This window comes from Mitsuaria sp. GD03876 (assembly GCF_029840635.1).
Classification (GTDB): domain Bacteria; phylum Pseudomonadota; class Gammaproteobacteria; order Burkholderiales; family Burkholderiaceae_C; genus Roseateles.
Genome location: NZ_JAOCCU010000017.1, coordinates 54,721 through 111,474, shown reverse-complemented (window position 1 = coordinate 111,474; position 56,754 = coordinate 54,721). Strand labels below are relative to the sequence as shown.

Genomic DNA, 56,754 nt, shown 5'->3' with positions numbered 1-56,754 from the left:
GTTGCCGCTCCCGCGCGCGGGGCACGGGCTGTTCTGGCCGTCCGACAAGCGCCGCTACTACGGCGAACTGCTCGCGTTCCTGGGCAGGCACCTCGGTCCCGTCGGCGCCGCGCCGGCCTGAGCCCGTCCGGGCCCGCTCACAACGTGTGCGACCGATCCCCCGCGCTGAACCCCAGCGCGTCGAAACCCTCGCCCGGCGCGAAGCCGATCACCTTGAACAGCTCGCCCATCTCGTGCTCGGCGATCAGCCGGTGCGCCATCGCGCGCCGCGGCAGGTCGGCCTCGGCCAGCAGCTCGACCAGGCCGCAATTGATCAGGAAATTCGCCTGGCTCGTGTAGCCCAGCACCATCAGCCCCGCGTCCTGCCCGGCCAGCGCGATGCCGGTGAAGTTCACATGCGTCGTGATGTCCTTCTGCCCCGGCAGCGCCAGCGGATCGGGATCGGCCCGGTGCAGGTGGTGGCACATCAGCGTGCCGCCGGTGCGCTGCGGGTGGTAGTACTCGGCCTCGGGGAAGCCGTAGTCGAGGAAGAAGGCCGCGCCGCGCTTCAGGCGCTCCGCCAGCGTGCGGACGAAAGCCTCGGCCTGCGGATGGACCTCGGTCACCGTGCCGGGCACGAACCCCACATCGTGCTCCGGCGGCGTCGGCGGACGCGCGTCGCCGGGCCGGTCGACGAAGCGCAGCGCGCCCTGCTCGTCCAGGCCCACGCCGCGTTGCAGCCATCGCGCGCCGTCCCAGCACACCAGGTCCACCGGCATCGCGTCCAGCAGCTCGTTGGCGACCAGCACGCCGTGGATCTCGTCGGGCCAGCGGTCCAGCCATTCGACCCGCGGCGCGAAACGCGCCAGCCGCTCGGCCTGGCGCGCGCGCAGCGAGCCCGACAGGTCGACGATGAAGTACTTCGACACCGGCTGCCCCAGCGCGTCCAGCGTCTCGAGCAGTTGCTCCGCCAGCGCGCCGCTGCCGGCGCCGAACTCGATCACCGTGTCGGTGCCGCTGGTGGCCAGCGCCTGCGCCACCTGCCGCGCCAGCGCCCGCCCGAACAGCGGTGACAGCTCCGGCGCGGTCACGAAGTCCGAGCCCTGCTGCGGCATCGTGCCGAACTTGCGACGCGCGTTGGCGTAGTACCCCAGCCCCGGCGCGTACAGCGCCAGGCTCATGTAGCGGTCGAATGGCAACCAGCCGCCCGCGGCGGCGATCTCGTCGCGCAGCAGCGCGGCCATCGCGGGATCGGTCGCATGGACCGGCGGTCCGGCGGGGGCAACCGCCGCGCCATTCGGGCGGCGGGGATCAGGCGTCTTCGAAGTCATGTGTCCAGTCCGGGAAGCGTCGGCGCGCCGCGTTGGGCGAGCCAGGCCTCGAATTCCTCGGCGGGCATCGCCGGCGCGACCACCTCGCCCTGGAGCTCGTCGCAGCCCCATTCGGCCAGCAGGTGCCATTGCCGCGCGTTGCGCACGCCTTCGGCGCCGACGCGCAGGCCCAGGCCCTTGGCCATCTGCACCATCGCGCGGGTGATCGCCGCGGCGCCGCGGTCCTCCGGCAGCACGGCGACGAAGCTCTGGTCGATCTTGAGCTTGTCCAGCGGCAGCCGGGTCAGTTGATTCAGCGCGGTGTAGCCGGTGCCGAAGTCGTCGATCGAGATCGCCAGCCCCTGCGAGCGCAGCGTCTGCAGCAGCTCCGGCAGGCGGTCGATCTCGTCGGTCAGCATGCGCTCGGTGAGCTCGAGCTCCAGCCACTCGCCCGGCACGCCGGCCGTCTTCAGCACATGGGCCACCGACTTGGAGAAGCTGGTCAGCCGGAACTGCATGCTGGACAGGTTGACCGCGATCGGCACCGCGGCCACGCCGCGTTCATGCCAGGCGCGCGTCTGCCGCGCCGCCTCGTACATCACCCATTCGCCCAGCGGCAGCATCAGCCGATGGCGCTCCGCGACGACGATGAACGCGTCCGGCGTCAGCAGCCCGCGCTGCGGATGGCGCCAGCGCAGCAGCGCCTCGGCCCCGACCAGCGCGCCGGAGCGCGCGTCGACCTGCGGCTGGTAGAACAGCACGAACTCGTCGGCCGTCAGCGCCTGCGCCAGCTCGCTCTCCAGCACCAGGTCGGCGTAGGCGTTCTCGGCCATCGCCTGCTCGAAGAAGCGGTAGGTCGCGCGGCCGGCGGTCTTGGCCAGGTACATCGCGGTGTCGGCATGCTGCAGCAGCTCCTCGGGCGACTCGCCGTGTTCCGGGTACATCGCCACGCCGATCGACGGCGTCACCGACAGGTCGCGCCCGTCGGCCTGCACCGGCACCTCGACGACGCTGAGCAGCGCGTTGAGCACCGTCTGCACGTCCTTGCGCTGGTGCACATCGTCGAGCAGCACGACGAACTCGTCGCCGCCGAAGCGCGCCACCAGGTCCGAACCGCGCAGGCCGCCGCGCAGCCGCTCGGAGACGGTCTGCAGCACGCGGTCGCCTTCGAGGTGGCCCAGCGAATCGTTGACGCGCTTGAAGTTGTCCAGGTCGATGAACAGCAGCGCCGCGCGCCGCGCCGGGCCCTGCGACAGGCGCTCGCGCAGCCGCTCCATGAAGGTCGCGCGGTTCAGCAGCCCGGTCAGCGGATCGTGCTGCGCCAAGTGCTGGATGCGGGCTACCGCCTCGAGATGCGGCCGCAGATCGCGCACGATCGTCATGCGCAGCCGCTCGCCGTTGCGCCACAGGGTGCGGACGATGAATTCGACGTCGATGCGCGTGCCGTCGCGATGCAGGATCGCGGTGGCGTAGCGCGTCTCCTTGCCGGCCTCCATCACCGCGCGCACGGTGTCGACCTGGTCCGGCGCGATCAGCGACAGCGCGGTGCGGCCGACCAGCGCCTCGAGCGGCCAGCCGATCAGCTCGCAGATCGGCGGGTTGGCGTCGGTGACGATGCCGTCGCGGTGGAAGACGATGCCCTCCATCGACGCCTGCATGAACTTGCCGAGCCGGTCCTCGGACTCGCGCACCGCCAGCTCGGCCTCGCGGAAGCGAGTGATGTCGGAGATCAGCACGAAGCTGGACTGCACCTCGGTCTCGCCGGGCGGGACGTAGGGGATCAGGTTGACCTCGATCCAGTGCGGCCGGCCGTCGCGGCGCTCCAGCCGGCGCTCGTAGCTGACGGTGACGCGCTCGCGCAGCACGCGCTGCACATGCGGCTCGATCTCCTGCGAGGCCTCCTCGCCGATGATCTGCGCGAAGGTGCGGCCCACGGCGCTTTGTTCGTCCAGGCCGAAGCTGCGCGCGTACTGGCGGTTGGCGAAGCGGCAGGTGCGGGTGGCCGCGTCGAAGACCGCGATCAGCACCGGCACGTTGTCCGCGAGCAGCCGGAACTGCGCCGCCTGGTCCTCGGCGGACGGCGCCGGACTGGCCGGCGGCACGGGCGGCACCGGCGCGTTCATTCAGTCGCTTCCGTGGCCGGCGGCGTCGCGCGCCGGGGTCTCGTCGTGCGTCTTCAGCGCCAGGCAGAGGTCTTCCCAGGCGCGCGCCTTGTCGGGCAGGTTGCGCAGCAGGTAGGCCGGGTGATAGGTGACGATCAGCGGCACGCCCTGGTAGCGGTGCACGCGGCCGCGCAGGCGGCCGATAGGCTCCTGGCTGCGCAGCAGCTGCTGCACCGCGAAGCGGCCCATCGCCAGGATGATGCGCGGCTGGATCAGCTCGATCTGGCGCTGCAGGAAGGGCTCGCACTGCGCGAGCTCCGCCGGATCCGGATTGCGGTTGCGCGGCGGCCGGCACTTCAGCGTGTTGGCGATGTAGACCTGGCGCTCGGGCGGTCCCTCGCCGCGGCCCAGGCCGATCGCGCGCAGCATGCTGTCGAGCAGCTGGCCCGCGGCGCCGACGAAGGGCTCGCCCTTGAGATCCTCCTGCTCGCCCGGCGCCTCGCCGACGACCATCCAGTGCGCCCGCTCGTTGCCGACGCCGAACACCGTGTTCTTGCGCGACTCGCACAGCCCGCAGGCGCGGCACTGGGCGACCTCGTCGCGCAAGCCCGGCCAGTCGAGCCGCGCGATCGCCTCGCGCGCCAGTCCGCGCGCCGGGGCGGCGTCCGCCGGAGCGCTCGTGGGCGCCGTCGCGGGCAGCGCCTTGGCCAGCACCTCGGCCACGCGGCGGGGCGCGGGCGGCTCGGCGGCGCGCCGCGGCGCGGGCGGTTCCGCGACCGCGACATCGGCGCCGGCCGGTTCGCGCGGCGCGGGCGCCGCGACGGGCACCGGAGCGGCGGCACGCGGCACCGGTGCCGCGGGCGCCATCGGTTCGGACGGGACGGCCGGCGCGGCCTCGTCGCCCGCCGGGGTCGTCCACAGCTTGAGGCCCATCGCCTCGAGCATCGCGCGCTGACGATCGGTCCAGCTCATGCGGCGGGCTCCGTCAGGCGCAGCGTCATCAGGACCGCGTCCTCGCGGCCCTCGGTGCCGGGGTAGTAGCCGCGGCGCAGGCCGCTCTGCACGAAGCCGTAGCGCTCGTAGAGGCGGCGCGCGCGGAGGTTGCTCTCGCGCACCTCCAGCCAGACCTGGTGGCAGCCGCGGGCGCGGGCGAGCAGCCCCAGCGCGTCGAGCATGCGCCGCGCCAGGCCCTGGCCCTGCCGGGCCGGCTCGACGGTGATGTTGAGCAGGTGCATCTCGTCGATCACCTGCATCGCGAGGAAGTAGCCGCACAGCCGGGCCTGCTCGTCGCGCATGACGAAGCCGGCATAACCCGCCGCCATCGAATCGATGAAGTTGCCGCGCGTCCACGGATGGCTGTAGGAGACGCCCTCGATGGCCATCACCTCGTCCAGGTCGACCGCGCGCAGCGGCTGCAGCGATTGCAGCGACGGCGGCCAGGCCAGGTCCTTGGGCTGGGCGCTCATCTCGGCGCTCCGCCCGCCGCGTCGGCGGTCGATTCGCCGGACGCGGCCTTGGCGGCCTCGCGCTCGGCGGTGGTCAGCGCCACCTTGTCGCGCACGTACAGCGGCAGCGCCTGGGCGGCGTCCTCGGCCAGCCCGGCGTCGAACGCCTGCGCCGCGAGCGCCCCCAGCGCGCGGGCGCGCGAGACGGTGTCGGGAAAACGGCGCGCGGCGCCGGTGTCGAGCTCGAACGCGCCGAGCGCCGTGCCGGCGACAATCGCCGGCGGCGCGTCGCGCCACAGCGCGCGCAGCGGGTCGAGGTCGGTCAGCGCCGGCTCGAACGTCGTCGTCCAGCGCGTGCCGTTCCAGCGATAGCGGCCGAGGTAGACCTGGTTCATCCGGGCGTCCATCGCGACCCAGACGTCGAGCGCCGCGTCGTCGCCGCCCTCGGCGAGCCATTGGGCGCGCGCGTCCTCGGCCACCAGCATCAGGCTGTCCAGCGCCAGCACCGGCTTCCCGGCGCCCAGCGCCAGCCCCTGCGCCACCGAGCACGCCGTGCGCAGCCCGGTGAACGCGCCGGGGCCGCGGCCGAAGGCGACCGCGTCCACCGCGGACAGCGGCACGCCGGCCTGCCGCAGCAGCGCCATCGCGTCAGGAACGATCCGGCGGGACGCCAGGGTCCCGCCATCGGCGTCCAAAAAAGCAGCATGGCCCTGGCCAACGAGGGCCAGAGCCATGTGTTCGGTCGAGCTATCCAGGGCCAGCAACACGCTCATGCGGCAAGTGTAGTGGCCCGGGACAGCCGAAGGCGGGGGCAAGCCCCCTCCGGGCGGGTCACGCGTCGATCAGAACGAGTAGCCCAGCGACAGCGTGTAGACCATCGGGCGGAAGTTGATCTTCGTGTGCAGCTCTTCCACGCCGTCCTTGGTCGTCGTGTACGAACGCATGTTGCTGCGCACATCCGCGTAGGCGACGGTGCCGGTCAGCGACCACTGCTTCGTGTAGGCCACGGTGAAGCCCGCGTGCGCCGCGGCGCCCCAGGAGTTCTCCAGCGTGATCCGGGTCGGGCCGCCGCTGATCGCGTCGCCGGTGGGCGTGCTGCGCTTCTTCTCGAAGTAGGTGTAGTTCACGCCCACGCCGACGAAGGGATGGAACTTCGGGATCCATTCGCCGAGGTGGTAGTTCACGAACACCGTCGGCGGCATCTGCCGCACGACCGCGATCTGGCCGGCGTTGGCCAGCACGCCGTTGCCGTAGATCTTGTGCGAGGGCGGGATGCCCAGCACGATCTCGCCGCTCCAGCGCGGCGCGAAGCGGTAGGTGTAGCCGAAGCCGGTGGTGGTGGCGTCGCCGACGCGGATCTGCGCGCCCGGGGCCGGGAACTGGCGGCTGCCGCCGGCCAGCGGCGCGGCCTTGCTGTTCACGTCGATGTGGGCCAGGCCCAGGTAGAACGTGTGGGTGCCGACCGCCGGCTCTTCAGCGCGCGCGGCGCCGGCCATGGCCATCAGCGAAGCGGCCAGGATGAGGGTGATGTTCTTTTTCATGAAGGGTGTCTCCGTGCTGCTCGTGCGCGATCAGGGCTGGGCCGCCAGGACCGATTGGAAGAAGCCACGCGCCAGCGCGTTGCAGAACGGCGGGACCAGGGTCCCGTGGTACGCGCCCTGCACGGCCGCGGCGCCTGCCGTGCCGCCGCCCGCCGCGGCGGAGGTCGCCGCCTTGGCCTGCGCGAAGCCGCCGGCGATGGTGGCCGCGGTGACCGAACCGGCCCAGCTCATCGAGGCCGCGCTTTCCAGGTTGGACGCCGGCACCGCCTTGCCGCGCGAACCGAAGTCCAGCTGGGCGTCGGTGGTGTTGAAGAAGAACACCGTCGGGTCGTTCGCGCCGCCGCACAGCGCGACCGGGGCCTTGGGCGTCCAGCCCAGCAGCGTGTTGGTCTGCAGCGCCTTGCGGAAGTTCGAGCCCAGGTAGCCGGTCTTGAACGAGTCGGTCAGCAGGCCGCCGGTGCCGAACAGCTTGGTGAAGGTCGGGTCGTTGGGCAGCTTGCCGGCCGCGATCAGCTGCGCGATCGACTGCTTGGACGGGAACAGCGTTTCCGAGGTCTTGTCGTACGGCGACTGGTACACGTCCGACGGCGTCGAGTAGATGTTGCCGTAGGCCTTCTGATAGCTGGTCAGCATCAGCGGCAGGAACAGCGTCGCGCCGGCGTTGACCGGGCCGGTCGTGTTGATCACGTCGCCGAACTTGACCAGGTTGTACGGGCCCGACATCGGCGCGGCGGCGGTGACGGTGAACTCGGACGCGTAGTCGCGCTCGATGACCTTCTGCGTGGCCATCGCGACGTGACCGCCCTGCGAGTAACCGGCCAGCAGCAGCTTGGCCGACGGCTTGACCGCGCTCTCGGCGTTCAGGTGGGTCTTGGCGGCGCGCAGGCCGTCGACCATGTCCATCGCCGAGCTCTCGGCGTTCAGGTAGGGCGTGTACTGCAGGCCCGAGCGGTCGTAGCCCATGTAGTTCGGCGCCACGACGATGAAGCCCTGGGCGGCGTAGAACGCGGCGACCAGCGAGCCTTCGGCGTTGTTCTGGATGTCGGCCATGTTGAAGGCCTGGTCCGTCGTCGTGCCATGCGCGTACAGCACCACCGGGCGGTTGCCCGTGCAGTTGGCGCCGGTGCCCGCGGGCACCAGCACGGCGGCCGACGCGGTGGCCGGCAGGCCCTGGGGATCGCGGGTCCAGTAGTAGACGTAGCGCACGTCGACGTCGCAGGCGGCCTTGCCGCTGATGGCCTGCACGCCCTTGGCGGCCGTGCCGGCGTCGATCTGCGCGGCGGTGGCCGCGCCGGCCTTCAGGCCCAGTTCGAGCGTGCCGCGCGCGGGCGGGGCATCGTCGCTCGACGCGTTGCTGCCGCCACCGCAGGCGCTCAGCATGGCCGCTGCGGCCAAGGTCAGGCTGGCCAGTTTGAATTGGCTGTTCATTCGGACTTCTCCAGGGGTTGTCTCCGTCGTTCATGCCGTCCCGGCGATCGCGGGCGGCATTAAATCGAACGGTCGTTCGTTTTTCTCAGGGATCACTGTAAGCGCACGTCACGCGGCGTCCGCAAAAGGAAAACCCTGACACGCGGCAGCATGCCAGGGTCCAGGCGTCGAGGGACGCACAACCTGCCCCCATCGAGGCGCGGTTGCAACACTGCCGTCATCGATGTGCGAACTCGACGGGGTCGCGTGACCCCGCCTTGTCGCCGTCGACGCTCAGCGCGGGAAGGTCAGAACGGGTTGGAGGTGGCGCGGTTGATGGCCTGCAGTCCGATGTTGGAATGCAGCACCGGACCGATCAGCGTGTCGCTGGCCCACATGTGGCTGGTGGCCGTGGCGTTGGCGACCAGCGTCTTGTCGGTGCACACCGGCGGCAGCGAGCTCGCCAGGCAGGCGCCGTCGACCGAGTTGGTCGCGCCGTACGCCGTCGGGAAGCGGCTCATCGTGCCCATCAGCTCGTCGGTGAGGATCAGTCCGATGTAGTGGCCGTCGTTGCGGATCTTCAGCCGCATGCCGGCGTTGAAGCGGCGCGACAGCTCGGACAGCAGCGCGGCGCGGTCGGTGTCGGAGTGCGCGGCCTTCTCCTTGATCGCGAACGGCGACAGGCCCATGTCCTGCACCGTCGACAGGACGATGCGGCCGTCGGCGTCGACGATGCGGTTGACCAGCGCGGCCAGCGCCTCGCCGCGGGCCTGCGCGGCGTTGCCCAGCGTGCCGGCGTCCTGCGCGGGGAACTGCGCGTACAGCTCCAGCACGTCGTTGGCGCCGGCCAGGATGGTGACCAGGTCCTTGTTGTTGAAGCCGTCGAGCGCGAACTGGCGATCGATCTGCGCGCCCACGTCGGCGACCTTGGCGCCGGCCGCGGCGTACATGCGCGCGGTCGGGGTGGCCAGCTTGTCGGGGTTGCACTGGCCGAAGACCAGGCCGAAGCGCGCCGCCACGGACTGCACCCAGATCTGGTTGCCGCCGCAGACCAGCGCGCCGGTCGTCGTGTCCAGGGCGTTGATCGAGTACTTGGTGCCGTCGGCGCGCAGCGTGCTGGCCTCGTCGCCGAAGGCGATCACGCGCTTGGGGTTGAACGGATCGATCTGCTCGCCGCCGCCGCCGCAGGCCGCCAGCAACGCGGTCGCACCCAGCAGCACGGCCAGGTGGCGCTTCAAACTCTTCATGAACTCTCCAAATCTCGAAAACTCAGCGGGGCGCGAAAGCCGCCGCCGCGCGGGACAAGCGGTCCCGCACCCCATCCCAGGCTGCCTCTTGCGGAGGTGCCTCGATCCAGATCTCCGTGGCGCCCGCCGCGTCCAGCTCGCGCAGGACGGCGAACAGCTGTCGCGCCGCCGCCCGCGCCTGGGCCGGCATGGCGCGGTGCAGCGCCGGCGCCGCCCCGGCGACGTCGGCCGAAAACGTGCGGGAATATACCGCCAGCCCCGCCGGACGCTCGCCCGACAACGCGTCGCGCAGCGCCTCGGTCGACATCAGCCGGACCGTCGCGTGCGGTGCGTAGTGCGCCGCGAGTGTGCCCGAGGCGCGTGGCGCGCGTGCGTCAGGGGCTTGTAAAGGCTGCCCGGCCGCGGCTTCGAGCTGCTCCGGCGTCAGCACGCCCGGGCGCAGCAGCACCAGGCCGCCGCGGCTGACGTCGACGATCGTCGACTCGATGCCCACCTCGCAGGCGCCGCCGTCCAGCACCGGCAGGCCGGGCTCGAACTCGTCGGCGACATGGCGGGCCGTCGTCGGGCTGACGCGGCCGAAGCGGTTGGCGCTCGGCGCGGCCAGGCCCTCGACGCCGAGGGCGCGGCACTCGGCCATCAGCGCGCGGAAGACCGGGTGCGACGGGCAGCGCAGGCCGACCGTGTCCTGGCCGCCGGCGGCCGCCGCGGCGATGCCGGGCACGCGCCGCACGATCAGCGTCAGCGGCCCGGGCCAGAAGGCCTCGATCAACTGGTGGGCGACGGGCGGCAGGTCCTGCGCGAAGACGCGGGCGCCGGCCTCGTCGAGCACGTGCACGATCAGCGGATGGTCGCTGGGCCGGCCCTTGGCGGCGAAGATCCCCGCCACCGCGGCGTCCTGGTCGGCGCGCGCGGCCAGGCCGTAGACGGTCTCGGTCGGCACGCCCGCCAGGCCGCCCTCGGCGAGCACGCGCGCGGTGCGGCGCACGTCCTCGGGCGAGTGGCCGTCCAGCAGCATCGCGGCCTCCGTCACCACGTGTCCGGCAGGCCCAGCAGCGCGCAGGCGCGGCGCGCGTTCGCGCGGGCCTCGGCGGCGGTGGCGCCGATCACGTTCAGGTGGCCCATCTTGCGGCCCTGGCGCGCCTGCGCCTTGCCGTACAGGTGCAGCTCCGCGCCGGGCAGCGCCAGCACGCCGGCCCAGTCGGGCGCGCGCTCGCGGCCGTCGGCGTCGAACCAGAGGTCGCCCAGCAGGTTCAGCATCACCACCGGCGAATGCAGCCGCGGCTCGCGCAGCGGCAGGCCGGCCATCGCGCGGACCTGCATCTCGAACTGCGACAGGTCGCAGGCGTTCATCGTGTAGTGACCCGAGTTGTGCGGCCGCGGCGCCATCTCGTTGACGACCAGCCGGCCGTCCTTCAGCACGAAGAACTCCACGCACAGCACGCCGACGTAGCCCAGGCCCGCGGCGATCGCCGCGGCGGACTGGCGCGCCTGCGCCTGCAGCGCGGCGTCGACGTCGGGCGCCGGCACCTCGGTGACGGCCAGGATGCCGTCGCGGTGCAGGTTCTGCTGGACGGGGAAGGTCACGACCTCGCCATCGGCGCCGCGCACGACCAGCACGCTGAGTTCCAGCGCGAGCGGCAGCATCTGCTCGAGCACGCATTCGACGCGGCCGAGCTCGTCGAAGGCCGCGGCCAGTTGCGCGCGGTCGGCGACGCGGCGCTGGCCCTTGCCGTCGTAGCCCAGGCGCGCGGTCTTCAGGATGCCCGGCAGCAGCGCGTCGGGCACGGCCGCCAGGTCGGCGGCGGCGCGCAGCACCGCGTACGGCGCGCAGAGCACGCCGCTGGCGTCGAAGTGGGCCTTCTCGCGGGCGCGGTCCTGGCAGACGGCGACCGCCGCGGCGCCCGGCGCCACGACGCGCGTGCGCGCCAGTTGCTCCAGCGCGCGGGCCGGCACGTTCTCGAATTCGGTGGTGATCGCGTCGCAGCGGCGCGCGAGGTCCTCGAGCGCCGCCGGGTCGAGGTAATCCGCCTTCAGGTGTTCCTGCGCGACGGCGCCGGCGGGGCTGGCCGCGTCGGGGTCGAGCACCACGCAGCGGTAGCCCAGCGCCTGCGCGGCGTGGACGAACATGCGGCCCAGCTGGCCGCCTCCCAGCACGCCCAGCGTGGCGTCGCCCGGCAGCAGCGGCATCAGCGCAGCTCCTCGGTCATCGCGGTCGCGGCGGCGGTCTGGCGCTGGCGGAAGGCGTCGAGCTTCGCGCGCAGCCCGGGGTTGTCGCGGGCCAGCATGGCCACGGCGAACAGCGCCGCGTTGCCCGCGCCGGCGGTGCCGATGGCGAAGGTCGCCACCGGGATGCCCTTGGGCATCTGCACGATCGAATGCAGCGAGTCGACGCCCTGCAGGTGGCGGCTGGCCACCGGCACGCCCAGCACCGGCACCAGCGTCTTGGCCGCCAGCATGCCCGGCAGGTGGGCGGCGCCGCCGGCGCCCGCGATGATCGCGCGCAGCCCGCGGCCCTCGGCCTGCTCGGCGTAGCGGAACATCTCGTCGGGCATGCGGTGGGCGGAAACGACCCGCGCCTCGAACGGCACGCCGAACTCGGTCAGAATGTCGGCGGCGTGTTTCATGGTCTCCCAGTCACTGCTGGAGCCCATCACCACGCCGATGACGGGGACGATGGCGGGAGTGGTGGCGCTGCTCACGGGTCGGTCCTCGATCTGTCAAATCGTGAAACCTTGAATTGTAGGCGGGCAGCCTCAGGTGCCGTTCTTGCCGCTTGGCGAACGTCGCCAGCCCCCGCCGTCCTCCCCCCACCATGACCGACATCACCCTCCAAAACTTCGAAGCCGACCTGTTGCAGGCCTCCATGCAGCAGCCGGTGCTGCTGGACATCTGGGCGCCGTGGTGCGGGCCGTGCCGCACGCTGGGCCCGATGCTGGAGAAGCTGGAGGTGGCCTATGCCGGCCGCTGGAAGCTGGCCAAGCTCAACAGCGACGACCAGCCGGAGATCGCGACCCAGTTGAGCCAGGCCTTCGGCGTGCGCTCGATCCCGTTCTGCGTGATGTTCGTCGGCGGCCAGCCGGTGGACGGCTTCGTCGGCGCGATCCCCGAGGCGCAGATCCGCGAGTTCCTGGACCGCCACGTCCCGACCGGCGAGGCGCTGGAGGCCGAGGAGGACCTGGCCGAGGCGCAGGCGCTGCTCGAGGAAGGCGACGCCGACGGCGCGCTGCAGAAGCTGCAGGCGGCGGTGCACGCCGATCCGGCCAACGAGACGGCGCGCTTCGACCTGGTCCGCGCGCTGCTGGAGGACGACCAGCTGGCGCATGCGAAGGCCGCGTTCGAGCCGGTCGCGCACCGCGCCGCCGACACGATCACGCCGCATGCGCGCTTCCAGGCGCTGGCCGCGTGGATCGCCGCGGCGGAGCGGGCCGAGCAAGGCCTGGATCCGGCGGCGCTGCAGGCGGCCATCGGCGCCAACAAGCGCGACTTCGACGCGCGCTTCGCGCTGGCGCAGGGCCTGTTCGCGGGCCGCGACTTCACCGGCGCGATGGACGAACTGCTCGAGATCATCATGCGCGACAAGGCCTGGAACGAGCAGCTGGCGCGCAAGACCTACGTGGCCATCCTGGAGCTGATGACCAAGCCCGCGCAGCCCACCCATGCCGGCGCGGCGCCCCAGGCCGGCGGCCTGCAGCTGTCGGGCCCGAGCACCGTGGCCCCGGCCGACCCGCTGGTCGACCAGTACCGCCGCAAGCTCAGCATGGCGCTGTTCTGATCAGAAGAGCACCCGCGCCACCCCGGCGCGGGTGAGCCGCTCCAGCTCCTGCGGATCGGCTTCGCCGTCGGTGACCAGCACGTCGATGTCGGCGCAGTCGCAGACCCGCATGCGGCTGCCCTGCCCCAGCTTGCTGGCATCGGCCAGCATCACCCGCTGGCGCGCGCGCGCCAGCATCGCCTGGGCCACCGCCACCTCGGCCCACAGGTAGCTCATCGCGCCCTGGCGAGCGTCCAGCGCCGTCGGCGACACGAAGGCCACGTCGACGCGGTGCCGCGCGATCTCCGCCACGGTGAACTCGCCGAAGGTCGCCGAGGTCTCCGGCACGTAGCCGCCGCCCAGCATCAGCACCTCGTGCCCCTGCCGGCCGGCCATCGCGTCGCACACGGCCACCGAGTTCGTGATCACCCGCAGCTCCTGCGCCTGGGCCAGGGCCTGCGCCAGCGCGTGCGTCGTCGACCCCGCGTCGATGAACAGGCTCATTCCCGGCTTCACCAGCGTCAGCGCCTGGCGCGCGATCGCCTGCTTCTGCCGCCGGCGCGACTGCGCGCGCTCCGCGTAGCTGGCCTCGGCCGGCACCTCGGACTGCACCGCGCCGCCATGCACGCGCGCCAGCTTGCCGCCCTGCTCCAGCTCGATCAGGTCGCGGCGCACCGTCTCGCGCGACACGCCCAGCTCGCGCGCCGCCTCGTCCGTCGTCAGCCGGTGCCGCTCCCGCAGCAGCAGCAGGATCTTGTCGTGTCGTTCCTGGGACCACATGGATCGCTTGTTCTCCCTTGGCTTGTCCGGCGGCGAGCTTGCCTCGCCACGCCGGACCCCGCATTCACCCAAACCCGCGCAGCAACTTCGTGACAGTTTGAGGATTCATTTGTGATGTTGTGGATTTCCAGCATCACAGGCCGGTTCTGCTGTGGTTTTTCGTGTTTGTCGTTGTTTTGTCGTGGACGGTTGTGACAGTGCGGGGCGTTCGATATCCAAACCGACGCCCTCCGACACCTCCTCACCGCACCGAGTTCCACCATGAAGCACCCGATGCCCACCGCCCTGGTCCTGGCCCTGAGCCTGGCCTACGTCGTCCCCGCCGCCGCCCAGTCCAGCGACGCGGCCGCCGCTTCCTCCACCACCGCCGCCGCGGCCGCCTCCGACCGCGCGGAACTGGAGCGGGTCACCGTCTCCGTCGGCCGCGGCCAGCTGCGCTCGGTGCAGAGCCTGAGCGGCGTCGAGTTCGACAACGCGCTGGCCGGCAGCAGCCCGCTGCAGACCGTGGCGCGCCTGCCCGGCGTGAACTTCCAGGCCGCCGACGGCCTGGGCAATTACGAGTGGTCGACCCGCTTCACCGTGCGCGGCTTCTCGCAGAACCAGCTCGGCTTCACGCTGGACGACGTGCCGCTGGGCGACATGTCCTACGGCAACTTCAACGGCCTGCACATCAGCCGCGCGATCTCCAGCGAGAACGTCGGCCGCGCCTCGCTGTCGCAGGGCGCGGGCGCGCTGGAGGCGGCGTCCTCGAGCAACCTGGGCGGCACGCTGCAGTTCTATTCGAGCGACCCGCTGGACAAGTTCGGCTTCCGCGCCTCGCAGACGGTGGGCAGCGAGTCGACCCGCCGCACCTTCGTGCGCGTGGACAGCGGCCAGTCGGTGCTGGGCCAGTTCTACGTCAGCTACACCAACCAGGACGCCGACAAGTGGCGCGGCGAGGGCCAGCAGAAGCCGGAGCAGTGGAACCTGAAGTGGGTGAAGAACGTCGGCGACAGCCGCCTGTCCGCCTTCATCAACACCTCGCGCCGCAAGGAAGTCGACTACCAGGACCTGTCGCTGGACCTGATCCGGCGCAAGGGCGACAAGTTCGACAACTTCTATCCGGACTGGAACGCCGCGGTGAACGCCGCCAACACGCTGTGCAAGGCGCCCAACGCCGTCGCCGCCTGCGACGACCAGTACTACGCCGGGGCCGGCCTGCGCAACGACGAGCTGGCCGGCGCGACCGCCGATGTCCGCCTGGCGCCGAACGCCACCTGGAAGACCACCGCCTACTACCACCACAACAAGGGCGCGGGCCTGTGGTTCACGCCGTACAACCCGACGCCGGCGCTCAAGGACGCCAACGGCGCGGACGTGCCGGGCACGGCGTCGCCGATCTCGATGCGCACCACCGAGTACGGCATCCACCGCTGGGGCGTGGTCTCCAACGCCGAGCTCGAGCTGGGCGACCACCTGCTCAAGGCCGGCGTCTGGTTCGAGGACAACGACTTCGACCAGGCCCGCCGCTTCTACGCCGCCCGCACCGGCGCGGTGCCCAGCGTCTACGAGTTCCCGAGCAACCCGCTGTCGACGCAGTGGCAGTACGGCTTCAACACGAAGACCTCGCAGTTCTCGGTGTCCGACACCTGGTCGGTGACCAAGGACCTGACCGTGGGCGCCGGCTTCAAGGCGCTCAAGGTCAAGATCAACGGCAAGCGCGAGGTCGGCACCGACATGCCGTCGGGCACGATCACCGCGCAGAAGGGCTTCCTGCCGCAGCTGGGCCTGAACTACCGCCTGTCGGCCACCGACGAGCTCTACGGCACCGTCGCCCGCAACATGCGCGCCTACCAGGGCGCGGCGACCGGCACCTCGCCGTTCGCGACCAACGCGGTCGGCTTCGACGCGATCAAGGGCACGCTCAAGCCCGAGACCTCCGACACCGTCGAAGCCGGCTGGCGTACCAGCGGCCGCGGCTACGAGGGCTCGGTCAGCGCGTACTTCGTGAACTTCAAGGACCGGCTGCTGAGCATCCAGCAGGGCAGCGGCATCCAGGGCAATCCGGTGGTGCTGTCCAACGTCGGCGACGTGCGCGCCACCGGCATCGAAGGCGCGCTGTCGATCCGCCTGGCCTCCGCCTTCACCTGGTACAACAGCGTGAGCCTGGCCAAGTCGACCTACCGCGACGACGTCGTCAGCGACGGCAAGCCGGTCGCCACCCGCGGCAAGCGCGTGGCCGACGCGCCCGACACGATGGTCAAGTCGCAGCTGGGCTACGACGACGGCGCGCTGTTCGGCACGATCGGCGTGGACTACATGTCCAAGCGCTACTACTCGTACACCAACGACGCCTCGGTGCCGGACCGCACGCTGGTCAACGTCAGCGCCGGCTACAAGATGAAGAACGTGTCGATGCTGCGCGAGCTGAGCCTGCAGGCCAGCGTGACCAACCTGTTCGACAAGCACTACATCTCGACGATCGGCTCCAACGGCTTCACCAACAGCGACAAGGACGGCACCTACGCCACCTTGCTGCCGGGTGCGCCGCGCCAGTTCTTCGTGACGCTGACCGGCAAGTTCTGACGTCCATGAGCGCGCATGCCGATGACGACGCGCCGGGCGTCGCCCCGCTGACCCGCCGGCAGCTGCTGGCGCGGTCGCTGGCCTCGCCGATGGCGGTGCCGCTGGCAGCGCCGGTGCTGCTGCCGCTGGCGAGCTGCGCCACGACGTCCGGGGAGGCGCCCGCCTCCCCGGCGTCGACGGCGGCCGGCGCGACGGAAGTGCCGCCCCCGCGGCGCTTCCGCGTCGCCTTCGGCTCCTGCGCGAAGCAGTCCAAGCCGCAGCCGATCTGGCGCGCGATCGGCGCGGCGCGGCCCGACCTGTTCGTGTTCCTCGGCGACAACCTGTATGCCGACGCCCGCGACGAGGCCACGCTGCGCCAGCGCTACGCCGAGCTCATGGCGGTCAAGCCGCTGCAGGACTTCCGGCGCGCGACGCGCCACGTCGCGATCTGGGACGACCACGACTTCGGCGACGACGACGAAGGCGCCGACTACCCGCTCAAGGCGCTGTCGCAGCAGCTGTTCTGCGACGCCTGGGGCGAGCCGGCGGACTCGCCGCGCCGCCGGGCAGACGGCATCTACACCAGCACCGTGTACGAGGCCTTCGGCAAGCGCATCCAGGTGATCCTGCCCGACCTGCGCTTCAACCGCACGATGCTGACGATGGACCCGGCGCTGAAGTCGAGCTACGCGGCGATGGTGCTGCGGGCCAAGCTCAGCGGGCAGCCGATGACGGGCTGGTACGTGCCGGACCCGCGGCCCGAGGCGACGCTGCTGGGCGAGGCCCAGTGGCGATGGCTGGAAGCGCAGTTGCGTGTGCCGGCGGACGTGCGGCTGATCGGCTCGAGCGTGCAGTTCGCGGCCGACGGCAGCGGCTGGGAGTGCTGGGCCAACTTCCCGCGCGAGCGCGCGCGCCTGGTCGAGCTGATCCGCGCCACCGGCGCCGAAGGGGTCGTCTTCATCAGCGGCGACATGCACTACGCGGAGCTCTCCAGCGTCGAGGTCGAGGGCGGCTACCCGCTGTGGGACGCGACCTCGAGCGGGCTGACCGAGGTCTGGGACATCCCGACGCCCAACCGCAACCGGCGCTCGGCGGTGATCGCGGAAGTGAACTTCGGTCTCGTGGACATCGAGCCTGTCACCGAAGGGGAGGATGATCTGCGACTTCGCATCGCGCTGTGCGACGTGAATGGAAAGGCCAAGGTGACGAAGGACCTGCTGTTGTCGGACCTGCGTCGGCCGGCCAAGGAGACGACCGCATGACCGTGTCCCGACGCGCCCTGCTCCGGACCCTGCCCGCCCTGTGCGGGCCTTTCGCCCTGGAGGCCCTGGCCCAGGGCGGCATGCCGGCCTCGCCGGCGCTCGACGCCCTGATGACCGCGGCCCGCAAGGAGGGCCGCGTGCACAGCCTGGGCATGCCCGACGACTGGGCCAACTGGCGCGCCACCTGGGCCGACCTGCAGCGGCTGTACGCGCTGGCCCATGTCGACACCGACATGAGCAGCGCCGAGGAGATCGCCAAGATCGAGGCCGAGAAGGCCAACGCGAGCGCGGACATCGGCGATGTCGGCTTCGAGTTCGGCGCGATCGCGAAGGCGCGCGGCATCACGCAGCCCTACAAGCCGACGACCTGGGCGCAGGTGCCCGACTGGGCCAAGGACCCCGAGGGGCACTGGGCCCTGGCCTACACCGGCACGATCGCGTTCGCGGTGCATCGGCAGCGGGTGAAGGACGTGCCGCGCAGCTGGCAGGCGCTGTTCGCGTCGAAGGCGCGCGTGATGATCGGCGAGGTCGGCCGCGCGGCGCAGTCCAACGCGGCGGTGCTGGCCGCGGCGGTGGCGCTGGGCGGCGACGAGACGCGGCTGCAGCCGGCGCTGGCGGCCTTCGCGGCGCTGGCCAGGGACAAGCGGCTGATCGGCACCAACGCGACGCCGGCCCTGATGGAGCGCGGCGAGGCGGACGTCTTCCTGCTGTGGGACTTCAACGCGCTGTCCTACCGCGCCAAGCTCCCCAATGCCGCCGACTACGAGGTGCTGATCCCGTCCGACGGCTCGGTGACCAGCGGCTACACGACGATCGTCAACCGCTGGGCGCCGCATCCGAACGCGGCGATGCTGGCGCGCGAGTACATCTTCAGCGACGCCGGCCAGATGAACCTGGCGCGCGGCCACGCGCGGCCGATCCGGATCGCGCAGCTGAAGCTGCCGCCCGACCTGAAGGCGCTGCTGGTGCCCGAGGCGCAGTACGCGAAGTCGCGCGCGCTCAAGCCCGCCGTCTGGACCGAGGAAGTCAAGAAGCTGCCGCGCGCGTGGCAGCGCGAGGTGCTGGGAGCGGCTCGATGAGCGGACCGATGACCGGGCCGATGGGGGGATCGATGGGGACATCGAGGCTCGATGCGCCGGACGGCCGCGCGGGCGATGCGACGGCACCGGCGGGGACGAGCCGTTCGCGCAAGCTGGTGGTGCTGCTGGCCGACGGGCTGCGCGCCGATACCGCGCGTGACTACATGGGTTACCTGCAGGCGCTCAACGAGGCGGGCCGGGCGCAATGGCGCTCGCTGCGCTGCGAGCTGCCGAGCCTGTCGCGGCCGCTGTACGCGACGGTGATCAACGGCGAGCCGCCGTTGACCCACGGCATCCTGGGCAACGGACAGGCGGGGCAGCGGCTGGAGCGCCACCTGTTCCAGCGCCTGGGCGCGGCCAAGGTGCCGAGCGCGATCGCCGCGTACCACTGGTTCTACGAGCTGCTGGCCGGACAGGTCTTCGATCCGCTGCGCCATCGCGACCAGGTCCTGCCCGGACTGGGCGTGGCCGGCGCGCGCTGGTACTGGGAGGACGACTATCCCGACAGCCACCTGCTGGCCGACGCCGAATCGCTGCGGCGCGCGCATTTGGCGGAAGCGCCGGGCGCGGCGCTGCTGTTCGTGCATCCGATGGGGCCGGACCTCGCCGGCCACCTGCATGGCGGCGAGTCGACGCAGTATTCGATGAGCGCGCGCAAGCTGGACATGCTGCTCGCGCAGCTGCTGCCGCGCTGGCATGCGGACGGGTTCGACCTGCTGCTCACCAGCGACCACGGCATGCACGCGGACCGCATGCATGGCGGACCGCTGCCAGTCGAGCGCGAGGTGCCGCTGGTCTGGGCGCCGCACGACGGCGCGGTCGGGCTGGAGCTGCCGGATCGGCAGACCGGCGTGGCGGGATGGATCCTGGAGCGGCTCGGCCTGCCCGCCGCGATGCCCGAGCGCGCGATCGCCGACCGCGCCGGCGCGGACCGCCTGGGAGCCACGGCCGCGGCGATCGCGGCGGTGGCGGGGACGGCCCACGAGGATCCGGCCGCATGCCGCTGAACGCGCGCAACGCCTGGCGCTGCGCCGGACCGCTGCTGCTGCTGACCGGCGCCGCGCTGGTGCTGCCCTTCGGTTGGCGCGCGGTGGCGATCCTGGGCGACTGCGTGTCGCACGGCGACGGCTGCGCGATCGGCGAGTTGACGGCGGACGGCTACTACCTCGAGGCGGCCTGGAACACGCTGTGGCTGAGCGCGCTGTCGGCGCTGATCGGCCTGGCGATCGGCCTGGGCGCCGCGATCGCGCTACTGCGCCTGCCGCGGATGGCGGGACCGGTCACGCTGCTCGCCAGCCTGGGCGCAAACTTCTCCGGCGTGCCGCTGGCGGGGGCGCTGCTGTTGCTGTTCGGCGCGCAGGGCGTGGTGACGGTCACGCTGCAGGCGCTCGGCCTGGCGCCGTGGATCGACCTGCAGGGCCCGGGCGGCCTGCTGCTCGCGTATGTCTGCTTCCAGGCGCCGCTGGCCGCGCTGCTGCTGATCGCGCCGGTGAAGATGCTGGACGCCACGCTGCAGGACGCGGCGGCCACGCTGGGCGCCGGGCCGGTGCTGTACTGGCGGCGCGTCGGCCTGCCGCTGATGCTGCCCAGCGGGGTCGAGGTCTTCGGATTGCTGTTCGCCAACGCGGCCGCGGCCTTCGCGACGCCGTTCGCGATCAGCGGCACGGCGGCGCATGTGCTGGCGGTGCGGATCGCCGCGCTGGTCAGCGGCGACATCTTTTCGCAGCCCGAGTTGTCGGCGCTGCTCGCGCTGGTGCTGTTCGCGATGCTGGCAGCGGTGCTCGGCCTGACGCGCTGGGTGGCCGCGCGGCTGCGCAGGGGGCACGCATGAAGGCCCGGCCTCCCTGGCTCCGCCCGACGTGGTCCTCGCTCGCGCTGGCGGCGCTGCTGATCGCGGTGCTGGTGCCGATGGCGGCGCTGCTGCTGTACGGCCTCACCGGCCGCTGGGACCGCCACTGGTGGCCGGAGGACCCGACGCTGCGCTGGATCGCCGAGGCGGTGCTGGATCCGCGCGTGCAGGGCGCGGTGCTGCGCACGGCGCTGCTGGCGCTGGCGAGCGCGACGCTGGCGTTGCTCTTCGGCGCGCTGGCGACGATCCCGGCGGCGCTCGCCGCGCAACTCGATACCGATCCCAAGGCGCGCGCGCTGCGACGCACGCTCGACCTGGTCGCGCTGCTCCCCTTCGCGATCGCGCCGGTGGTGATCGCGATCAGCGCGCTGGAGCTCTTCGTCGGCCGCTGGGGTGGCTGGCTGCCCTTGCCGCTGGTCTACGTGGCGGTGGTCGCGCCGACGCTGTTCCCGCTGATCCACAAGACGCTGCAATCGGCGCTGGCGCAGCTGAACGCCGCCTCGCTGATCGAAGCCGGCCGCACGCTCGGCGCCAGCGACGCGCTGACGGTGCGCCGCGTGCTGCTGCCGATGCTGGCGCCGGCGCTGCTGGCGGCCTTCCTCCTCGCGTGGGTGACGGCGGCGATGGAATTCGCGATCGCCAACCTGCTGCTCGGCGGGCAACTGGAACTGCTGCAGCCGCTGATGAACAGCCTGCGCAACGCCAACGGCCACCAGGCCGCCGCGCTGATGGTGCTGGCCTTCGCCGGCGTGGGCGCGATCGTCGCGGCGGTGGCCGCGCTGACGCGGCGCTGGACCGCCGCCGCTTGACCTCGAAGAACGACCGATGACGCCGACCGTTTCCCCTTCCGATACCGCCAGCGACTCGTCCGCCGATACGTCGCCGGCGACCGCGCGGCCCGCCGAGGCGGACGCGACGCGCGCCGCCCAACTCGCGATCCGCGGCGCGCAGCTCGCGCTGGGCGGCCGGCCGGTGCTGCGCGGCATCGACCTGACGCTGGCGCGGGGCGAGGTGGTCGCCCTGCTGGGCGCGTCGGGCTGCGGCAAGACGACGCTGCTGCGCTCGATCGCCGGGCTGCAGCGCCTGGACGAGGGCTCGATCGCGATGGACGGCCGCCACGTGCAATCGCTGCCACCGCAGCAACGCGACATCGGCATGGTGTTCCAGCACTACGCGCTGTTCCCCAACCTGTCGGTGCGCGAGAACATCCGCTTCGGTCCGCTGGCGCGCGGCGAGGACGCCGCGGTCGCGGACGCGCGCGCCGAGGAGCTGCTCGCGCTGATCGACCTGAAGGCGCTGGCGGACCGGTTGCCGCAGGCGCTGTCGGGCGGCCAGCGGCAACGCGTGGCGCTGGCCCGGGCGCTGGCGACACGGCCGATGCTGCTGCTGATGGACGAACCGTTCTCGGCGCTCGACGAGCACTTCCGGCTGCCGCTGCGGCGGCAGTTCCGGCAGTTGCAGCGCCAGCTCGGCCAGAGCTGCGTGATCGTCACGCACGACCGCGAGGAGGCCTTCGAGATCGCCGACCGCGTCGCGGTCATGTTCGACGGCGTCATCGCGCAATGCGCGTCGCCGCGCGAGCTGGGCCGCGCGCCGGCGAATCGTCGGGTCGCGGATTTCCTGGGCATGTTCAACCGGCTCGACGCGACGACGCTGGATGGTGGATGGCGCCGCGACACGGGTCACTGGATCGCGCCGGTGGAGGCGCTGACGCTGAACGGCACCACGGCGGGCACAGGCGCGGTGCCTTGCGGCGCGCTCGGTTTCGACGCGGTCCTGCGCGCGAGCTACCCGGGCCAGCAGCGCGTCGCCTGCGAGCTCGAAGGCCCGGGCGGCCAGACGCTCACGATGTGGCGACGGCACGAGGACGCCGAACTGTCGCCGGGCAGTGTGCTCCAGGTCGCGATCCCGGAGCCGGCGCTACGCTGGATCGAGGACTGAAGGTTCGGCCGACGGCCACGTGTTACTGCGCGAGCCCCGGGCCGGTCTCCACCATCAGCCCAAGCCGGCCCAGCCCGTCCTCCGTGCCCTGGATGCGCTGCTCGACATCGCGATGCCCGTCGAAGTAGGCGAGCTGCTCGGTGTAGACCATGCGCGCGCCGGCGTCCACGGCCTCGAACTCCACGGTGACCAGCGACGCCGACAGCTTGCGTCCACCGATCGCCATGTCGTAGGCGAAGACGATGCGCCGGTCGTCGACGATGTCGAAGAAGACCTTCTCGACGACCTGCTCGCCAAACTCGGTATGCCGCGCGTGATACGACTCGCGACCGAGCGGGCGGAAATCGAGGCTGTAGTGGACGACGTTCTCCGGATGGCAATCGGACCATTGCCGTTTCGCCTCGGGGTCGGCCCAGGCGCGGAAGACCGCGGCGGGGCTGGCGCGGAAGGTGCGCTCGATGACGAAGCTGGTGTGCATGGTGGGGATCGGCGTCATCTCATTTCCTCTTCGGGGATTCGGCGGCCAGGTAGGCGTCGAGGCGGTCGAACTGCGCGTTGAGGTCGGCCTTGCGTTGGGCGACCCATCGGTCCATCGCGGTGAAGGCTTCCGGGACGAGGCGATAGGTGCGCACGCGACCGGACTTCTCGGAGGCGACGAGCCCGCCGGCTTCCAGCACCGCGAGGTGCTTGACCGCCGACGGCATCGCGATGCCCAGCGGTGCCACCAGGGCTGTGGCCGAGGCCGGCCCGATGCCGAGTTGGTCGAGCATGTGCCGCCGCGTGGCGTCGGACAGCGCGAAGAACTGGCGATCCAGCAGATCGGGATCGATCGGGGGTGGCGACTTCACGGCGCCCGTGACGGCAGATGCGCGAGGCATGTCAGGCCTCCATCGCCGGGCGATAGCGCGGATGGAAGTGCGGGCTCAGCGACATCGTGGCATTCCTCAACAGTTTCCTATGGCGGAAAGTGTAGTCAATACTTTCCTGATTGTGCAAGCGTTGGATGCCGTCGCCCTGCGAAGTTAGGGGCATCGCTTTCCCGTGCGGTCGCCTAAGTTCTTTGGCTCTCGACCCGGGAGTGGAACGGAGGATGCGATGAAGAAGATCGTCGTGAAGGCGTTGTTGGCCGCGAGTCTCTGCTGCGTGACCTTGATCGCTCCGGCGCCCGCGCTGGCGGGCGACTGGCCGCTCGTGATGGGCGACTACTGGGAGGTCACCGGCGTGCATCTGAAGGACGGCGGCGCGCTGTCCTATGCCGAGTTCCTGGCCAAGGACTGGAAGGCGGACCAGGAGTTCGCCAAGTCCAGGGGCTGGATCAAGGGCTACATGGTCCTGGGCAACGTGCACCCGCGCAAGGGCGAGCCCGACTTCTATCTGATCGTGATGACCGAGCGTCTCGTCTCCGGCCCGGAAAGCGAGAAGCGCAACGACGAGTACCTCGCTTGGCGCAAGAAGACCGAAGCGCAGATGCAGAAGGAATCGGGCAACCGGCTCGAGATCCGCGAGATCGGCTCGACGACGTTGTGGCAGGACCTGAAGTTCAGGTAGCCGTCGACTACACCCGCCCCTGCGCATGCCCCCACGCGACGGCCTCGGCGAGCGTCCGGAACGACTCGCCGTGCGTGGCCGCGCCGCGCTCCTGGAAGAAGAACTCCCAGCCTGACCGCGACGCGAGCAGGTACCACCCGTCGCGGGTGTCGGGCTCCCACGAGAAATCCACCGGCAGTTGCCGCAAGCGCGCCAAGGTCGCGGGCTCCGCCGCGAGCACCTCCGCGAGCGCGAGGTCCGGATTCGCGCGAGCCAGCGCGGCGATGTACTCGTTACCGTTCATGACGATCTCTTTGCCAGGAAGCGGAGCTTAATCGGCGCCTCGGCCGGGAACGCCCCTTGCTCCCTGCCCATTCCCCGTCCCGGGATGCATCGCGATAACGTCGAACAAGGAGGACCCGATGGACGCAGCCTCTCTGAAACTCGGCCTGGTCGGCAATTGCGCCGTCAGCGCGCTGATCGACGACCGCGCCCGCGTCGTCTGGTGTTGCGCGCCGCGCTTCGACGGCGATCCGGTGTTCCATGCGCTGATCGACTCCCCCGACGGCATCGGCCTGGACGGCACGTTCCAGGTCGTGCTGGAAGACTTCGCCCGCAGCGAGCAGGCCTACGACCACGGCACCGCGGTCCTCCGCACCCGGCTCTACGACGCGCACGGCAACGCGATCGAGATCACCGATTTCATGCCGCGCTTCTTCCTCAACGACCGGCCTTACCGGCCCATGATGCTGGTTCGCCGCATGCGTCCGCTGCAGGGCCATCCCCGCATCCGCGTGGTCCTGCGCCCGGTCATCCAGTGGGGCTCGGCGCACCCGGCCCGCACGCGCGGCAGCAACCACCTGCGCTTCGTCAGCCCGGAGGGCACCATCCGGCTGACCACCAACGCGCCGCTGACCTACGTCCAGGAAGAGACCCCCTTCGCGCTGGACATGCCGATGAGCTTCATCTTCGGTCCCGACGAGACGCTGGACCGCAGCGTCGAGGACATCGCCCGGCAGCTCGAGGAGAAGACCGTCTCCTACTGGCGCGACTGGACCCGCCGGCTGGCCATCCCGCTGGAATGGCAGGAAGCGGTGATCCGCGCCGCGATCACGCTCAAGATGTGCCTCTTCGAGGAGACCGGCGCCATCGTCGCCGCGATGACCACCAGCGTGCCGGAGGCGCCGCACACGCAGCGCAACTGGGACTACCGCTACTGCTGGCTGCGCGACGCGTTCTTCGTCGTGCGCGCGCTCAACAGCCTGTCCGAGACCGGCACGATGGAGGATTACCTGCGCTGGATGCGCAACATCATCGGCCAGTCCAAGGACGGCCACGTGCAGCCGCTCTACGGCATCGGGCTGGAGGCCAAGCTGACCGAGTACCTGGTCCCGCACCTGCGCGGCTACCGCGGCATGGGCCCGGTGCGCGCGGGCAACCAGGCCTTCGAGCATTTCCAGCACGACGTCTACGGCAACATCGTGCTCGGCTCCGCGCAAGCCTTCTTCGACCACCGGCTGCACCAGCGCGCCGGCATCGACGAGTTCGCGTTGCTCGAGCGCGCCGGCGAGCAGGCCTTCGCGATCCACGACAAGCCCGACGCCAGCATGTGGGAGCTGCGCACGCGGGCGCGGGTGCACACCTCGTCGGTGCTGATGAACTGGGCCGCGTGCGACCGCCTGGCCAAGATCGCGCGGGTGCTGCGGCTGCCGCAGCGCGCGGCGCTCTGGCAGGACCGCGCGGACCTCATCAAGCGCAAGATCCTGGACAACGCCTGGAGCGACCACCGCAAGGCCTTCGTCGAGAGCTTCGGCGGCAAGGACCTCGACGCCAGCGTGCTGCTGATGACGGAGGTCGGTTTCATCGACCCGCGCGACCCGCGCTTCATCAGCACCGTCGACGCGCTGGAGGCCTCGTTGTGCGACGGGCCCTACATGCGCCGCTACGAGGCGCCCGACGACTTCGGCAAGCCCGAGACCTCGTTCAACATCTGCGCGTTCTGGCGCATCGACGCGCTCGCGCGCATCGGCCGCGTCGACGAGGCGCGCGACATCTTCGAGGCGCTGCTCGCGGCGCGGAACCACCTGGGCCTGCTGTCCGAGGACACGCACCCGGTCACCGGCGAGCTGTGGGGCAACTTCCCGCAGACCTACTCGATGGTGGGGATCATCAACGGCGCGATGCGGCTGTCGCGGCCGTGGGAGTCGCAGATCTGAGGTCGACCAGCGGCTCGCGACGCCCGCCCGGATCGTCCGCCGACCGCTGATCGCCCACCGCGTGCGATCCGGCACGGCCGGCCCGGGAAAGCCCGCCCCCGTCCGGCCCCTCTTCGCGGCGCGTTCACCGCAAAATCCGGCCCCGGATCCGGAGGGAGGGATTGACGATGAACACTGCCGACTTCGAGCAGATGGTGGCCCGCCTCGAGCGGGAAAGCGAACAGGCCCCCGAGGCCTACAAGATGAAGGTGGCGCTGCTGGCGCTGGCGGGCTTCGCGCTGCTGGCGGTGCTGCTGTCCTTCGCCGGGCTGGGCCTGGTGCTGCTGGCCGGCTTCGCCTGGCTGCTGATCACGACCGGCGGCGGTGCGCTGATCCTGCTGCTCAAGCTCGGCAAGCTGCTGATCCTGCTGGCCTTCCCGCTGTGGTTCCTGGTGAAGGCCTCGTTCTCCGCGCTGTTCGTGCGGCTGCCCGCGCCTACCGGCCTGCCGGTCACCCGGCAGCAGGCGCCCGCGCTGTTCGCCGCGCTCGACGACATGCGCCGTCGCATGCGCGGCCCGCGCTTCCACCACGTGCTGCTGATCAACGACATGAACGCGGCCGTGGTCCAGCGCCCGCTGTTCGGGCTGATCGGCTTCCCGCGCAACTACCTGCTGCTGGGACTGCCGCTGCTGGAGTCCTCGACGCCGGACGAGGCGATGGCCGTCGTCGCCCATGAATACGGGCATCTCGCCGGCGCGCACGGCCGCTTCGGCGCCTTCATCTACCGGCTGCGGCTGTCGTGGGGCACGATCCAGGCCCTGGCCGAGCAATGGTCCGGCTGGACCGGACGGCTGCTGCGCAAGCCGGTCGATTGGTACGCGCCCTACTTCAACGCCTACACCTTCGTCCTGGCCCGCGCCAACGAGTACCAGGCCGACGCCGCCTCCGCGGAACTGGTCGGCGCCGCGGCGGCGGCCTCGGCGCTCAAGCGCGTCAACGTCAGCGGCGGCAGCTACGACCGCTTCCTGACCGACACCTTCAAGACCGCGCGTTCCGAGAAGACGCCGCCGTCGGACCTTTCGGAACGCTGGGCCCGCGCCGCGCTCGCGCCGCAGGCGCCGGAGCTGGCGGACAAGGACCTGCGCGCGGCGCTCGCGCGCGATCCCGGCGTCGCCGACACCCACCCGTCGCTGCGCCAGCGCCTGCTGGCGCTGGGCCTGGCGGATGCGCAACTGGACCAGTTGCCCGTGGCGATGCCGGCCTCGCCCGCGGCCTCCGCCGCCGGCACCTGGCTCGGCGACGCCCTGCCCGCGCTGCGCCGCGACCTGCAGGAACGCTGGCGCGACGACATCGCGCTGGGCTGGCGCGATCAATACGGCCACTGGGCCAGCCTGCGCGAACGCGCCGACGCGCTGCGGGCCCTGCCCGAACGCAGCGTCGACGAGGCCTTCGAACTGCTGCGCCTGAACGCCCAGCTGCTGCCGGACGAGGATCACCTGAGCGCCGTGGCCGCCTTCAACGCGGCCCATCCGGACCGTGCCGGCGCGCTCTACCTGGAAGCGCTGCTGCGCCTGGACAAGGACGACGAGACCGGCCTGGCGCTGCTCGACCGGACGATGGCGCTGGACGGCGACGCGGTGCGCCCCGCTTGCGAGCGGGCCTATGAATTCCTGAAGCAGCGCAAGGACCCGCGCGCCGAGCAGTACGCGCAGCGCTGGCAGCAGCGCGGCGAGTGGGAGGCCACGCGTGACCAGCAGGTCGCCCGGCTGGACCCGAAGGCCGAGGCGATGGGCAGCGGCCTGTCGCCCGAGGCGCTGGAGGAAGCGCGTGCCCGCGTGGCGGCGGTGAAGCCGGCCATCCACGAGGCCTGGATCGCGCGTCGCCGGATCCCGGCGGATCCGGACGCGGTGGCACTGATGATCGTGGTCCGGTTCTCGCGCTGGACGCGCGCGAGCAAGCGCGAGTCCGCGCTGCAGGAGCTGGTGCAGCAAGGCTGGCCCGCGACGATCCACATCTTCAACGACGAAGCGCCCTACACCGCGCTCCACAAGCGCGCCCGCGCGGCGGGCGAGCGGCTGATCTGAATCGCCGGGAAGACGTTTTCGCCCCCTTCCGGTGCGGGCTACGCCGTGCTTGAATCGGCATCGCCCCGTTGAGCCCTGGTCCAGTGACAAGTTCCTACCTCCGGGGGTGGTGACAGGTCTTGTCCATTGTTGAAAACGCGCGCGGGCAGGCGCGCACCGGCGCGCAAATGCCGGTTCCACGCCGTGGCTGCCACGGCATCTTTCATTACGGGTTCGTGCGCTCCGCGCGTGCCGCGCCAACGCTTCAAATCCTCGGCAAAGAAGCCTTGCAGGGGGATTCATGCAGCGTGACGACGACCAGCGTCTCGAAGCGGCCAAAGCGCGTCCGCGTCGTGTCGATCTCTTGCCCGGCGCCTCGCGCCGCCGCGTCCTCGCCGCGCGCTTCGCTGCCGGGCTCATCGCCACCGGTCTGGCGGGCGCCGTTTTCGCGCAAGCGGTCACGCTGACGCCTCCCAACCTGGCCGGTCCCGCGCTGGTGGGCGGCATCAAGGGCAACGAGGGGGCCTTGCCCACCGGCGACGCCGCCTACGTGATCCCGGTCCAGTTGCCGCCTGGCACCGCCGGCATCGTGCCGACCCTGCAACTCGCCTATGCCAGCCGCGCGGAGGAAGGCTTGCTGGGACGGGGCTGGGCCATCGGCGGCCTGTCGCAGATCACCCGCTGCGGCAAGACGCTCGCGCAGGATGGGCTGCATCGTGGCGTGGACCTGACCGCCGTCGATCAGTTCTGCCTCGACGGCCAGCGCCTGATGCTGCGCTCCGGCACGCATGGCGCGGTGGCCGAGTACCGGACCGAGCTCGACCAGTTCAACCAGGTGACCAGCACCGGCACGAATCCCGCGGCCGGTCCGACCAGCTTCACGGTGCGCTCCAGGGATGGACTGATCCACACCTACGGCGGGACGGACGACTCCCGGATCGAGGCCCAGGGCAAGACAGCCATCCACACCTGGGCGCTGTCCCGCGTGCAGGACCGCCGAGGTAACTACTACGACATCGACTACGAGGAGAACAACGCGACCGGCGAGTTCTACCCGGCACGCGTGCGCTACACCGGCAACTTGCGCACGGCGACGCCGACCTACAACGCGGTGCGCTTCGTCTACGAGACGCGGCCCGACCCGTGGAACGGACACGTGATGGGATCGCTGATGCAACGAACGCGCCGGCTGACCGCGATCCGGACCGTCAAGAACACGGATGGCGCGGGCGCCGGCGGCGACCTGGTCCGGGAAGTCCGGATCGCCTACGCCGTTAGCCCCACCTCGGGCCGCTCGCTGGTCGTCGGCGTCTCCGATTGCGACGCGCAGGGCAGTTGCCTTCCGGCCACCACCTTCAGTTGGACGACGCGCGATCCCGCGGCCAATACCTCCTATGCCGCCGGCAGCGGCATCTGGGGCGGGCCGGCCATCACGATCGAATCAACCGCCAAGCAACCGATCCCGTCGGAGCAGGTGAAGGCCAAGACGCTGATGGGGGACTTCAACGGCGACGGCGCCACCGACCTGCTGTACGCCGACGGCGGCAGCGCCTGGAAGGTCTGCCTGGCCGCGAAGACGACCTTCAACTGCCAATCCTGGCCCGCCGTCGCGGGCCGGTCAGAGGAGGCGCTCGTCGGCGACTTCAACGGCGACGGTCGTTCCGACATCGCCCTGCTGCCCACCGAGTTCAACGTCAAGGGCAACTACACCGTGTGCCTGTCCACCGGCAGCGGCTTTGCCTGCCAGGCCTGGTCCGCGCAGACGGCCGGCAAGAGCGCCCAGCGCTACCTGGTCGCGGACATGGACGTCGACGGCCGGGACGATCTGCTGGTGCTGGACTTCTATGGCGGCTACCTCTGCCGCTCCAACGGGACCGGCTTCGATCCCTGCATGGCCCAGGCCAACCTGGGCGCCGCGCTGCAGATGGGCGACGACCCCGAGCTGCGCACGCGGATCGTTCAGCGGCTGGGTGACCTGAACGGCGACGGCAGGCCGGACATCATCAAATACAACATGCGGACCGGCACGCCGGCCTCCGGCCACTGGCAGGCCTACGTCGCGGTGGACGGCGGGTTCGCTGCCTGGCCGGCGGCCGCCAGCGCGGGCATCGCGCTGGGTCCGCTGCAGCCGGGCCAGTCGCTGGTCGCCGACTACAACGCCGATCCCTTTGGCGCCTACGGCGACACCGCCGCGGTGGTCGGGACCAGCGATCCGCTCCAGCCGAAGATGGAGATCTGCCGCTCGACGGGCGTGTCGCTGGTCTGCACGACGCGGCCTTACGCCTCGGCCACCCAGATGCCGTTCGAAGCGCTGGCGGACCAGGACCGCGACGGCCGCATCGACGGCTTCGGCTACGGCTACCTGTGCCAGCTGTCCGACACAGCGGTCACGCCGTGCGCGACGCTGACCGGCCCGCCCTTCCAGGGCGCGTTTCAGATGGCCACGCTGGTGGGCGACTTCAACGGCGACGGCCTTCTCGACCGAGCCTTGTACGAGCCCGCCGCCAACGGAAATCCCGCGCGTTGGGACGTGCGCCTCACCGGCGCGGGCCGCTACGTCGACCTCCTCGAACGCGTCGACGAGGGCGGCGGCCGTTCCGTGCGCTTCACCTATGCCGGGTTGGACGATCCGACGGTCCACGAAGCCGGTCCGCTCGTCGCCTATCCCGCTCGGCGCGTGACAGCCGGACAGGCGGTGCTGTCCCGCCTGGAGACGAGCAACGGGCTGGGCGGATGGTTCGCCAAGGACTATCGCTATGCCGGCGCCCAGATCGACCTGCGCGGCCGCGGCAGCAACGGCTTCTCGCGCGTCACCGAGATCGACCGGACCCGCAACACCACCACGGTGACGACGATGTCGCAGGCCTTCCCCTACACCGGCGCCGTACTCTCCCGCACCCGCACGCATGCCAACGGCGTGGTGCTGTCGCAGGAGAACTTCACGCCGGCGAGGCTGGACACGGGCACGGGCACGGTCCACACCTACGCGAAGTCCGGCACGACCACCGAGCGCGACCTGGACGGCACGCCCCTGCCGACCGTCACGCAAGCCGTGGACGACGGCGGCATCGATGCCTACGGCAACCTCACGAGCGTGACGGAAACCGTCACCGAGCCCGGCGGCGCGGTGTGGAGCTCACGCACGACGGCGCAGTACGACAACCGCGTCGCCGACTGGCTGCTCGGGCTCAAGACGCGCCAGCAGGTGACGAAGACCGCGCCGGCGGGCGCCGGCGGCCTCGTCGCGCCGGCGCTCACGCTGACGCGATGCGTGGCCGGTCCGGGCGCCGTCGCGCCCAACCGGGACGTGACCACCTGCAAGCTCGGCAACACGGGCCAGACACCCGCCAGCGGCATCGTCTACGGCGGGCCGGCCAACGTCACCGTCACCGGCCCCGCGACTTGCCCCGCGGGCACCGCCGACTGCGGCACGGTGACCGCGCAGAGCGGCACCGCGGCCGGCCAGTACACCGGTGCGATCACTGCCACGCCGACCCTCGGCACGCCCGGCTCCGCGAACGTGAGCCTGCTGGTGCGCGCTCCGGCCACGCTCGTGCTGGACACCTGCTCGGCCAACTCGGGAACGGTCACGCCGACGCCGGCGACCTTGTCCTGCCGGGTCCGCAATGCCGGCGAGGTGGCCGCGCAGTCGATCAGCTACGGCGGCGTCTCCGGCGCCACGATCGCCGGCCCCACCGGCCGGTGCGATCCCGGCGCGGTGTGCGGCACCGTCACGGTCACGACCGGCACCGCGGCGGGCAACACGACCGGCACGTTGACGGCCACGCCGGACGCCGGCATCGCCGGCACCGCCACCGTCAACCTGTGGGTGTACACGCCGGGTCAGCTCGCGCTTGGCAATTGCTCCTCGACCTCGCCCACGGTGGCGCCCTCCGCCGCGCGACTGACCTGCACGGTGAGCAACACGGGCGGCACCTCGGTGGCGTCCATCGGCTACGCCGGCGCGCCCGGCACGAGCGTCAGCGGCCCCACCGGCGCCTGCGCCGCCCAGAGCGCGTGCGGCACCGTGACCGTCACCACCGGAACTGCCGCGGGCACCTACACCGGCACCCTGAGCGCGAACCCCAACACCGGCGGCGCCGCGCAGACGCCCATCAACCTGACCGTGCTGACACCGGCGCAACTCACGTTGGCCAACTGCGCGGTGAACTCGCCCACCACGACGCCGTCCGCCGCCTCGATGAGCTGCACGGTCGGCAACAGCGGCCAGGCCGGCGTGAGCTCGATCACCTACGGCGCGGTCGCCGGAGCCTCCGTGTCCGGGCCGACAGGCGCCTGCGCGGGCGGGGCCGCCTGCGGCACCGTGACGGTCACCACGGGCACGGCGGCCGGCGCCTACACGGGCACGCTCGCCGCCACGCCCAACGCCGGCGGCGGCGCGAGCCTGGCGGTGAACCTGCAGGTGCTGACGCAGCCGCAGCTGGCCTTCAGCAACTGCGCCGTGACCTCGCCCACAACCGCGCCGACCGCGGCGACGATGCAGTGCACGGTGAGCAACGTCGGCCAGACCGCGACCGGATCGATCAGCTATGGCGCGCCGGCGGGGGTGTCCGTCGCCGGGCCGACCGGCGCCTGCGGCGCGGGAGCGGCCTGCGGCACGGTCACCGTCACGACCGGCACGGCCCCGTCGATCTACGCCGGTACGTTGACGGCGACTCCCGCAGGCGGCGTGACGGGCAGCGTGGCGGTGAACCTGCGGGTCTATCCGCCGCCGCCCAGCGTCGCCAGTTCGCCGGTCTTCCCGATCTCGTTCACGGGCAAGGGGCTGCCGACCTACAACGTCAACGTCACCGCCAACGTCACCGACGGGCTGGCTCCGTTCACGTACCAGTGGTCCTCGCTCAGTTCCAACAACACGGCCGCCTTCATCACCAACCCGACGTCCGCCACCGCGTCCCTGTCCACGCGGATGACCGTGGCCTGCGAATGGGGCAGCGCGGTCTATCGCGTCGTCGTCACCGACGCCCTGGGCCGTGCCACCAGCCTCGACATGACGATGAACATGCGGTCGACCAGCCCGCCGTCCGGACAGGTGTGCCCGTGAGCGCGGCCATGACGCCGGTGCAATCCGACAACAAGGGGGTTTCCATGCAGGCGAGACAGCGATCGACTGTCCTGGCAAGGTCTCTGGCCAGGTCCCTGGGGCACCTGGCGGTCGCGGCCGCCGCGGGCCTGGTGGGTGCCGGCGCCGCAGCCCAGGCAGTGACGCGGACGACGGTCTTCGAGTACGACGCCTTCGGCCAGCTCGTGCGGCGGACCACGGAACCCGAGGGCGACATCAACACCGTGCGCAGCGCGGAGGTGACCACGCGCGACCCCGGCACCGGCGTCCCGACGAAGCGGCAGGTGCTGTACCGGGATCCGCAGACCGGCCTGGACGTCGTGCGCGACCTGGAGACATTCACCTACGACCCGCGGTTCCGCTATGTCCTGGAGACCTTGAACGCGAAGTCCCACAAGGAGACGCGCGTCTATGACGACGGCCGCGGCGTGCTGCTGTCGTTGACGGGCCCCAACAACCTGACCACGAACTGGACCTACGACGCATGGGGCCGCAAGACAAGGGAGGACCGGGCCGACGGCAGCAGCCAGACCTATGCCTACCGAGGGTGCGTGGACAGCTGCGCCAACGGCGCGCAGCGGGTGCTGGTCACCCAGTCGTGGTTCGGCACGACGCAGCGCGAGGTGCCTCTCGAGGAGTTCTTCGACGCGCTCGACCGTCGCGTGCAGACCCGCACCTGGGGCTTCAAGGGCGAGCAGATCGTCGCGGACCGAATCTATGAGGAGAAGGGGCGGCTGGACCGGGTGTCACGCTCGCGCTTCGTCGGCGCCACGCCGGTCTTCGTCCGGTTCGCCTACGACGACCTGGGCCGTGCCATCGAGATCCGCACCCCCAACGCCGCCGGCGGCACGGACCTCAGCACGCAGACCTTCTCCGGCCTGACCCTGACGCGCGTCAACGCGAAGGGTCAGCGGCGGGTGGAGGTGCGCGACGGCATGGGCCCGTTGCGCACCGTGCGCGACGAGGACGGCTTCACCACGACCTTCGTCAACGATGGCTTCAGCGCGCTGGTGAAGGTGATCGACGCGCGCGGCAACGCGATCCGCATCGAGCGCGACGTGCTCGGGCGCCGCACCCGGCTGGTCGATCCCGACCTCGGCCAGCGCGTCTTCGCGATCGATCCGCTCGGGCAGGTGTATCGCCAGACCAATGCCAAGGGGCAGGTCACGACGATGGAGTTCGACGCGCTCGGCCGCATGACCCGGCGCCTGGCGCCGGACCAGGACGCGCGCTGGGAGTTCGACACGGCGGTCACCGGCGTCGGACGGCTCGCGGAGGCGTCCACCTGGCTCGGCGGCGTCAAGGACTACCGCGCGGTCCACGAGTACGACTCGGTCGGCCGCCACCGCCGCGTCACGGAGACGCTGGACTGGAACTACGTGACCGAGTTCAGCGTCGACGCGCTGGGCCGGCCAGGCGCCACGCTGCATCGCCGCCGGCCGCTGGATTCGCTGCTCGGGGTCAACAACGGCTACGCCTACTTCTACAACAGCTTCGGTTATCCCTCGAGCGTGATCTGGCTCTCGGACCGCGGCAGCGGCACCTTCGTGACGCGCAAGGCGCTGAGCCCCGACGGCGTGCCGACCGAGGAGGAGTTCGGCAACGGCATGGTGCGCCGCCGCACGATCAACCCGAACACCGGCCGCGTGGAAGGCATCGCCGCCGGCATGGGCGGCTCGCCCAACAACCGGCAGAACGACGTCTACACCTACGACTCGCTGGGCAACCTGGCCACGCGCACGCAGTCGGCCACCAACGGCGGCGCGAGCCTGACCGAGGTCTTCAGCTACGACGGCCTGAACCGGCTGGCGAGCTCGCAGTTGGCCGGGCAGCCGGTCAAGAGCTATGGGTACGACGCGATCGGCAACCTGGTGAGCCGGACCGGCGTGGGGCAGTACAGCTATCCGGCATCCGGCGCGGACAGCGTGCGGCCCCATGCGCTCAGCGCGATCCAGACTGCCAGCCCGGTCGCGGGCGTGAGCAACCCGGCCTTCAGCTACGACGACAACGGCAACCTCGTCGAGGGGCTGGGGCGTCGGTATGGATGGACCTCCTTCGACCAGGCGGCGACGATCGACCGGTTGTCGGGGGGCGCGGCCGTGCAGCGCACCGCCTTCGCGTTCGGACCGGACCGACAGCGGCTGCGCCAGACCATCAGCCCGATGTCGGGCGGGGTGCCGGGAGCCCCGACGCTGACCATCCACTACGCCAGCGGTCTGGAGAAGGAGGTCGACGTCGCGGCCAACCGGACGATCATCCGGGCCTACATGCCGTGGGGACTGGGCTACCTGGAGGAACGTCTGACCGGCACGGCGGTGACGCCGGGCGACCAGTCGATGCGCGCGCAGCGCTACTTCCTGAATGACCACCTGGGCAGCCTGGTGGCGGTGGCGGACGAATCGGGCAACCTGCTCAACCGCCTGAGCTACGACCCCTGGGGCAGGCGCCGCGGTGCCGACGGGCTGGACGATCCGGCGGGCGCCAGCGGATTCGGCGCGTTGAAGAACACCCAGGACCACACCGGCTACACGGGGCAGGAGCAATTGGACCAACTGGCCCTGGTACACCTGAACGGGCGGATCTACGACCCGATCGTCGGACGCATGGTGAGCGCGGATCCGACCGTGCCGGACGCGGACGACGGCCAGCAATACAACCGCTACAGCTACGTGCTGAACAACGCGCTGGCCTTCGTCGATCCGACCGGCTTCAGCAGCGCCGACCCGCTGCCGCGGATGATGTCCGACGGGGGCTTCGTCAACGGGATCAGCATCGGGCAGTTGCTGCAGGCCCAGGACAAGGACAAGCAGGAGCCGGTGGTCCTGCCGCCGAGCGTGATCGTCGGCAACTCGACCCCGCAGCTGGCCGGCATCGGCTTCGGTCACCTGTCCAGCGGCGGCGCGTTGCGGGCGCCGCCGGTCACGCTGCCCAAGGTGACCATCACCGGCGCCGCGACGCGGCTCGCCCTGACGCCAATCGGTTGGGTCATCGGGCTGGCCGTGCTGCCGGGCAACTTCGCGCAGAACGATCCCTGCAAGACCGGCGCGCTATGTGCGCCACCGCGCTGGAGCGATCGGGTCAGACTCCTGTCCGTCGCGGCCGGCGACAAGGGCGATGCGCTGAACGGCGAGGCGCCCTACAGCAGCATGAATCCGCCGCCGCCGGATCCCGATGACGATGAGCCGAGTTGGTCGAAGGCCCGCTCGGACTATTGGAAGGGCAAGGCTGACAAGGCCAAGCCCGGCGAGTACTCCCCCGAGAACCTGGCGCGGATGAAGGAGGGCAAGCCGCCGCTGCATGAGGAGTTCGGTGTTCCGAAGGAGCTGCACCACAAGGTGCCCCAACGCGAGGGAGGCAGCCATCAGCCGAGCAACCTGCAGGAAGTCTGGCCCTGGGAGCATGCAAAAATCGATCCGTTCCGGCACTACAACGGCCCCAAACCCCCGGGCTTCTGACCATGCAAGACAAGCCTTCGTTTGCTGCGCCCCTGGCACCCGTCATGAGCAAGGCCTTCACCGAAGCCGGTCAGCCTGACGTGGTGAAGTGGGAGGTCTTGCCTGTCACGGACGGGGAGCGTCTTTGCCTGGTGTTCGAGAGCGCCCGCGCCGGCGGCCGGCACGGCGTGTGGCTGATGACGGACGCGGGCTTGGTCGTGAACGGCCAGCGGGCGCCCAGCATGGACATCTGGCAGGACAGCGCGCCGCAAATCGTGGAGATCACCGTCGGCACTTCAGCCGGCGCGCTCCATCTCTACAACATCTGGGACACCGGCGACGGACGCGGCTCGCAATCCTGGAGTTCCGGCATGCGGGTCGAGGAGCTGCCGACCGGCCGACGCTATCGCTGCAACGACATCGGCTTCGATGGCCCCTTCGACGATCTCGTGTTCCGCATCGAGCGGATGAGTTCTTGAGCGTCCCGGGCCCATCTACCCGTGGCGAATGCATTCCTCCCGACTTCTCTCGCTCGCCTCCGCACCCACCGCCGCGCCGCTGGACGCGGCCGATTCCGCTCTCGCATGGCGGAGCCTCGGTCCCCGACATGAAGAGTTGGCGCAGTTGCTGTTCGCGAGGAACGGCTTCTTTGCGTTCGAGAGCGCGCTGCACGTCCTGCCTGCCGTCGAGACCGTCGCCGCGCCCGTCATCGGCGTGCAAGCATGGAACGCGCAGGACACCTGGCGGGATCGCTACGAGGACCTCCTGAGCGCAATCTTCTTCTTCGCCGAGGACGCCTTCGGCGGTCTCTTCGGCATCCGCGACAAGGAGATCGTCTCGTTCGAGCCGGAAACAGGAGACCTCGATGTCATGGCGGACAGCCTGGACGGCTGGGCGGCCGCCATCCTGTCAGACCATGCCCAATGGACCGGCCATCCGGTCGCCCACGCGTGGCAGGCCGCGCATGGTGCGATCCCCGCCGGCAAGCGGCTGCTGCCCAAGCGCCCGTTCATCCTCGGCGGCGCGTTCGACGTGGCCAACCTGTTCGCCGTGGACGCCGTCAAGGGCATGAGGTATCGCGGCGACCTCTGGCGGCAACTGCGCGACCTGCCCGATGGCGCGCAGGTCCGGCTGATGCCTTTGCCGCTGCACTAGCGACATCGTCACCGCGCCGTCGTCGCCACGTTCGGCGTCGGCGGCGCCGCCGACCTCAGCACCCACAGCACCGACGCGATCGACAGTCCGATCACCACGACGTTGCTGACCGCGAACAGCACCGGTGCCAGCGTGGCGAAGAGCCGATCGCCAGCGCCGCGCTCGGCGAAGCGCATCGTGCCGGTCGCGATCGCGGTCACGCCGAAGGTGAAGCCCCAGTACGACAGCGTGAACGGCTGGCGGATCCACGGCAGCAGCCGCGCCACCATCAGCGCCTGCACCAGCGCGTAGCCCAGCAGCATCCGCGCGATCAAGTCGGGCGGACCGACCGTCACCGCCGCGTACGCCAGCAGCGACACCGCCGGCGGTGCCATCTGGATACCCAGCGTCGGACGCAGCGGCGCCGGCAGCGGCTCGACCGTCAGCAACCGGCCCAGGATGATCGATTCCTGGACGATCCACGCCAGCACGCCGGCGCCGAAGAACAGCTGGCCCCACTCCGGCCAGCCCAGCGCGGACATGCCGATCGCCGACACCAGGTTCGTGCCCACCGTCGGCAGGTAGAGCACCGGCGTGGTCGTCTTCTCGTCGCGCCCGCCGCGCCACAGCCCGCCATGGCGCCAGAGGCCGAAGAGCAGCGCACCCACCGCGCCGCCGACGATCAGCACGCTGCCCGCGGCATGCGCGTGCGGCAGCACCCCGACGCCCGCGAGCATCGTCGCCACCGGCGCCAGCGCGACGAAGCAGCACAGGATCGGATGCGCGATCTCGGCCCGCGCGTCGTCGCGCGCGAACAGCCACTTGGCGGCGAAGCGGATCGCCAGCACCGCCCAGACGGCGACGCCCACGGCCATCACCGCCTCGCCGATCCAGGCCGGGAAGCCCCACAGCCGCGCGGCCACCCGCCAGTTGTTGCCCAGGCCCGTCAGGCCCAGGACCATGCTGAAGTAAGAGGCGGGGATCGCCCAGCGCGATGCGGTCATTCGGAGGCTCCTCGGTTCACGCGACGGCGATCCTCCGCGCGATGCCCCCCGCTTGTCCATCGGGCGGCGCCCGGTGTGTGCGATTCGAGGCCGCGTCCCCCGCGGCGCTCAGAGGTCCAGCGTCAACGCCTCGCCCTCGGCGCGCGACACGCAGACGCACATCAGGCGCTCGTCCGACCGCTGCGCCGCGGTCAGCACCTCGTCGCGGTGCGCGGGCGTGCCGTCGATCACCGGCGTCGCGCAGGTGCCGCAGGTGCCCGTCCGGCATGACGCCGGCACGCGCACGCCCTGCGCCTCCGCCACCTCCAGGATCGACCGGCCCACCGGCACGACCAGGTCCTTGCGGCTGCGCACCAGATGCACGACGAACTCGCGGTCACCGGCCTTGGCCGCGTCGACGCTGAATTTCTCGACGTGCACGCGCGCACCATCGACACCGGCGGCCGCGGCGCTTGCCGTCACGGCGTCGATCAGGCGCGTCGGCCCGCAGGTGTAGACGTGGTCGTCGTCGCCAAGGCCGCGCATCAGCGCCGCGACATCGAGCCGCCCGCCCTCGTCCTTCGCATGGACCTTCACGCGCTCGCCGAAGGCGGCGATCAGTTCACCGAGGAAGGCCGCCTGCGATCGGGCACGCACCGCGTAGTGCAGCTCGAAGTCCAGGCCCCGCGCGGCCAGCGCATGCGCCATCGCCTTGATCGGCGTGATGCCGATGCCGCCGGCGATCAGCACGGACCGGCGCGATCGGCGTGTCGGTCCGTTCGAGTCATCCGACCCATGAGGATCGTCGGCGAGCGCGAACAGATTGCGCGGCATCGAGCAGTTCAGCCGCACGCCGAGCGCGAAATCCTCGTGCGCCGCCGTCGATCCGCCTTTGCCGTCAGGCTCGCGCTGCACCGCGATCTCGTAGGCATCGGTCCGGTCCGGGCTCGAGGCGATCGAGTAGCTGCGCGTCGACGCCGTGCCGTCGGCCAGGCGCACCGGCACGTCCAGGTGGGCGCCGGCGATCACCGCCGGCAACGCCGAGCCATCGGTGGACCGCAATTCAAACGCGCGCACGGACGGCGTCAGCTGCCGCACGCCGGTGATCGTCAGCGCGAGCGGGCCGTCGCCGAGCACCAGCGGCTCGGTGACGCCGGAGCGAGCGCCGTCCGCGCCACCGAATGCGTCACCCGATGTGGCGCCCGGTGCGCTACCCGATGTGGCGCCCGGTGCGGCGCCCGATACAGCGCCCGATGCAGCGCCCGGTGCGGCGCCCGGTGCGGCGCCCGATACAGCGCCCGGTGCGGCGCCCGCATTTGCGGCGGTCAGCGCCGCCTTCGCCTCGGCCAACTGCGCCTTGAGCTTCTGCACCTGCGCCCGCATCGGCGCCATCAGCGACGCGACCTCCGCTTCGGTGAAGCGCGGCGTGATGTGCTGCGGGCAGTTCCAGTCCCAGCCTTCGATGGTGATGACGAAGGCCCGCTCGACCGTCGCGCCATAGCTGTCGTCGCGCACGGCGGCGATCGCGGCGTCGGCCTCGGCGCTCTCGCCGGCCTCGACCAGGCGCACGCGCCCGAGCAGCTTCAGGCGGCGGCGATTCGGGAAGTCCACCAGGATCAGCGAAATCCGGTCGTCCCGCCGCAGGTTGCCCACGCTCAGGTAATGCAGGTTGCCGCGGTAGTCCGCGAAGCCGAGGGTCTTCGCGTCCAGCACCTTCAGGAAGCCCTTCGGCCCGCCGCGGTGCTGCACGTAGGGCCAGCCGGTCTCGCTGACGGTGGCCTGGAAGAAGTGGTCGGCCTCGGCGATGAACTGGGCCTCGCGCGGCGTCAGCACGTCGCCGCGCTCGCTCATCACGTCCAGGAAGGCGTACTGCTCGCGGCTGCCCTTCTCCACCTGGACCTCACGGACCGTGGGCGTGAAGGTGATGTCGGAATAGGCGCGTCCCATGGCGGACTCCCGGTGGCGGTGGCGGATCGGTGTCGACCGCGATGACGATCACGTGCGCGATCACGTGCGCGATGACGTGCGCGATGGCGTGCTCGATGACGTGCGACGACGGCGGAAACCGAAGGCCCGCGGCGGTGGCCGCGGGCTCGGCTCACGCCGTCGTCGGCAACTCGAGCTTGACGCTCGGGAAGTCGATCTCGACCAGGCTGGCCTTGCCCAGGATGTTGGTCAGGAAGTTCATGCCGACGTGCGTGATGATCTCGACGATCTGCGCCTCGTCCACGCCGGCGGCGCGGACCTCGGTCAGCTCCAGCGCGCTGACCTCGCCCCGCTTCTCCATCAGGCTGCGCGCGAACTTCAGGATCGCGGCCGAAGTGTCGTCGTCGCTGGTGCCGGCGCGGGCCGCGGCGATCTCGTCGGCGGACAGCCCGGTCTTGCGGCCGATCGCCGTGTGCGCCGAGACGCAGTACTGGCAGCCGTTCTGCTGCGCCAGCGCCAGCGCGATGCGCTCGCGGTCCAGCGGGTCGAGGCTGCCGCCGCCCGCGACGCCGTACAGGCCGAGGAAGGCCTGCAGCGCCGTCGTCGAGTTGGCGAAGACCTTCAGGAAGTTCGGGACCATGCCCAGCTGCGCCTGGATCGCGTCCAGCAGGACCTTCTGCTCGGGCGAGGCGGTGGCGGGTTCGACGACGTGGATGCGGCTCATGACGGGCTCCTTGGGGAAGCGGTTGGGGTGAGCGAATGGTGGGCGCGACGGGCCGCGGAGAGAATCGGCGCGCCTGGGAAATGACTCTTTCGGAAACGGGAAAGATATGGACAAGCTCGATGCGATGGCGATCTTCGTGGCCGTCGTCCAGGAGGGCGGCTTCTCCGCGGCGGCGCGCCGGCTCGGCGTCTCCGCGCCGGTGGTGACGCGCGCGGTCAGCGAGCTCGAGGCCGCGATGAAGGTGCGGCTGCTGGTGCGCACGACCCGCGTGGTGAAGGTCACCGAGGTCGGCGAGCGCTACGCGCAGGACTGCCGCCGGCTGCTCGGCGAGCTGCAGGACATCGAGCAGGCGGCCAGCGGATCGCACGGCGCGGTCAAGGGCCGGCTGGTGGTCAGCGCGTCGGTGATGTACGGGCGGCTCAAGCTCAACACGGTGGTGCTCGACTACCTGCGGCGCTATCCGGAGGCGGAGGTCGAATGCCGGCTGCTGGACCGCAACGTCAACCTGCTCAACGACGACGTGGACGTGGCGATCCGCATCGGGGCGCTGCCCGATGCCTCCTTCCACGCGACACCGCTGGCCACGGTGCGCCGCATCGTCTGCGCGTCACCCGGGTACCTGAAGCGCCATGGCACGCCGAAACGGCCCGAGGACCTGGCGCGGCACGCGCTGGTCGCGGCGCTCGGCGTGGAGCCGGGCCACGACTGGAAGTTCCGCGCGGGTCCCGGCGCGGAGGCGGCGACGGTCGCGGTGCCGGTGAGGCCGCGCCTGGCGACCAACAACAACGATCACGCGATCCTCGCGGCGTCCGAGGGGCTGGGGCTGACCCGCGTGCTGTCGTACATGGTCGAGGCCCAGATCGCCGACGGCACGCTGGTGGAGGTGCTCGCGAAGCACGCGCCGCCGGCGGTGCCGGTGCAGGCGCTGCAGCACCAGGGGCTGCTCGCGTCGCGCAAGGTGCGCGCGTTCATCGACCTCGCGGTCGAGCACCTGCGCCGGTGACCCGGCCGAGGCGGCATCGGCGCGGCCCCGCCGACGCACCGTCAAGGTGGTGTCGACGTGGCGTCGATGTGGTGTCGGCGTGGTGTCGGCATGGTGCCGACGTGAGTTCGGCGTGAGGCCGTCGTTCAGTTGAGCAGCACCACGCGGCCGAGCGCCGCGAGCGGCCGCTCCATCACGCGCTGCACGCCGGGGCGCAGCATCAGCGGCTTGAGCATCATCCGCACCGCCAGGTCCATCGGCAGGTTGGCGCTGACCAGCTTGATCGCCTGCGCCGTCAGCGCCTCGGCGTTCTCGATCGGCGCGGGGCCGCCGTCGAGGGCGCCGCTGCTCAGGCGCGCCTTCACCGCGTGGCGCAGCGCGATCGTCGCGTCCTCGCGGCGCAGTTCCAGCGCGCGGCGCACCAGCGCCGCGATCACCTGGCCGCGATGCAGGCCCTCGATCTCGCGGTACTTGCGGAAGAACGAATAGAAGTTCTTGTAATGCCGCACCTCGTCGCAGCGGATGCGCCAGAACAGGTCGCGCAGCACCGGCTCGTCGCAGGCCTGGTGCAGCGCCTGGTAGTAGGTCGTGGTGCCCATCTCGACGATGCAGCGCGCCACCATCTCCTGCCCGCGCGTGGGCTCGAGCTGGTCCATCGTGCACAGCCGCGCGTACTCCTCGAAGAAGCCGGCGTAGGCGCTCTCCCAGTCGAAGCCGGGCCAGACCCGCTGCACGTAGGCCTTCAGCGCCGCGCCGTGCTGCAGCTCCTCGGGCTCCCAGTGGTCGCGCAACCAGGCGGCGACCTCGGGGTCGTCGTCGAAATGCTCGATCAGGTTGCGGGTGTAGGTATCGCTGCCGCTTTCGATGAAGGACGCGCTGCACACGTTCAGGAACAGCGCGTCATGAGCGCGCACGCGCTCGATCTCGATGCGGGACAGCGCCAGGTCGTCCAGGGACCAGCTCGTCGAAGACATGGGCGCGATCATGCCTCAAGGGCCGGCAATCCGTGTGCGTGGCCGGGCACGGACCTCGATGCCATCGGGGCATCGGGTCATGCGGCCATGAGGCGATCGGGTCATCGGGCGATCGGGCCGTGGGGGAATCTCGGCGAAGCCCCGGTGACATCGCCGGTCTTTGCATGGGCGGGTCACGCCCGGGCCGCAGAATGGCGGCGCCGTTCCGCCTCGAACCTCGATGCCCAAACGCTCCTCCTCCGCCGCCCTGCGCAAGGCCTGGCAGCAAGGCCTGCGCGCCGTCACGGGCCAGGTCTTGCGCGCGACGCGCGACGCCACGAAAGCCGCCACCACGGCCGCCACGAAGGCCGCCAGGCAGGCCGGGGTGCACGACGCGGTGCCCGGCCTGCAGAAGACACCGCCGCATCCGTCGCCCGGCCTGGGCGACTGGATCGCCGGCGTGGCGACCGGGCGCACCGGGATGCGGCGTTATCGGCTCTTCCGGCCCGCCGGGCTGCCGGCGGGTGAGCGCGCGCCGCTGCTGGTGATGCTGCACGGCTGCGGCCAGGACGCCGCCGGCTTCGCGCGCAGCACGCGGATGAACCGGCTCGCCGCGCGCGAGGGCTTCCTGGTGCTCTATCCGGAGCAGAGCCGGCTGGCCAATCCGCAGCGCTGCTGGAACTGGTTCGACACCGAGACCGGCCGCGCCCAGGGCGAGGCCGCGTTGATCCTGGCGGCGATCGACCAGGTCTGCCTGCTCTATCCCGCCGATCGCGAGCGCGTCGGCATCGCGGGGCTCTCCGCCGGCGCGGGCATGGCCGCGCTGCTGGCGACGAGCCACCCCACGCGTTTCCGCGCCGTGGCGATGCATTCCGGCGTGCCACCGGGGCTGGCGAGCTCCGCGACGACGGCGCTGCGCGCGATGCGCGGCAAGGCGGCGAGCCCCGAGCTCGCGCCGCCGGCCGACGGCGCCGCCTGGCCGCCGCTGCTCGTCGTCCAGGGGACGGAGGACCGCATCGTCGCGGCGTCGAACGCGGCGGAGGCGGTGCGGCAGTGGTCGCTCGCGGCCGGCGCGACGACGCGGCGCGCTCGCACCGTGCAGCGCGGGCGGCGATGGCCGATGGAGGTGGTCGAGTTCAAGCGCGGCCGCGCGATCGCCGCGACGCTCGTCGCGATCGAGGGCCTCGGCCACGCCTGGAGCGGCGGCGCCGCGAAGCAGCCGTTCAGCGATCCGCAGGGACCGGACGCCAGCACGATGATCTGGCGCTTCATCGCCAAGCAGTGCCGATAGGCCTGCGGTGCGTCGGCGTCGCATCGCGTCGACGCCAGGAACGCGGAGGCCGTCCCGGGCCTCGAAGCGCGGCGCCAATGAAAAAGCCGCTCCGGAGAGCGGCTCTTCTGGCGCGGGCCCGCGCGTGGGGCCCGGATGCGGGTGGGCTCAGTTGCCGGTCGTGCCGTTGGTCGGCCGGACCAGTTCGCCGCCCTGCAGGCGCAGCGCGTCGCCGGACACGGCGTTCACCGGGGCGAGCGCGCCCTGGTCGGTGCGGCGGCACAGGTTGGTGCCCAGCGTCTGGACGCACTGGCGGGCCTCGGCGGTCTTCTTGCCGTCCTCGGGCTTGGTCTCGGGCGCGGCGCAGGCCGACAGGATCAGCGTCGCGGCGGCAGCCACCAGCGCGATCAATGGGGAACGATGCATGACGGAACTCTCCCTGAAGGTGCTTCTTCTCGCGCCGGAACGGGCGTCCCGCGCGCAAGCCCGGCACCTTAGCAGTCCGGATGCCGGCACCGTCTGCTGGTTTTCACCGGATGAAGTCGGTCATGCCGTGCGGCGATCGCCCCGGCGGCCCGACGACGCCCCGCTCAGGGCGCCACGCCGCTGCCGGCCAGCACGCCCCGCCACTGCAGCTGCTGCTCGGCGAACTGCCGCCAGGCCTCGTCCGCCAGCGCCTGGTGGCGATCGGCGTCCGCGGTCTCGCCCAGTTGCCGGAAGGTCTGCGCCAGGCGGCTGTGGGTGATCGCCCGGTCGTCGAGCTCGCAATCGGGATCGAGCTCGATCTCGGCCTCGCGCGCCTGGTGCAGCGCATGCTCGCCCTGGCCCAGGTTGGCCCGGCACCAGGCCAGGTCGGACAGCAGGCTGCTGCCCAGCCGCTCCAGCCCCAGCGACATCGCCTGCGGCAGGTGTTCCTCGTAGAGGCGGCGCGCCTCGTCGAACTCGCCCTGCATCGTCAGCACCTGCGCGCGCAGCACCGGCGTCAGGTCGGCCATCATCTGCGCGCCGACCGCCTCGTCGAAGTGGTGCATCGAGTCGACCGTCAGCAGCAGCTCCGGCCCGCGCGCGGTGTGGCCCGACAGGCTCTCGCGGCGCAGCTGCGACGCGCGCATGCCGGCCATGTTGAACATCAGCGCCGACAGCGACGCGTCGTCGCCCTCCACCGCCGCGTGACGGCGGGCGCGGATGTACCAGCGCTGCGCGGACTCGATGTCGCCGGCGTAGTGCCAGCCCACGCCCATCGCCATCGCCACGCGCGCCAGCGCCACGTTGTGCACCGGCAGCGCCTCGTCGAGGCAGCGCTTCGCATGCTCCACCAGCGCCGCCGGGTCGTGCCGGATGAAGGCCAGCTGCGCCAGCCAGGCCGAGGCCAGCACCCGCACCTCGACCAGCGCCGGCGAGGTCGTCGCGATCGCGTGGGCGCGCTGGATGCGGTCCCAGGCCTGCTGCGCGACGAAGCCGTTGTAGTAGCTCATCAGCCCTTCGGCCATGTGCAGCCAGGCGCCGATCTCCGGATGCGGATGCTGGAACGACAGCTGGTGCAGCGCCGTCAGCGCCTCGCGCGCCTCGCCGACCGCGCCGTGCCGGGCCAGCAGCATCGCGCGCTTGGCCCGCGCGGCCGCCGAGGACATCGGCGACGCCGCCGCGGCGATGTCCTTCTCCAGCTGCTTGAGCAGCCGGGACTTGATCACTTGCGACGGGGTCGCGTCGGGCGAGGCGTCTTGCATGCCGGTCTCAGCGGGTCAGCCGGTCCAGCGCTTCCTGGTACTTCGCGGCCGTGTTGGCGATCACGTCCGCGGGCAGCGCCGGCGGCGGCGCGACCTTGCCCCAGGGCTGGCCGTCGACGGTGGCCTGCTCCAGCCAGTCGCGCAGGAACTGCTTGTCGTAGCTCGGCGGATTGCTGCCGACCGCGTAGCTCTCCGCCGGCCAGTAGCGCGAGGAATCGGGCGTCAGCACCTCGTCCATCAGCGTCAGCGTGCCGTCGGCGTCCAGGCCGAACTCGAACTTGGTGTCCGCGATGATGATGCCCTTGGCCAGCGCGATGTCCGCGGCGCGCTGGTAGAGCTGGATCGCGATGTCGCGCACGCGCTCGGCCATCTCGCGGCCGATGATCTGGGCGCAGCGCTCGAAGTCGATGTTCTCGTCGTGGTCGCCCATCTCCGCCTTGGTCGCCGGCGTGAAGATCGGCTGCGGCAGCTTGCTGGCGTTCTGCAGTCCCGCGGGCAGCTCGACGCCGCAGACCTTGCCGCCGGCCTTGTACTCGGACCAGCCGCTGCCGGCCAGGTAACCGCGCACCACCGCCTCGATCGGCAGCGGCTTCAGGCGCTTGACCAGCATCGCGCGGTCGCGGACCTGGTCCTTCTCGGCGTCGGTGACGACGGACAACGGGTCCTCGCCGGTCAGGTGGTTGGGGACGATGCCCTGCAGCTTGTCGAACCAGAACAGCGCCATCTTCGTCAGCAGCGCGCCCTTGCCGGGGATGGGCTCGCCCATGATGACGTCGAAGGCCGAGATGCGGTCCGACGCGATCATGAGGATGCGGTCCTCGCCGACCGCGTAGTTCTCGCGGACCTTGCCGCGCGCGATCAGGGGAAGGGAAGTCAGCGAGGAGGTGTGCAGGGCGGCGGTCATGGCGTTCGGTCGGACGGAACCGGAGGCAAAACCGGGATTCTAGAGGCGCGAGGTGAAACGCCGCCGTCCGCGCGACCCGCCCTTCGGGGTCACAACGCGCCGAAACCGGCGTAGCGCGCGACGAAGCGGGCCTTGCCCTCGCGCTCGAAGCGGGCCTCGTCCCAGTCGCCGGCGTCGAGCCGCTCGGCCGGTGCCGGCCGGAAGAGATAGGTCCAGGCCCGGCGCCAGCTGCCGTCGGCCAGCGTGACCAGCACCTCGTGGCGCTCGTAGTCGGCGCCCTCGAAGCGGTCGAGCCGCGCCCAGGCGGCCTCGGGCACGTCCAGGTAAAGCCGGCCGACGACCTGGTGGCCGGCCGAGGGAATCATCGCGGGATAGTCGTGGCCGCGCACCGGATGGCGCGCGTGGTCGGCCAGCGTCGCGGCCAGCGGCGGCGCGAAGGGCGAGCCCCCCTCGCCGCAGACGCGGGCCATGATGTCCGGCCACATCAGCGTGCCGTAGGTGAAGACGTGAGCCATCGACGTGCGGACGGGCCCTGTGCGGGCCGGAAATGAAAGGACCGGCGCGGGGCCGGTCCGGGAAGCGCCTTACTGGACGACTTGCGCCAGCTCGCCGCGGGCGTAGGCGGTCGCGACCTCGGTCAGCGGACGCGGCTTGATCTTCGATGCCTGGCCTTCGCAGCCGAACTCCAGGTAACGCGCCTTGCAGACCAGCTTGGCGGCCTCGCGGGCGGGCTTGAGCCACTCGCGGGCGTCGAACTTGTCGGGGTTCTCGGCCAGGAACTTGCGCACCGCGCCGGTCATCGCCAGGCGGATGTCGGTGTCGATGTTGATCTTGCGCACGCCGTGCTTGATCGCTTCCTGGATCTCCTCGACCGGCACGCCGAAGGTCTCCTTCATCTGGCCGCCGTACTGGTTGATGATCGCCAGCAGTTCCTGCGGCACGCTCGACGAGCCGTGCATCACCAGGTGGGTGTTGGGAATGCGCTTGTGGATCTCCTTGACGCGGGAGATCGCCAGGATGTCGCCGGTGGGCTTGCGCGAGAACTTGTAGGCGCCGTGGCTGGTGCCGATGGCGATGGCCAGCGCGTCCAGCTGCGTGGCCTTGACGAAGACCGCGGCCTCTTCCGGGTCGGTCAGCATCTGGCTGTGGTCCAGCTTGCCGACGGCGCCGATGCCGTCTTCCTCGCCCGCGTCGCCGGTCTCCAGGTTGCCCAGGCAGCCCAGCTCGCCCTCGACGGTGACGCCGACCTTGTGCGCCATCTCGACGACGCGGCGGGTCACGTCCACGTTGTAGTCGAAGCTCGCCGGCGTCTTGCCGTCGTCCATCAGCGAGCCGTCCATCATCACCGAGCCGAAGCCCAGGTTGATCGCGCCCTCGCAGACCTTGGGGCTGGTGCCGTGGTCCTGGTGCATCACCAGCGGGATGTGCGGGTAGGCCTCGACCGCGGCCTGGATCAGGTGCTTGATGAACGGTTCGCCGGCGTACTTGCGGGCGCCGGCGCTGGCCTGCAGGATCACCGGAGCGCCGACCTCGTCGGCGGCGGCCATCACGGCCTGCACCTGCTCCAGGTTGTTGACGTTGAACGCCGGAATGCCGTAGCCGTTTTCGGCCGCGTGGTCCAGCAGCTGGCGCATCGAGACGAGTGCCATGAGAGTTCTCCGAGGAAGTGAAAAATCCTGTGCCGCGGGCGGCGACCCTGCCTCGCCGTAACCGCGCCGTAACTGGGCGGGATTCTAGCCAGCCGACATGACCGGCTCTGTAACGAACCTGGGGTTCCCCCTGAACTGGTGCCATACCAGCGCCCCCGCCCGGCGGGCGAAAGGCGCCCCGGCCGGGGGCCCGCCGACCGCGGCTCCCCCTGGACGGGGGTCTTCGCGGTTGCGTGGCGGCGGAGGCGGCCGGTAGGCTTCGCCCCGGCGGAGCAAGTGCCGTGCCTTGTCCCGCGCCCGCGTTCTCCAGGAGCCTCATGACCCGCCTCGCGATCGACCAGCTGACGCTGTGGATCACCGCCGCCGCCAACGAGCATTCGCTGGACCTGCCCGCGTACGTCGAGGAGCGCACCGGCGCCAGCCACCGCGCGACGCTGGCCGCGCTGCGCCGGCTGGTCGAGGCCCAGTGGCTGACCCGCGGCGGCACCTCGCGCCGGCCGGTCTTCGGCCCGGGCGCGCTGCGCCAGGTCGCGCGCAGCTACACGCTGCACGGGCTGATGGAGGACGTCGCGTGGCAGCGCGACTTCGCGCCCCACTTCACCCTGCCGCGCCCGGTCGCGCGGATGATCCAGCACGGCTTCACCGAGCTGGTGAACAACGCCATCGACCACAGCGGCGGCACCAGCGTCACCGTGTCGCTGCGCCAGACGCCGACCCATGCGCAGCTGCTGATCTCCGACGACGGCTGCGGCGTGTTCGAGCGCATCCGCGACACCTACGAGCTGACCGACGCGCGTCACGCGATGCTGGAGCTCAGCAAGGGCCGGCTGACGACGCAGCCGCAGGCGCATACCGGGCGGGGACTGTTCTTCAGCTCGCAGCTGGCCGACGTCTTCGACATCCACGCCAACGGCCGCGCGTTCCAGCGCCGCGCCTGGGAAGGCAACGCCTGGAAGGACGGCAAGGGCCTGCCGCGCCAGGGCAGCTCGATCTACATGGCGATCGCGCTGGAAAGCACCCGCACGCTGGAGCAGGTGCTGGAGCAGTGGAGCGTGGACGGCAGCGGCATCGCCTTCGACCAGACCCGGGTGATGCTGAACCTGGTGGTGGGCACGGGGCAGATGCTGGACTCGCGCGCGCAGGCGCGGCGGGTGGCGGCGCGGCTGCCGCAGTTCAAGCGGGCCGAGGTCGATTTCGCCGGCGTGGACGACGTCGGCCATGCCTTCGCCGACGAGCTGTTCCGCGTCTTCGCGCGGGCGCACCAGGAAGTGGAACTCGTGCCCCTGAACATGACGCCGCGCATCGCCGCGCTGGTGCAGGCGGCGCGCAACGGCTGACCGCCGGGCGTCGCCGCTCGGCGGCCGCCCCTCCGAGACGGATCGCCGGCCGGCCTGTCCGCGCGGCTCAGAGCTCGCTGTCCACCAGCGTCTGGATCGCGGCGCGGGCGCGGTGGATCGCGTCGTCCAGGCGCGGCAGCAGCGCCGCGGCCTCGCTGCCCCGGGCGGCGCCGAAGACGATGCCTTCCTCCACCAGCGGCGTCGGCAGCACGCGGAACTGGTCGCCGCCCCGCAGCCCGCGCAGGCGGCGCTCCAGCGCGGCGGCGCTGCCGCGATGGGTCGCGAGCATCGCGTCGCAGCGTCCCGCCGCGAGCATGCGCGCGCGGGTGTCGAGGTCGTTGCCGCCGGTCTCGACGCGGAACAGCTCCCGGCGTGCCTCCTCGAAGGCCGCGCCATAGGTCGCGCCGCGCGACACGCACAGCGTGCGGCCGCGCAGGTCCTCGAGCCGTTCGAACGGGATGGGCCGCGCCTTCGTCACGACCAGCCAGCCGCGGCTGACGAAAGCCGGCTGGCTGTAGGCGAAGACCTTGTCCCGCGCCGGGCTGCGCGACAGGCCGAAGACCAGGTGCTGGCCGAGCTCCCCGCCCAGCAGCGCGCGCGGCCAGGGCAGCAGCAGCAATTCCCATTGCAGGCCGGCGGACTCGGCGATCAGCTTGAGCAGCGGCAGGACGAAGGGCTTGTGGGTCTGGTCGCTGATGGCGAGCCGGACCAGTTCCTTCGGTGGAGCGGCGGGCCGCGCGCCGGGCGCGCCCGGTTGCGCGCGGGCGCCGTCCAGGCCTGCCGCCGCGGCCGCGCCACCGATCAGCAGATCGCGGCGGCGCAGCGCTGGCATGGCATCCCCCGGGGCGTCAGGCGACGCGGCAGACCTTCAGCATGTTGGTGCCGCCCGGGTAGCCCATCGGCTCGCCGCAGGTGATCGCGTAGGTATCGCCCGGCATCAGCACGCCGCGCTCGATCAGCAGGTCCTCGGCCGCCTTGAGCGCCTCGTCGCGGTCGTTGAAGTTGGGCATCAGCAGCGGCGTGACGTTGCGATACAGCGCCATCTTGCGCTGCGTCAGTACCTGCGAGGTCAGCGCGAAGATCGGCACGTGGATGCGGTGGCGGCTCATCCACAGCGCGGTGGAACCGGACTCGGTCAGCGCCACGATCGCCTTGCAGCCCAGGTGGTGCGCCGTGAACAGCGCGCCCATCGCGATCGACTGGTCGATGCGGCCGAACTGGCGGTTGGCGAAATCGGTGTCCAGCGTCACGAACTCGGCGTTCTCCGCCTCGAGCGCGATCGCGGCCATCTGCTGGATCGTCTCCACCGGGAAGCGGCCCGCGGCGGTCTCGGCGCTCAGCATCACCGCGTCGGTGCCGTCCAGCACCGCGTTGGCGACGTCCGAGACCTCGGCGCGCGTCGGCACCGGGTTCACGATCATCGACTCCATCATCTGCGTCGCGGTGATGCAGACCTTGTCGAGCTCCAGCGCCATCTTGATCATGCGCTTCTGCAGCGCGGGCACCGCGGCGTTGCCGACTTCCACCGCCAGGTCGCCGCGGGCGACCATGATGCCGTCGGACGCCTTCAGGATCGCCTCCAGGTGCGGGATCGCCTCGTAGCGCTCGATCTTGGCGATCATCCCCGGCTTGTGGCGATACGGCTCGCCGGCCACGTTGGCCAGCTGGCGCGCCATCTCCATGTCCGTCGCGTTCTTCGGGAAGGACACCGCCAGGTACTCGCACTGGAACGACATCGCGGTCTTGATGTCCTCCATGTCCTTGCCGGTCAGCGCCGGCGCCGTCAGGCCGCCGCCCTGCTTGTTGATGCCCTTGTTGTTGGACAGCTCACCACCCTGCTTCACGATCGTGTGCACCTGCGAACCGCGCACCGCCTCGACCGTCAGCACCAGCAAACCATCGTTGAGCAGCAGCGTGTCGCCCGGCTTCACGTCGCGGGGCAGCTCCTTGTAGTCCAGGCCCACCACCATCTCGTTGCCGGGCTCGGTGCGATCGGCGTCGAGCACGAACGGCGTGCCGTTCACCAACTCGATCTTGCCGTTCTCGAACTTGCCCACCCGGATCTTCGGACCCTGCAGGTCCGCCATGATCGCCACCTGCTTCCCCGCCCGCGCAGCCGCCTCACGCACCATCCGCGCCCGGTCAATGTGATCCTGCGCCTTGCCGTGCGAAAAATTCAGCCGCACCACGTCGACACCCGCTTGAATCATCCTCTCCAGCACCTCCGGCGAAGAAGACGCAGGACCCAGGGTGGCAACAATCTTGGTGGCTCGGGACATGACTTGTCTCTGTCTGAAATTTAGTTACAGCGGTCGATTATGAGGCGCTAATGCGACCGTGGGACGGTTTCCGGGAGTTACGGAACGGTTTCCAACGGTCGCCTCCTGCATCGGCCAGGCGCCGGAGGCATGTCCACCCCCGGCGACTCGTCCCTCGCGAGGGGCGCCCAACTCGGTCCGCTCGCCTTCGGCTCTCTGCCCTCAAACAGTCCGCGCCCAGTCAGTCTTGAAGGCGCGCTCCGCGCGCCCCTCGCTCAGCTCGTCGCCGGGGGTGGCCATGCCTCCCCAGCAGCACCGAGCTTCGCGTCACTTCACGCCTTGCGCCTTCACGTCGGCACTGGCCAGCGCCGTCATGTTGACGATCCGGCGCACCGTCGCCGACGGCGTCAGGATGTGCACCGGACGCTTCGCGCCCAGCAGGATCGGACCCACCGTCACGCCCTGGCCACCGACGATCTTCAGCACGTTGAACAGGATGTTCGCGGCATCCAGCGTCGGCAGCACCAGCAGGTTGGCCGCACCCTTCAGCGTCGAGTCCGGCAGGAAGGTGCCGCGCACGTCCTCCGACAAGGCCGCGTCGCCGTGCATCTCGCCGTCGCATTCGATGTCCGGATGACGGGCCGCGAACAGGTCGCGCGCCTGCCGCATCTTGATCGCCGACGGCCGCTTGCTGCTGCCGAACATCGAGTGCGACAGGAACGCCACCTTCGGCGGCAGGCCGAAGCGCTGCAGCTCCTCGGCCGCCTGCGCGGCGATGTCGGCCAGCTGTTCCGCGGTCGGGTCGTCGTTGACGAAGGTGTCCGCGATGAACAGCGTGCGCTGCTCCAGCATCAGCGCGTTCATCGTCGCGAAGTTCGACACCTCCGCCTTCAGGCCGATCAGGTCCTTCACATGCTCCAGGTGCGAGTCGAACCGGCCCACCAGGCCGCAGATCATCGCGTCCGCGTCGCCGAGCTGGATCGCCAGCGCGCCGATCGTCGTGTTGGAGCGCCGCACCGCCGCCTTGGCCATCTCCGGCGTGAAGCCGTTGCGGCCCATCGCGTGGTGGTACGCCTCCCAGTACTGGCGGAAGCGGTGATCGTTCTCGGGGTCGATCACCGCCGCGTCCTCGCCCAGCTTCAGGCGCAGGCCCGCGCGCTTCAGGCGCATCGCGATGACCTCGGGCCGGCCGATCAGCGTCGGGCGGGCCAGGCCTTCGTCCAGCGCCACCTGCACCGCGCGCAGCACGCGTTCATCCTCGCCCTCGGCGTAGATGACGCGCGCCGGATGGGCCTTGGCCTCGGCGAAGACCGGACGCATGAACATGCCGGTCTGGTAGACGAAGCGCGAGAGCTGCTCGCGGTAGGCCGCCATGTCCTGGATCGGCCGCGTCGCGACGCCGGACTCCTCCGCCGCCTTGGCCACCGCCGGCGCGATGCGCAGGATCAGCCGGCTGTCGAAGGGCTTGGGAATGATGTAGTCGGCGCCGAAGGCCAGGTCCTGGCCCGGGTACGCGGCGGCGACTTCCGGCGGCGTCTCGGCCTTGGCCAGCGCCGCGATCTCGCGCACGCAGGCCAGCTTCATCGCCTCGGTGATCTTGGTCGCGCCGCAATCCAGCGCGCCGCGGAAGATGTACGGGAAGCACAGGACGTTGTTGACCTGGTTCGGATAGTCCGAGCGGCCGGTCGCCACGATGCAATCCGGCCGCGCTTCCTTGGCCAGCTCCGGACGGATCTCCGGCTCCGGATTCGCCAGCGCCAGGATGATCGGCTGGCGCGCCATGGTCTTGACCATCTCGCCGGTCAGCACGCCGGCGGCCGAGCAACCCAGGAACACGTCGGCGTCCTTGACCACGTCGGCCAGCGTGCGGGCCGGCGTGATCTGGCAGTAGCGGCGCTTGGACTCATCGAGCTTGGCGGCATCGGCGCGCTCGCTGTGGATCACGCCCTTGGAGTCGACGACGAAGACGTTCTCGCGCTTCACGCCCAGGCCGACCATCACGTCCAGGCAGGCGATGGCCGCGGCGCCGGCGCCCGACACCGCCACCTTCACCGCGCCGATGTCCTTGCCCACCAGCTCCAGGCCGTTGAGCAGCGCCGAGCTCGAGATGATCGCCGTGCCGTGCTGGTCGTCGTGGAAGACGGGGATGTTCATCCGCGCGCTCAGCTGCTTCTCGATGTAGAAGCACTCCGGCGCCTTGATGTCCTCCAGGTTCACGCCGCCCAGCGTCGGCTCCATCGCCGCGATGATCTCGACCAGCTTGTCGGGATCGCGCTCGGCGAGCTCGATGTCGAAGACGTCGATGCCGGCGAACTTCTTGAACAGGCAGCCCTTGCCTTCCATCACCGGCTTGGCGGCCAGCGGGCCGATGTCGCCCAGGCCCAGCACCGCGGTGCCGTTGGTGACCACGCCGACCAGGTTGCCGCGCGAGGTGTACTCCGCCGCCAGCGACGGGTCCTTCTCGATGTCCAGGCAGGGATAGGCCACGCCCGGGGAATAGGCCAGCGACAGGTCGCGCTGGTTGGCCAGCGGCTTGGTCGGGGTGACCGCGATCTTGCCGCGCGTCGGGGTGCGGTGATAGTCCAGCGCCGCCTCGCGCAGTGCGGCCTCGGCGGGGCTCAGGCCAAGGCCGTCGTTCTTGTCGGTCATGCAAATCTCCGTCGCGATGAAAGGGGCCCCGGCGGCGTCCGGTGGCGCGCAGGGAAGGCGCCTGTAATCGTCCGGTAACGGTGCCGGGGGGCGCCGAGCTTAATCCTGCGCTTCCCGCGACGCGATGAATTCAGCTTTAACTCCCATGCAAAGATGGCAATCGCCCATGCACGCGATGAAGCGCGCATCGGGATTTGCCCTCAAGTTAGAGCGATCCCCCGAGATCGGACGGCAAGTGCGCGCAGCCGTGCATCGGTCACGGCGGGCGAGGAACGCGCTCACTAGAATCCCGCCCGCCCTCGTCCAAGCCCTGAGCCTCCCACCGTGCCTGTCCAACGCTCCCTCCCGCGTCGCGCGCTGCTGCGCCTGACCGCCGCCCTGCCCTTCGCCCCGCTCACCGTCCCGCTCGCCGCCGCCTTCGGCCCGGCCGCCGCGTCCGCGCAGGCCGCCGCCGCGCTGGCCGGGGCGGGCGCCTCGTTCCCGTCGCTCGTGTACACGCGCTGGGCCGCGGCCTACGAGAAATCCAAGGGCCAGCCCGTGGCCTACAAGCCGACCGGCTCCGGCGACGGCGTCAAGCAGATCACCGCGCGCAGCGTGGCCTTCGGCGGCAGCGATTCGCCGCTGGTGGCCGACGACCTGGCCAAGCGCCGGCTGATCCAGATCCCGATGCTGGTCGGCGGCATCGTGCCGGTCGTGAACCTGCCGGGCGTGCCCGAGGGCCGGCTGCAGCTCTCCGGCGACCTGCTGGCCGAGCTGATGGCGGGCCGCATCGCGAAGTGGAACGACGGCCGCATCGCCGCGCTCAACCCGGGCGTCGCGCTGCCGGCGCTGCCGGTCCGGCGCATCGTGCGCGCCGACAAGTCGGGCACGACCGAGGGCTTCACCAAATACCTGAGCGCCGTCTCCCCGGCCTTCGCCAAGGACGTCGGCGCGAGCCCGCTGCCGAAGTGGCCCGGCGAGGTCGAGGCCGCCGAGGGCAACGACGGCATGGCCAAGGCGCTCAAGGCCGCGGCCGGCACGCTGGCCTACGTCAGCTACGACCGCGTGCAGCGCGACAAGCTCAACGGCGTGCGGCTGCGCAACGCGGCGGGCCAGTGGGTCGCCGCCGGCGAAGCCGGCTTCAAGTCCGCCATCGCCAACAGCGACCTCTCGCGCAAGGGCGACGACCTGGCCTCGCTGATGGACCGCGAAGGCAACGACAGCTGGCCCATCACGATGACCAGCTTCGTGCTGATCGACGCGTCGCCGGCCAAGGGCGAGAGCGCCGGCCCGGTGATGAGCTTCCTCTACTGGTGCTTCATGCACGGCGACGACCTGACCCGCGGCACCGGCTTCGCGCCGCTGCCGGTGGCGCTGCAGTCCAAGCTCGCCGCGCGCTTCGCCGCGGTCCGGCCGCAGGATGGCAAGCTGCCGCCGTACCTGGCGCTCTGAGCCGTCCTGGCCGCCTCCTCCGCGAGCGGCGTGAACGCGGCGTGAAGACGCGCGCCGCGTGGTATTTCCCCGGGGGTCATGCCTTTCGTCATGGGGGTGCCTTTGGCATAGGCTGACGGCCTCGCCGAGCCAGGCCGGCACTCCAGACATGACAGCGATGAAGAACGCACTGCGCCTCACCACCCTCGCCCTGCTGATGCAGCTGGGCGGTCTCGCGATGGCGGCCCCGCCGCAATCGGGCCTCGAGCTCAAGAGCTTCGACAAGCAGGTCCGCCCGCAGGACGACCT

The 56,754-nt window shown here is 71.1% G+C and carries 48 protein-coding genes (2 of these 48 cut by a window edge); 21 read left to right on the top strand and 27 right to left on the bottom strand.

Going from position 1 to position 56,754, the window contains the following annotated elements:
- Positions 1-121, top strand: partial view of a S9 family peptidase gene (locus N5D62_RS13095; RefSeq protein WP_279758261.1) — the 3' portion only. 1,907 nt of this gene lie to the left of the window's left edge; 121 of the gene's 2,028 nt are visible here — the last part of the coding sequence; its start codon lies off the left edge, out of view; its stop codon occupies positions 119-121.
- Positions 122-137: 16 nt separating this feature from the next.
- On the opposite strand, the gene N5D62_RS13090 is transcribed toward N5D62_RS13095, so the two are convergent.
- From N5D62_RS13090 to purE, 11 genes are all read right to left on the bottom strand, one after another.
- A complete protein-coding gene (locus N5D62_RS13090) occupies positions 138-1,223 on the bottom strand; it encodes an SAM-dependent methyltransferase (RefSeq protein ID WP_279758281.1) in 1,086 nt (361 codons plus the stop codon).
- An 83-nt stretch (positions 1,224-1,306) separates the two neighbouring features.
- Positions 1,307-3,412 (bottom strand): EAL domain-containing protein, encoded by a 2,106-nt coding sequence (locus tag N5D62_RS13085; protein ID WP_279758260.1) that lies wholly within the window; start codon positions 3,410-3,412, stop codon positions 1,307-1,309.
- Entirely contained in the window at positions 3,413-4,363 is a 951-nt protein-coding gene (locus N5D62_RS13080) for a uracil-DNA glycosylase (protein ID WP_279758259.1), read from the bottom strand.
- The gene (gene rimI / locus N5D62_RS13075; RefSeq protein ID WP_279758258.1) at positions 4,360-4,857 is read right to left on the bottom strand and encodes a ribosomal protein S18-alanine N-acetyltransferase; all 498 of its coding nucleotides are present in this window, start codon (positions 4,855-4,857) and stop codon (positions 4,360-4,362) included. The genes N5D62_RS13080 and rimI overlap by 4 nt, the downstream gene beginning before the upstream one ends.
- Positions 4,854-5,609 carry a tRNA (adenosine(37)-N6)-threonylcarbamoyltransferase complex dimerization subunit type 1 TsaB gene (gene tsaB / locus N5D62_RS13070; protein WP_279758257.1) on the bottom strand — a complete coding sequence of 252 codons (756 nt, stop codon included), beginning with the start codon at positions 5,607-5,609 and terminating at the stop codon, positions 4,854-4,856. The genes rimI and tsaB overlap by 4 nt, the downstream gene beginning before the upstream one ends.
- Before the next feature lie 69 nt (positions 5,610-5,678).
- Positions 5,679-6,377, bottom strand: a complete 699-nt coding sequence (locus tag N5D62_RS13065; protein ID WP_279758256.1) for an OmpW family outer membrane protein — start codon at positions 6,375-6,377, stop codon at positions 5,679-5,681.
- A gap of 30 nt (positions 6,378-6,407) precedes the next feature.
- Positions 6,408-7,805 carry a lipase family protein gene (locus N5D62_RS13060; RefSeq protein ID WP_279758255.1) on the bottom strand — a complete coding sequence of 466 codons (1,398 nt, stop codon included), beginning with the start codon at positions 7,803-7,805 and terminating at the stop codon, positions 6,408-6,410.
- Between the two features lie 287 nt (positions 7,806-8,092).
- Complete coding sequence (locus N5D62_RS13055) at positions 8,093-9,031, bottom strand: SGNH/GDSL hydrolase family protein (protein WP_279758254.1); 939 nt, start codon at positions 9,029-9,031, stop codon at positions 8,093-8,095.
- Positions 9,032-9,053: 22 nt separating this feature from the next.
- Positions 9,054-10,046, bottom strand: coding sequence for an L-threonylcarbamoyladenylate synthase (locus N5D62_RS13050; protein WP_279758253.1), 993 nt, complete (start codon positions 10,044-10,046; stop codon positions 9,054-9,056).
- An 11-nt stretch (positions 10,047-10,057) separates the two neighbouring features.
- Positions 10,058-11,218: a 5-(carboxyamino)imidazole ribonucleotide synthase gene (locus N5D62_RS13045; protein WP_279758252.1), complete on the bottom strand. Its 1,161-nt coding sequence runs from the start codon at positions 11,216-11,218 to the stop codon at positions 10,058-10,060.
- Entirely contained in the window at positions 11,218-11,682 is a 465-nt protein-coding gene (gene purE / locus N5D62_RS13040; protein ID WP_279758280.1) for a 5-(carboxyamino)imidazole ribonucleotide mutase, read from the bottom strand. The genes N5D62_RS13045 and purE overlap by 1 nt, the downstream gene beginning before the upstream one ends.
- 161 nt (positions 11,683-11,843) lie before the next feature.
- Between purE and N5D62_RS13035 the strand changes: the two genes are divergently transcribed.
- Positions 11,844-12,803, top strand: coding sequence for a tetratricopeptide repeat protein (locus N5D62_RS13035; RefSeq protein ID WP_279758251.1), 960 nt, complete (start codon positions 11,844-11,846; stop codon positions 12,801-12,803).
- Here the strand turns inward: N5D62_RS13035 and N5D62_RS13030 are convergent, their stop codons facing one another.
- The gene (locus tag N5D62_RS13030) at positions 12,804-13,562 is read right to left on the bottom strand and encodes a DeoR/GlpR family DNA-binding transcription regulator (protein ID WP_279758250.1); all 759 of its coding nucleotides are present in this window, start codon (positions 13,560-13,562) and stop codon (positions 12,804-12,806) included. It lies immediately after the preceding gene.
- Between the two features lie 261 nt (positions 13,563-13,823).
- Between N5D62_RS13030 and N5D62_RS13025 the strand changes: the two genes are divergently transcribed.
- The 7 genes from N5D62_RS13025 to N5D62_RS12995 are packed head-to-tail and all read left to right on the top strand — an operon-like array spanning position 13,824 to position 22,237.
- Positions 13,824-16,127 (top strand): TonB-dependent receptor, encoded by a 2,304-nt coding sequence (locus N5D62_RS13025; RefSeq protein WP_279758249.1) that lies wholly within the window; start codon positions 13,824-13,826, stop codon positions 16,125-16,127.
- A 5-nt stretch (positions 16,128-16,132) separates the two neighbouring features.
- Entirely contained in the window at positions 16,133-17,368 is a 1,236-nt protein-coding gene (locus N5D62_RS13020) for an alkaline phosphatase D family protein (protein ID WP_279758248.1), read from the top strand.
- Positions 17,365-18,447: an extracellular solute-binding protein gene (locus N5D62_RS13015; protein WP_279758247.1), complete on the top strand. Its 1,083-nt coding sequence runs from the start codon at positions 17,365-17,367 to the stop codon at positions 18,445-18,447. Before N5D62_RS13020 ends, N5D62_RS13015 begins: the two co-directional genes overlap by 4 nt.
- Positions 18,444-19,454 carry an alkaline phosphatase family protein gene (locus N5D62_RS13010; RefSeq protein WP_279758246.1) on the top strand — a complete coding sequence of 337 codons (1,011 nt, stop codon included), beginning with the start codon at positions 18,444-18,446 and terminating at the stop codon, positions 19,452-19,454. The genes N5D62_RS13015 and N5D62_RS13010 overlap by 4 nt, the downstream gene beginning before the upstream one ends.
- The gene (locus N5D62_RS13005; protein WP_279758245.1) at positions 19,445-20,278 is read left to right on the top strand and encodes a hypothetical protein; all 834 of its coding nucleotides are present in this window, start codon (positions 19,445-19,447) and stop codon (positions 20,276-20,278) included. Before N5D62_RS13010 ends, N5D62_RS13005 begins: the two co-directional genes overlap by 10 nt.
- Positions 20,275-21,105: an ABC transporter permease subunit gene (locus N5D62_RS13000; protein ID WP_279758244.1), complete on the top strand. Its 831-nt coding sequence runs from the start codon at positions 20,275-20,277 to the stop codon at positions 21,103-21,105. The genes N5D62_RS13005 and N5D62_RS13000 overlap by 4 nt, the downstream gene beginning before the upstream one ends.
- Before the next feature lie 16 nt (positions 21,106-21,121).
- The gene (locus N5D62_RS12995; RefSeq protein WP_279758243.1) at positions 21,122-22,237 is read left to right on the top strand and encodes an ABC transporter ATP-binding protein; all 1,116 of its coding nucleotides are present in this window, start codon (positions 21,122-21,124) and stop codon (positions 22,235-22,237) included.
- Positions 22,238-22,259: 22 nt separating this feature from the next.
- On the opposite strand, the gene N5D62_RS12990 is transcribed toward N5D62_RS12995, so the two are convergent.
- Together N5D62_RS12990 and N5D62_RS12985 are read right to left on the bottom strand one after the other, a co-directional pair.
- Entirely contained in the window at positions 22,260-22,733 is a 474-nt protein-coding gene (locus tag N5D62_RS12990) for an SRPBCC family protein (RefSeq protein WP_279758242.1), read from the bottom strand.
- 1 nt (position 22,734) lies between these two features.
- Positions 22,735-23,115 (bottom strand): metalloregulator ArsR/SmtB family transcription factor, encoded by a 381-nt coding sequence (locus tag N5D62_RS12985; protein ID WP_279758241.1) that lies wholly within the window; start codon positions 23,113-23,115, stop codon positions 22,735-22,737.
- A 217-nt stretch (positions 23,116-23,332) separates the two neighbouring features.
- Here N5D62_RS12985 and N5D62_RS12980 point away from each other — a divergent pair, with 217 nt between their 5' ends.
- Positions 23,333-23,785: a hypothetical protein gene (locus N5D62_RS12980; protein WP_279758240.1), complete on the top strand. Its 453-nt coding sequence runs from the start codon at positions 23,333-23,335 to the stop codon at positions 23,783-23,785.
- A gap of 7 nt (positions 23,786-23,792) precedes the next feature.
- Here the strand turns inward: N5D62_RS12980 and N5D62_RS12975 are convergent, their stop codons facing one another.
- Positions 23,793-24,068 (bottom strand): hypothetical protein, encoded by a 276-nt coding sequence (locus tag N5D62_RS12975; RefSeq protein WP_279758239.1) that lies wholly within the window; start codon positions 24,066-24,068, stop codon positions 23,793-23,795.
- A 118-nt stretch (positions 24,069-24,186) separates the two neighbouring features.
- Here N5D62_RS12975 and N5D62_RS12970 point away from each other — a divergent pair, with 118 nt between their 5' ends.
- From N5D62_RS12970 to N5D62_RS12945, 6 genes are all read left to right on the top strand, one after another.
- Positions 24,187-25,980 (top strand): glycoside hydrolase family 15 protein, encoded by a 1,794-nt coding sequence (locus N5D62_RS12970; RefSeq protein WP_279758238.1) that lies wholly within the window; start codon positions 24,187-24,189, stop codon positions 25,978-25,980.
- A 167-nt stretch (positions 25,981-26,147) separates the two neighbouring features.
- Positions 26,148-28,043, top strand: coding sequence for a M48 family metallopeptidase (locus N5D62_RS12965; RefSeq protein WP_279758237.1), 1,896 nt, complete (start codon positions 26,148-26,150; stop codon positions 28,041-28,043).
- Positions 28,044-28,323: 280 nt separating this feature from the next.
- Entirely contained in the window at positions 28,324-33,087 is a 4,764-nt protein-coding gene (locus N5D62_RS12960) for an FG-GAP-like repeat-containing protein (RefSeq protein ID WP_279758236.1), read from the top strand.
- Between the two features lie 158 nt (positions 33,088-33,245).
- The gene (locus tag N5D62_RS12955; RefSeq protein WP_279758235.1) at positions 33,246-36,560 is read left to right on the top strand and encodes an RHS repeat-associated core domain-containing protein; all 3,315 of its coding nucleotides are present in this window, start codon (positions 33,246-33,248) and stop codon (positions 36,558-36,560) included.
- Positions 36,561-36,604: 44 nt separating this feature from the next.
- Positions 36,605-37,018: a hypothetical protein gene (locus N5D62_RS12950; protein WP_279758234.1), complete on the top strand. Its 414-nt coding sequence runs from the start codon at positions 36,605-36,607 to the stop codon at positions 37,016-37,018.
- A 145-nt stretch (positions 37,019-37,163) separates the two neighbouring features.
- Complete coding sequence (locus N5D62_RS12945) at positions 37,164-37,694, top strand: SMI1/KNR4 family protein (RefSeq protein WP_279758233.1); 531 nt, start codon at positions 37,164-37,166, stop codon at positions 37,692-37,694.
- Positions 37,695-37,702: 8 nt separating this feature from the next.
- On the opposite strand, the gene tehA is transcribed toward N5D62_RS12945, so the two are convergent.
- From tehA to N5D62_RS12930, 3 genes are all read right to left on the bottom strand, one after another.
- Complete coding sequence (tehA, locus tag N5D62_RS12940; RefSeq protein ID WP_279758232.1) at positions 37,703-38,677, bottom strand: dicarboxylate transporter/tellurite-resistance protein TehA; 975 nt, start codon at positions 38,675-38,677, stop codon at positions 37,703-37,705.
- Positions 38,678-38,785: 108 nt separating this feature from the next.
- Positions 38,786-40,603 carry a pyridoxamine 5'-phosphate oxidase family protein gene (locus tag N5D62_RS12935; protein WP_279758231.1) on the bottom strand — a complete coding sequence of 606 codons (1,818 nt, stop codon included), beginning with the start codon at positions 40,601-40,603 and terminating at the stop codon, positions 38,786-38,788.
- Positions 40,604-40,754: 151 nt separating this feature from the next.
- The gene (locus tag N5D62_RS12930; protein WP_279758230.1) at positions 40,755-41,306 is read right to left on the bottom strand and encodes a peroxidase-related enzyme; all 552 of its coding nucleotides are present in this window, start codon (positions 41,304-41,306) and stop codon (positions 40,755-40,757) included.
- A 106-nt stretch (positions 41,307-41,412) separates the two neighbouring features.
- Here N5D62_RS12930 and N5D62_RS12925 point away from each other — a divergent pair, with 106 nt between their 5' ends.
- A complete protein-coding gene (locus N5D62_RS12925) occupies positions 41,413-42,309 on the top strand; it encodes a LysR family transcriptional regulator (protein ID WP_279758229.1) in 897 nt (298 codons plus the stop codon).
- A gap of 125 nt (positions 42,310-42,434) precedes the next feature.
- Here the strand turns inward: N5D62_RS12925 and N5D62_RS12920 are convergent, their stop codons facing one another.
- Entirely contained in the window at positions 42,435-43,262 is an 828-nt protein-coding gene (locus N5D62_RS12920) for a ferritin-like domain-containing protein (RefSeq protein WP_279758228.1), read from the bottom strand.
- 220 nt (positions 43,263-43,482) lie between these two features.
- On the opposite strand from N5D62_RS12920, the gene N5D62_RS12915 reads away from it, so the two are divergent.
- The gene (locus N5D62_RS12915) at positions 43,483-44,532 is read left to right on the top strand and encodes a PHB depolymerase family esterase (protein WP_279758227.1); all 1,050 of its coding nucleotides are present in this window, start codon (positions 43,483-43,485) and stop codon (positions 44,530-44,532) included.
- Between the two features lie 147 nt (positions 44,533-44,679).
- Here the strand turns inward: N5D62_RS12915 and N5D62_RS12910 are convergent, their stop codons facing one another.
- The 5 genes from N5D62_RS12910 to fba all read right to left on the bottom strand — a co-directional run bounded on the left by N5D62_RS12910 (position 44,680) and on the right by fba (position 48,791).
- Positions 44,680-44,937: a hypothetical protein gene (locus N5D62_RS12910; protein WP_279758226.1), complete on the bottom strand. Its 258-nt coding sequence runs from the start codon at positions 44,935-44,937 to the stop codon at positions 44,680-44,682.
- A gap of 164 nt (positions 44,938-45,101) precedes the next feature.
- On the bottom strand, positions 45,102-46,238 hold the full coding sequence (locus tag N5D62_RS12905) for a hypothetical protein (protein WP_279758225.1): 1,137 nt from the start codon (positions 46,236-46,238) through the stop codon (positions 45,102-45,104).
- Positions 46,239-46,245: 7 nt separating this feature from the next.
- Entirely contained in the window at positions 46,246-47,142 is an 897-nt protein-coding gene (locus N5D62_RS12900; RefSeq protein ID WP_279758224.1) for a phosphoribosylaminoimidazolesuccinocarboxamide synthase, read from the bottom strand.
- Positions 47,143-47,231: 89 nt separating this feature from the next.
- A complete protein-coding gene (locus N5D62_RS12895) occupies positions 47,232-47,657 on the bottom strand; it encodes a gamma-glutamylcyclotransferase (RefSeq protein WP_279758223.1) in 426 nt (141 codons plus the stop codon).
- Positions 47,658-47,726: 69 nt separating this feature from the next.
- Positions 47,727-48,791, bottom strand: a complete 1,065-nt coding sequence (gene fba, locus N5D62_RS12890; protein WP_279758222.1) for a class II fructose-bisphosphate aldolase — start codon at positions 48,789-48,791, stop codon at positions 47,727-47,729.
- A 317-nt stretch (positions 48,792-49,108) separates the two neighbouring features.
- Here fba and N5D62_RS12885 point away from each other — a divergent pair, with 317 nt between their 5' ends.
- Positions 49,109-50,128 (top strand): DUF4325 domain-containing protein, encoded by a 1,020-nt coding sequence (locus tag N5D62_RS12885; protein ID WP_279758221.1) that lies wholly within the window; start codon positions 49,109-49,111, stop codon positions 50,126-50,128.
- A gap of 67 nt (positions 50,129-50,195) precedes the next feature.
- Here N5D62_RS12885 and N5D62_RS12880 read toward each other — a convergent pair whose 3' ends face one another.
- From N5D62_RS12880 to N5D62_RS12870, 3 genes are all read right to left on the bottom strand, one after another.
- On the bottom strand, positions 50,196-50,960 hold the full coding sequence (locus tag N5D62_RS12880) for a transporter substrate-binding domain-containing protein (RefSeq protein WP_279758220.1): 765 nt from the start codon (positions 50,958-50,960) through the stop codon (positions 50,196-50,198).
- 16 nt (positions 50,961-50,976) lie between these two features.
- Positions 50,977-52,407: a pyruvate kinase gene (gene pyk / locus N5D62_RS12875; protein ID WP_279758219.1), complete on the bottom strand. Its 1,431-nt coding sequence runs from the start codon at positions 52,405-52,407 to the stop codon at positions 50,977-50,979.
- Positions 52,408-52,713: 306 nt separating this feature from the next.
- Positions 52,714-55,035 carry an NADP-dependent malic enzyme gene (locus N5D62_RS12870; RefSeq protein WP_279758218.1) on the bottom strand — a complete coding sequence of 774 codons (2,322 nt, stop codon included), beginning with the start codon at positions 55,033-55,035 and terminating at the stop codon, positions 52,714-52,716.
- A gap of 324 nt (positions 55,036-55,359) precedes the next feature.
- Between N5D62_RS12870 and pstS the strand changes: the two genes are divergently transcribed.
- Positions 55,360-56,466, top strand: coding sequence for a phosphate ABC transporter substrate-binding protein PstS (pstS, locus tag N5D62_RS12865; RefSeq protein ID WP_279758217.1), 1,107 nt, complete (start codon positions 55,360-55,362; stop codon positions 56,464-56,466).
- Between the two features lie 157 nt (positions 56,467-56,623).
- Positions 56,624-56,754: the start of a M13 family metallopeptidase gene (locus tag N5D62_RS12860; protein ID WP_279758216.1), read on the top strand. The gene runs 1,891 nt beyond the window's last position; 131 of the gene's 2,022 nt are visible here — the first part of the coding sequence; the start codon lies at positions 56,624-56,626; the stop codon falls past the right edge of the window.

Excerpts from the sequence above, each read along its gene's own strand:
- N5D62_RS13090 (WP_279758281.1), bottom strand. The coding sequence starts at position 1,223 with ATGGCCGCGCTGCTGCGCGACGAGATCGCCGCCGCGGGCGGCTGGTTG.
- N5D62_RS13085 (WP_279758260.1), bottom strand. The coding sequence starts at position 3,412 with ATGAACGCGCCGGTGCCGCCCGTGCCGCCGGCCAGTCCGGCGCCGTCC.
- N5D62_RS13080 (WP_279758259.1), bottom strand. The coding sequence starts at position 4,363 with ATGAGCTGGACCGATCGTCAGCGCGCGATGCTCGAGGCGATGGGCCTC.
- rimI (WP_279758258.1), bottom strand. The coding sequence starts at position 4,857 with ATGAGCGCCCAGCCCAAGGACCTGGCCTGGCCGCCGTCGCTGCAATCG.
- tsaB (WP_279758257.1), bottom strand. The coding sequence starts at position 5,609 with ATGAGCGTGTTGCTGGCCCTGGATAGCTCGACCGAACACATGGCTCTG.
- N5D62_RS13065 (WP_279758256.1), bottom strand. The coding sequence starts at position 6,377 with ATGAAAAAGAACATCACCCTCATCCTGGCCGCTTCGCTGATGGCCATG.
- N5D62_RS13060 (WP_279758255.1), bottom strand. The coding sequence starts at position 7,805 with ATGAACAGCCAATTCAAACTGGCCAGCCTGACCTTGGCCGCAGCGGCC.
- N5D62_RS13055 (WP_279758254.1), bottom strand. The coding sequence starts at position 9,031 with ATGAAGAGTTTGAAGCGCCACCTGGCCGTGCTGCTGGGTGCGACCGCG.
- N5D62_RS13050 (WP_279758253.1), bottom strand. The coding sequence starts at position 10,046 with ATGCTGCTGGACGGCCACTCGCCCGAGGACGTGCGCCGCACCGCGCGC.
- N5D62_RS13045 (WP_279758252.1), bottom strand. The coding sequence starts at position 11,218 with ATGCCGCTGCTGCCGGGCGACGCCACGCTGGGCGTGCTGGGAGGCGGC.
- purE (WP_279758280.1), bottom strand. The coding sequence starts at position 11,682 with ATGGGCTCCAGCAGTGACTGGGAGACCATGAAACACGCCGCCGACATT.
- N5D62_RS13035 (WP_279758251.1), top strand. The coding sequence starts at position 11,844 with ATGACCGACATCACCCTCCAAAACTTCGAAGCCGACCTGTTGCAGGCC.
- N5D62_RS13030 (WP_279758250.1), bottom strand. The coding sequence starts at position 13,562 with ATGTGGTCCCAGGAACGACACGACAAGATCCTGCTGCTGCTGCGGGAG.
- N5D62_RS13025 (WP_279758249.1), top strand. The coding sequence starts at position 13,824 with ATGAAGCACCCGATGCCCACCGCCCTGGTCCTGGCCCTGAGCCTGGCC.
- N5D62_RS13020 (WP_279758248.1), top strand. The coding sequence starts at position 16,133 with ATGAGCGCGCATGCCGATGACGACGCGCCGGGCGTCGCCCCGCTGACC.
- N5D62_RS13015 (WP_279758247.1), top strand. The coding sequence starts at position 17,365 with ATGACCGTGTCCCGACGCGCCCTGCTCCGGACCCTGCCCGCCCTGTGC.
- N5D62_RS13010 (WP_279758246.1), top strand. The coding sequence starts at position 18,444 with ATGAGCGGACCGATGACCGGGCCGATGGGGGGATCGATGGGGACATCG.
- N5D62_RS13005 (WP_279758245.1), top strand. The coding sequence starts at position 19,445 with ATGCCGCTGAACGCGCGCAACGCCTGGCGCTGCGCCGGACCGCTGCTG.
- N5D62_RS13000 (WP_279758244.1), top strand. The coding sequence starts at position 20,275 with ATGAAGGCCCGGCCTCCCTGGCTCCGCCCGACGTGGTCCTCGCTCGCG.
- N5D62_RS12995 (WP_279758243.1), top strand. The coding sequence starts at position 21,122 with ATGACGCCGACCGTTTCCCCTTCCGATACCGCCAGCGACTCGTCCGCC.
- N5D62_RS12990 (WP_279758242.1), bottom strand. The coding sequence starts at position 22,733 with ATGACGCCGATCCCCACCATGCACACCAGCTTCGTCATCGAGCGCACC.
- N5D62_RS12985 (WP_279758241.1), bottom strand. The coding sequence starts at position 23,115 with ATGCCTCGCGCATCTGCCGTCACGGGCGCCGTGAAGTCGCCACCCCCG.
- N5D62_RS12980 (WP_279758240.1), top strand. The coding sequence starts at position 23,333 with ATGAAGAAGATCGTCGTGAAGGCGTTGTTGGCCGCGAGTCTCTGCTGC.
- N5D62_RS12975 (WP_279758239.1), bottom strand. The coding sequence starts at position 24,068 with ATGAACGGTAACGAGTACATCGCCGCGCTGGCTCGCGCGAATCCGGAC.
- N5D62_RS12970 (WP_279758238.1), top strand. The coding sequence starts at position 24,187 with ATGGACGCAGCCTCTCTGAAACTCGGCCTGGTCGGCAATTGCGCCGTC.
- N5D62_RS12965 (WP_279758237.1), top strand. The coding sequence starts at position 26,148 with ATGAACACTGCCGACTTCGAGCAGATGGTGGCCCGCCTCGAGCGGGAA.
- N5D62_RS12960 (WP_279758236.1), top strand. The coding sequence starts at position 28,324 with ATGCAGCGTGACGACGACCAGCGTCTCGAAGCGGCCAAAGCGCGTCCG.
- N5D62_RS12950 (WP_279758234.1), top strand. The coding sequence starts at position 36,605 with ATGAGCAAGGCCTTCACCGAAGCCGGTCAGCCTGACGTGGTGAAGTGG.
- tehA (WP_279758232.1), bottom strand. The coding sequence starts at position 38,677 with ATGACCGCATCGCGCTGGGCGATCCCCGCCTCTTACTTCAGCATGGTC.
- N5D62_RS12935 (WP_279758231.1), bottom strand. The coding sequence starts at position 40,603 with ATGGGACGCGCCTATTCCGACATCACCTTCACGCCCACGGTCCGTGAG.
- N5D62_RS12930 (WP_279758230.1), bottom strand. The coding sequence starts at position 41,306 with ATGAGCCGCATCCACGTCGTCGAACCCGCCACCGCCTCGCCCGAGCAG.
- N5D62_RS12925 (WP_279758229.1), top strand. The coding sequence starts at position 41,413 with ATGGACAAGCTCGATGCGATGGCGATCTTCGTGGCCGTCGTCCAGGAG.
- N5D62_RS12920 (WP_279758228.1), bottom strand. The coding sequence starts at position 43,262 with ATGTCTTCGACGAGCTGGTCCCTGGACGACCTGGCGCTGTCCCGCATC.
- N5D62_RS12915 (WP_279758227.1), top strand. The coding sequence starts at position 43,483 with ATGCCCAAACGCTCCTCCTCCGCCGCCCTGCGCAAGGCCTGGCAGCAA.
- N5D62_RS12910 (WP_279758226.1), bottom strand. The coding sequence starts at position 44,937 with ATGCATCGTTCCCCATTGATCGCGCTGGTGGCTGCCGCCGCGACGCTG.
- N5D62_RS12905 (WP_279758225.1), bottom strand. The coding sequence starts at position 46,238 with ATGCAAGACGCCTCGCCCGACGCGACCCCGTCGCAAGTGATCAAGTCC.
- N5D62_RS12900 (WP_279758224.1), bottom strand. The coding sequence starts at position 47,142 with ATGACCGCCGCCCTGCACACCTCCTCGCTGACTTCCCTTCCCCTGATC.
- N5D62_RS12895 (WP_279758223.1), bottom strand. The coding sequence starts at position 47,657 with ATGGCTCACGTCTTCACCTACGGCACGCTGATGTGGCCGGACATCATG.
- fba (WP_279758222.1), bottom strand. The coding sequence starts at position 48,791 with ATGGCACTCGTCTCGATGCGCCAGCTGCTGGACCACGCGGCCGAAAAC.
- N5D62_RS12885 (WP_279758221.1), top strand. The coding sequence starts at position 49,109 with ATGACCCGCCTCGCGATCGACCAGCTGACGCTGTGGATCACCGCCGCC.
- N5D62_RS12880 (WP_279758220.1), bottom strand. The coding sequence starts at position 50,960 with ATGCCAGCGCTGCGCCGCCGCGATCTGCTGATCGGTGGCGCGGCCGCG.
- pyk (WP_279758219.1), bottom strand. The coding sequence starts at position 52,407 with ATGTCCCGAGCCACCAAGATTGTTGCCACCCTGGGTCCTGCGTCTTCT.
- N5D62_RS12870 (WP_279758218.1), bottom strand. The coding sequence starts at position 55,035 with ATGACCGACAAGAACGACGGCCTTGGCCTGAGCCCCGCCGAGGCCGCA.